Raw genomic sequence first — 53,748 nt, 5'->3', positions numbered from 1 at the left:
GTCGATGACCGTCCCGGCGCGCGTCCCCCAGCTCTACAGCCCGAAGGCCAGCAGCACCGATCCGTTCGAGTTGCCGGTGAACTCCGGGTAGTAGCCCGACTGCACGAACACCATCCCGTTCGACACCACCGCCCCCGAACCGGGTCCGGCCATCGTGCCGCCGCGCCCGGTCAGGCCGTTGACGCCCCGCACGTCCTGCACGGTGTCGTGGGTCCACAGGATCTTGCCGGTCCTGGAGTCGTACGCGCGGAACTTGCCGTCACCGGCGCCGAGCCACACCACGCCCGGCGTGCTGGTCACCGGCACGCCGTGCGCCCGTGCGCAGGACGGCTGACCGGCCGCCCCGCCCGTGGTGCAGCCGTCCTCCGGCGCCGGGGTCTGCCACAGCACCTGGCCGGTGGCCGGGTCCACCGCGAACAACGTGCCGGGATCGGCGTAGTAGGTCGCGATGTAGAGCCGCTTGCCGTCGTAGCTCGACCCCCACTGGATGCCCGAGATGCCGCCGCTGGGCAGCGGCACGCCGAGCTGGCGGCGCCACACGACCTGGCCCGTCGCGGCGTCGAACACGTGGTAGACACCGGACTTCTGCCCGACGCCGACGAGCTGCCTGCCGCCGACGGTGAACAGGTTCGGCGTGGCGCCGATGTCGTAGTCGAGGTTCGTGCCGTCCTTCAGCCCCGGGCAGTAGCCCTCGGCGTCGGGGGTGTTGCACGCGTCGCGCCACGTGTCGGCGTTCGTGACCTGGTTGGTCCACCTGACCGCGCCGGTGCGGGCGTTCAGGGCCAGCAGCGAGTCGAACTCGCCGCCCTTGCCCGTGTAGTTCTGGCCCGTGCCCACGTAGAGCGTGCCGGTCCTGCGGTCGATCACCGGCGAGCTCCACACGCCGACGCCCGACGGCTCGAACCGCTTGGCGCCGTTGGGCCACGTACCCACCTCGACCGGTTCCGGCACCGTGTAGTGGCGCCAGACCAGCGCCCCGGTGTCGATGTCGTAGGCGTCGACGTGACCGCGGAACGTGCAGCAGGCGTGCGTGACCGGCAGCGTGTTCTCGCCGCTCGACGTGCCCACGTACACCAGTCCGTTGTGGACGATCGGGGAGCTGGTGGTCTGCGAGGCGATGCCGTCGTCGAGCTGCACCTGCCACCTCAGCCGGCCGGTGCGCTGGTCGAGCGCGAAGAGCCGGCTCGCACTGTCGCCGAAGAACACCTTGCCGTCGGCGACGGTCGGGCCGTCGGAGTTGTACGCGTACCGGCCGGCCGGTGGGAGCGTGAACTCCCACCTGGCACCGCCGGTGCGCGCGTTGCGGGCGTAGAACTTCCCGTCGGGGCCGCCGAAGTAGACGGTGTCCCCCACGACGGCGGGCTGGCTGCGCACGCCGTTGTAGTCACCCCTGGGGTACGCGAACGCCCATTTCAACTCGAGCCGGCCCGCGTTGTTCCGGTCGATGCGCCACTCGGCCGCGTTGTGCCGGGACCCGCCGAGGTCCTTCTGCCACCCCGGCCAGTCGCCACCCGTGCGGGCCGTGGCCGGTGACGCGGTCAGCACCAGGAGCGCCGCCGTGAGCAGCGCTGTCGTTCTGAGCATGGAATTTCCCCCTTCCGCCACCCACCCTGGCAGTGGCGGAAGGTCGAAGCGTCCCCCCAAAGTCTCGTCGTGGCTTAACCGATCGGTTGATGCGGCAGAACGGCCGCACCCCGTACCGCTGCGCGAGCCGCGACCGCGCGACGGCATTGTGCGGGCAGCACCGGTGGGCCTTGCGCGTCGTGCCGGCCGGGCAGCGGGCGGGCGCGCTCGCCGGCGCGGCACCGGCCGGGGGTGCGGCCACCGAGGTCGCCGGCGCGGACAGCGCCATCGCGCACGCGAGTGCCAGCACGACTTTTCCCAACACCATGCGCAGATCTCAGCGTGCTCATGTTGGAAATCCGTGAGGATCCTGTCACGGTTCTGCCACAACGAAGTGGCCGGCGAACCCGCTGAACCGCTCCGCCAGCGGACCGGCACCCGCGGCGAGCTCGCGCCACAGGGCGCGGTGCCCGTCCAGCGACAGGCGGTCGTCCGCCAGCACCACCACGAACCCCTCCCGCGCGAGCTCCTCCGCGTACGCGTCGCTGCCGCGGAAGCCCAGCACCAGCTCGCGCACCCCGACGAGGGTGCGCGGCGCGTGCACGACCGCCGTCAGGTCGCCTGCCGTGTACTCCATCCGCATCACCGCGGGGCGGTAGTCGTCGCGCGGCGGCGTGGTGGCCGCGGTGTTCTGCGAGGTCAGCAGCATCACGAAGGCGACGACCGCGAGAAGTCCCCCGATTCGTGCGGGCCCGATAGCCATGGACACGATCCCACCGAGTCCGTGTACCGCGAACGTCCGCGCTTTGTCACGGTTTTGCCACAGCCGCCTCGATGCCGTCGAGCAGCACGCGCAGCCCGCCGCGGAAGTTCTCGACGGCGTCGTTCTCCAGGTACGGCAGCTCGGGGTCGACCGGTTCCCGGTCGGCCTCGAGGACGTGCAGCATCGGGTACTTCTCCGCGAGGCCCGGCTCGAGCTCCAGCAGCACGGCGGACCGCGCGTACCACCACTCCTCGTCGGCCTCCCCGGTCGCACCGCTCGCCGCCCGCGCCTCGGCGACGGTCTGGGCCGCGCCGCGCACGAAGTAGTTGACGGCACCGGCGATGCCGCGCAGCTGCCGGCCGGGCAGGCCGGTGGAGACCAGGATCGCCGCCAGCGCCTCGGTGACGCCGAACTCGTGCGGCCCGAGCACCGGGCGCGCCTGTGACACCTGCAGCACCCACGGGTGGCGGCCGTAGCACTCCCACATGTCGCAGGCCCACCGCGTGATGGCCGGGCGCCAGCCCTCCTCCAGCGAGTACGACGTCGGCAGCTCGGCCATCGTGCGGTCGTACATGAGGTCGACGAGCTCGTTCTTGCCCGGCACGTAGGTGTAGAGCGCCATGGCCGTGCGCCCGAGCCGCTCCCCGACCGCGCGCATCGAGAACGCCATGCCCTGCTCGTCGGCCACGGCGATGCCCGCGTCGACGATCGCGTCCACGCTCAGCCCCGGCTTCGGCCCGGGACGCTTCTCCGCGACCGACCCGCGCCAGAGCAGCTCGATGGACCGGCGCGGGTCGCCCTGACCTGCGTAGACGACCACGGTTGCGACTCCTTACGACGTAAAGTAACCTCGACGGCCGATACTTTACGGCATAAAGAATCACCACGGGGGAACAGCCTTGAACGCTGTCGCAGACAGCCACGACGTGATCCAGGTCCGCGGGGCCAGGGAGAACAACCTCGCGGACGTGTCGCTCGACGTCCCCAAACGCCGGCTGACCGTCTTCACGGGCGTGTCCGGCTCCGGCAAGTCCTCGCTGGTCTTCGGCACCATCGCGGCCGAGTCGCAGCGCATGATCAACGAGACCTACACCGCGTTCCTGCAGTCGTTCATGCCGTCGATCGGCCGGCCGGACGTCGACGCGCTGCACAACCTGAGCGCGGCGATCATCGTCGACCAGGAGCGGATGGGCGCGAACTCCCGGTCCACCGTCGGCACCGCCACCGACGCCCACACGATGCTGCGGATCGTCTTCAGCCGCCTCGGCACACCGCACGTCGGCACGTCCGGCGCGTTCAGCTTCAACCTGCCCGAGGGCATGTGCCCCGAGTGCGAGGGCCTGGGCAGGGTCACCACGATCGACGTGGACGCGATCGTCGACCGGTCCAAGTCGCTGAACGACGGCGCGATCGACGCCCCCAACTACGGTGTCGGCACCTGGTACTGGCAGGTGCTCGCGAACTCCGGCCTCTACCCCGCCGACCGGCCGATCGCCGAGTTCACCGAGCAGCAGCTCGACGACTTCCTCCACAAGCCGACGACGAAGCTGAACATCGGCGGCACGAACGTCACCTACGACGGCCTGATCACCAAGCTGCAGCGGACGATCCTGTCGAAGGACCGCGACTCGATGCAGCCGCACGTCCGGGCGTTCGTCGACCGCGCCGTCACGTTCGCGACCTGCCCGGGCTGCCGGGGCGCCCGCCTCAACGAGGCCGCGCTCGGCTCGAAGATCCGCGGCCTGAACATCGCCGACTGCTGCGCGATGCAGATCAGCGACCTCGCGAAGTTCGCGCACTCGATCGACGACCCGTCGGTGGCGCCGCTGCTGGCCACGTTGCGCGACACCCTCGACTCGCTCGTCGAGATCGGTCTCGGCTACCTGTCGCTCGACCGCGAGTCCGGCACGCTGTCCGGCGGCGAGTCGCAGCGCGTGAAGATGGTGCGGCACCTGGGGTCGTCGCTCACCGACATCACCTACGTCTTCGACGAGCCCACCGTCGGCCTGCACCCGCACGACATCCAGCGGATGAACACCCTGCTGCTGCGGTTGCGCGACAAGGGCAACACCGTCCTCGTCGTCGAGCACAAGCCCGAGACCATCGCGATCGCCGACCACGTGGTGGACCTCGGCCCCGGTGCGGGAGTCCACGGCGGCCACGTCTGCTACACCGGCGACGTGGCGGGCCTGCGCACGTCCGGCACGCTGACCGGCCGCCACCTCGACCACCGCGCGAAGCTGCGCCCGCAGTTCCGCTCCCCCCGGGGCTTCCTCACGATCGAGGGCGCCCGGCTCAACAACCTCAAGGACGTCTCGGTCGACCTGCCGCTCGGCGTGCTGACCGTCGTCACCGGCGTCGCGGGCTCCGGCAAGTCGTCGCTGATCCACGGCTCGCTGCGCACGAGGCCGGGCGTGGTGACGGTCGACCAGTCGGCGATCCGCGGCTCACGGCGCTCGAACCCCGCCACCTACACCGGCCTGCTCGACCCCGTCAGGACCGCGTTCGCCAGGGCCAACGGCGTGAAAGCCGCGTTGTTCAGCGCCAACTCCGAAGGCGCGTGCGAGAACTGCAAGGGCATCGGCCTCGTCTACACCGACCTGGCGATGATGGCCGGCGTCGCGACGGTGTGCGAGAAGTGCGAGGGCAAGCGCTTCACCCCCGAGGTGCTGCGCTACACGTTGCGGGGCAGGAACATCAGCGAGGTGCTCGCCATGTCCGTGGCCGAGGCCCGCGAGTTCTTCCCGTCCGGCCAGGCGCACGCCGTGCTGAGCCGCCTGCACGACGTCGGCCTGGCCTACCTGTCGCTCGGCCAGCCGCTCACCACGCTGTCCGGCGGCGAGCGGCAGCGGCTCAAGCTCGCCATCCACATGGCCGAGAAGGCGTCCACGTACGTGCTGGACGAACCGACGTCCGGCCTGCACCTCGCGGACGTCGACCAGCTCCTCGGCCTGCTCGACCAGCTGATCGACGCCGGCAACACGGTCGTCGTCATCGAGCACCACCAGGCCGTGATGGCGCACGCCGACTGGATCGTCGACCTGGGTCCCGGCGCAGGCCACGACGGCGGACAGGTCGTGTTCTCCGGCACCCCCGGCGATCTCGTGTCCACTTCGGACACCCTGACCGCCCAGCACCTGAGGGAGTACCTGTCGTGAGCACGCTGACGGTGACCTCGGTCGCGCCCCTCACCCCGCGGATGACCCGCGTGACGTTCACCGGCGACGGGCTGGCGGACGTCGGCACGTGGCCCGACCAGCAGCTGAAGCTGTTGTTCCCCAAGCCCGGCGGCCCGGCGCACGTCTCGGACTCCCCCGACGCCGGCGTCTGGTACCAGGCCTACCTGGCGCTGCCCGAGGACGAACGGCCGTGGATGCGCAGCTTCACCGTCCGGGCGCTGACCGGCGGCGTGCTGACGGTCGACTTCGTGCTGCACGGCGACAGCGGGCCCGCGTCCCGGTGGGCGGCCAACGCCCGCGCCGGTGACGTCATCGGCCGGTTCGGGCCGTCCCGCGACTACGCGCGGCCGCTGGGGAAAGCGGACCTGCTGGTGTTCGCGGGCGACGAGACGGCGTTGCCCGCGATCGCCTCGCTGCTCGCACTGCTGCCGCCGGACCAGGAGTTCGCCGCCGTGGTCGAGGTGGCGGACCCGGCGGAGGACCAGGACGTCCCCGGTGTCCGGTGGGTGCACCGCAGCGCCGGCGAGGACCTGGTCTCGGCGGTGACGGCGATCGAGGTGCCGCCGTCGGCGTGGGTGTGGCTGGGCGGCGAGGCTTCGGCGGTGCGGGCGTTGCGCCGGCACTTCACCGGGCTCGGCGTGCCCAAGACGGACATCGAGTTCGCCGGCTACTGGCGGCGGTCGCTGACCCAGGACGACGCGCCCACGGCCGACGACCTGGCCGAGGCGCGGGAGCGGATCGAGGCCCTCGGCGGATGATCTCTTTCATTCTGCACTGAAGCAACAGGGCCCGATGCCGTCGAGCCGGTGCGGGCTTCGGCGCACTCCGGCGCTTACCGTGTCGGTATGAGGACCAACTGGGCGGGCAACGTCACGTTCACCGCGGCCGAGGTCGTGACGCCGGCGACGGCCGAGGACCTGCGCGCACTCGTCCGCGGCTCCTCGGCCGTGCACGTCGTGGGCTCCGGCCACTCGTTCAGCCCGATCGCCGACACGACCGGCACCCTGGTGTCGCTCGCGGGCCTGCCCGAGGTGTTCGAGGTCTCCGGCTCCACCGCCAGGGTGAGCGCCGGCATGACCCTGGCCGCGCTGGCGGTGCACCTGGAGAACGCCGGTCTGGCGCTGCACACGCTGCCGTCGCTGCCGCACATCACGGTGGCCGGCGCGATCGCCACCGCCACCCACGGCTCGGGGTCGCACTCGCTGTCCGGCGCCGTCCGGTCGATGGAGGTGCTGCGCGCGGACGGTTCAACGGTGGAACTGACCTCGCCCGGTGCCGTCGTGTCGCTGGGCGGCCTCGGCGTCGTCACGGCCGTGACGCTGGACGTCGTGCCGTCGTTCCAGGTCGAGCAGACCGTCTACGAGGACGTGGCGTGGACGACGCTGCTCGTGCAGCTGGAGCAGATCTTCGCGGGTGCCTACAGCGTGAGCGCGTTCGTCGACTGGCAGGGCGGCGCGACCCTGTTCGCGAAGCACCGCGTCGGCGACCCGCGGGCCGCCTTCCCCGGCAGGCCCGCCTCCGCGCCCGTCCACCCGGTGCCCGGCCAGCCCGCCCTGCACTGCACGGTCCAGGGCGGCGTGCCGGGGCCGTGGCACGAGCGCCTGCCGCACTTCCGCGCCGAGTTCACCCCGTCGGTGGGCGAGGAGCTGCAGACCGAGTACTTCGTCCCGCGCACGCGGGCCGTGACGGCGTTGCGCGCCCTGGCCGAGATGTCGACGGTCATCTCGCCGCTGGTGCAGACCTGCGAGATCCGCACGGTGTCGGACGAGGACGCGTGGCTGAGCCCCGCCTACGACCGCGACAGCCTCGCCATCCACTTCACCTGGGTGCCGAACACCCCGGCCGTGCTCGCGCTGCTGCCACGGCTGGAGGAAGCGATCGCGCCGCGCCCGCACTGGGGCAAGCTCTTCACCGTGCCGCCGGCGCTGCTGGCGGCGCGGTACCCGCAGTGGGACGCGTTCCGGGCGCTGCTGACCGAGCACGACCCGAAGGGCGTGTTCCGCAACGAGTTCCTGACCCGCTACTTCGGTTCGAGCGCGTCCAGCTGACGCCGGAGGAGATCGGCTTCCGGGCCTTTGAGCTTGGTCAGCAACCGCCGCGCCTCCAGCTCGGGCCGGGAGTCGTGGGAGGCTGCGGCCAGACCGATCAACGCCCGCACTTCACCCGCGCGATCGCCGAGGCGGCGGTAGTTCACCAGTGCGTCGTCGAACGCCGGCACCGCCAACCCGGGGTTTCCGTCATCGAGATGGAGGGTACCCAACGTTTCGTGAATCCTGGCCGCGACGATGATCTCATCCGTCTCCACGGTCGACAGCGTCTGGATCGCGTGGCTCACACCGAAGGTCTCCCGCTGCATCCGCACCAGCTCGATGATGAGATCCGCCCTCTCCCCGGCGTCCTGTGCCAGGCCGAAGGCACGCCGCAGGTATTCCTCAGCCTCGTGATACCTCTTGGCGACGCTCGCCAGGTAGGCGAGCTGACGCAGCGCACTGATCTGCTCCGGTAAGGGCAGGACGCTCCGCTCGGCTGCCTCCACCAGCTCTCGTCCGGCAGCTTTGAAGTCGCCCCGATCCACCTGCAACGAACCCAGTTCGAAGGCGAGTCTGGCCTCCAGCGCTGCATCACCCGTGCTGGTCTGCCGCGCGATCTCGAGGTGGCGCAACGCCTTGTCGGATTCGCCGGAGCGCAACTCCAGGTGACCGAGCTCCCGGTGGGCCAGCGCCTGCTCGACCGCGCTTCCGTCCGATTCCAGCGCCACCTGGAAATGCTCGGTCGCCGCGTCCAAGTCACCCATGTCCCGATAGACCTCACCCAACAGGCGGTGTGCGCGCTGGGCGGCGACTGGGATCGACGCCACGAGGGTGAGGTCGCTCTCCGCCAGGTCGAGCCGCCCGAGAAGTTTGAGCATCTCACCGCGCAGCAACAGCGACTCCACCGGTTTCGGCGCGACCTGCGTAGCCAGAGCGGCCAGTGCGAGAGCACCGGTCAGCTGCCCCTCGGACTGCAGTCTGCGACTGGCGGACACGAGCACGTGCTCCCAGTGCGGTCCCGCGTCGGCCGTGGGCACCATCCCCACCACGGCGATCGCGTCGGTGACCGGGTGAGCCGAGGCGAGTTGTTTCGGCGCGTCGCCCATGACCATGACCACGCGGCCGGAGTCGAGCTGCACCTGGTCGAGGATCTCCTGGATTCCCGCCGACGACCGCGCCGGCGGGTCGACGATCACGAAGTGCCGCACCATCGACAGCTCCGCCAACCGCCCACGCACCGCCCGCACGCCGAGTTCCAGCAGGTCGTCGGTCAGCTCCGCCGCTCGTTCGGACTGCCCGTGCACCATCACGTCGTACCGGAATCCCTGAGACTCACGCTGACCACGTTCCCGGGCCGCCGAGACGTAGGTGTCCCGGTTGGTCACCAGAACGTCGGCGTCCGCGAGCCGGTGAGCGAGCAACGCGGCGATGTTGTCCATGTAGTAGGAGACAGAGTCAGGGCTGCCGCTGCGTTCGTCGACGACGGCGATCTCCTCGCCGAAGCTCCAGTACGGCAGGTATGGCACAGTCGTGCGCTCGACCAGGCCCAGTTCCGGGTGGTCGTCGTGCTGGTCTTTCGGCAGCCAGCTCGCGTACAGCGGCGCGAACTCCTCGGCCATCGTCGTGCGCCAAGATCGTGCCCGCTCGTATTCCTCCCGGGAGTCGAACCGTGACACCACCGGCAGGTACAACAACCCCGACCGGTCGTAAGGCAGCTTGTCCCGTGCCGAAGCCGCCCGCTGCGCCACGTCCACCGTGCCGGCCAGGTTCTGCCGGTTCGGGGCGACACAAAGAACCAGCACGTCCGGCAGCTGAGCCGTGCAGATGCCGCCGATGTCCGTGATCCCGGTACGGCTGTCGATCAACACGTAGTCGAACTCCTCCGACCACTCCTCTCGCAGCTTCTCGAACCGCCAGCCCAGGTCGTGGTCGGCGAACAGCTCAGGCCAAGACAGCGACTGCGCCCTGTCGGCATAAGAGGAGTTCATCGCCCCGGCCGCGAGCAGCGACAAGGTGTCCACGTCCGGGATGGAGACCGGCTCGACCACGTCGGACCAGTCGGCCTCTCCGGTGATGACCTCGACAAGTCCGCCCTCGCCCAGCGACGACAGGTAGGGCCGGAAGTACTCGTGCAGGCCCGGAGCGTCCAGGTCGAAGTCCACGCAGAGCACGCGGTTGCCCCAGCGGGCGAGCTGCACGGCGACGTTGGCCAGGCAGAAGGAACGGCCGACGCCGCCCTTGTACGAGTAGAACGTGACGATCACGGCAGCCCTCACAGCCTCGGCAACGGACCGGGCGGCACCGAGGCCGGATTCGGGGCCGGCCGCACCACCTTCCACGTCGGATCCCACGGCGGCACGTCGTCGATCCGCTCCGCCACCTCGGCCGCGAGCTTTTGCACCGCGGCGTAGAAGTGCTCGTACTCCGTCGAACGGCTGTACGTCTCGTAGGGCAGTGGCTTGTTCCACGCCTTGAAGTTGTGCTGCTGCACCGCCTGGGCTTCCGGCGGGTAGTGCAGGCCGTCGGCGTAGGAGACGGGCAGAACCAGACCCTGCGGGTGATCGAGGGTGGTGTAGCCGAGGGTGCGGTGGCGATCGAGCATGCTCTCCCACTCGGCGAGGCACCACTCGGACCGGAAGTACGGCGGGGACAGCACCGCGATCATCACCTTCGACCGCAGCAGCGCCCGTTCGAGGTTGTCGGGCCACGAGACCCCGGTCTTCTGGCTCCAGTCCACGAAGATCCGGGGCTCGTCGGCCATCTCGTTGCCGAGCCACTCCTTCAGGGCACGGTGGAAGTGCTCCCGAACCCACACGTCACCGCCTCCGCGGCGGGTGTAGCTCAGGAAGACGTCGTACTCGTAGCCCACGCCCTCACATCGTGATCATCGACGGCGCCATTACGAGGCGTCACCCTTCTGGCGCAACGCCTCCAGCTCCGCGTCCGAGAACCCGTACGTCGTCACCACGGTCATCTTGCCGCGACTGACGACCAGCAGCCCCGGCCCCCACTCCGCCACCACGACGCCACGCTGGTTCTCCGACGAGAAGAACTGCGGACCGTCCACCCCCAGGTCGACCTCGGCGGGCCAGAACAGCGTCCGGCGCCGCTCGCCGGGGTGGAACTCGTGCGCGAACTTCAGCTGGTGCAGGAAGGTGATCCAGCCCTCGGTGATGTCGTCGTAGTAGTCGTCCCACTCGGGCGAGGTGCCCTTGGGCGCACGCGTCAGCACCACGCGCGTGCCCTCGGGCACGGGTGTGAGGGCGAACGTGTCGTGGCCGTGGACGACGAGCGTCGTGCCGTCCTCCTCGGCGTTCTCGAAGTAGATCTGCTCGATCTCGGCGTCGAGCTCCGGGATGTCCCAGCCGTGCCAGTGCCGCAGCCGCTCCCGGTCGCGGAACGACCGCCACACCTCGTCGACCGGCGCGGCCACGGTGATCTCGACCCGCACGCCCTCGTCACTCATCTGCGACTCCCGGATGACCCATGGCGACCACCCGGTACGGGCGGCCGGACTCGGTGTCGTGCTTCAACGCGATCTGCCGCACCGCTTCGGCCAGGTCGCTGGTGAACTCGTGGACGTCACCGGGTGCGCCGAAGCGGACCGTCGTCTCCACGGTGAAGGTGAGCAAGCGCTTTCCCGCGTCGGCGGCGGCACCGGCCATGCGCTCGACCTCCCGCGCGGTGCCCGCGGCCACCGACACCAGGTGCGTCGCCGCGAACTGGTCCTGCACGCCCGCGTCGACCTCGCGACCCGGCCGGGCGCGCAGGACCCGCTCGACGCAGCCGCGCCGCTGACGTTCCTCGACCAGCTCGACGAGCCCGGCCTGCTCCAGGGCCCTGACGTGGTAGTTCACCCGCTGCCGGGGCAGGTCGAGGGCGGCCGCGAGCTGGGTCGCCGAGGCGGGCGAGTTCAGCAGCTCGAGCAGCGACCGGCGCAACGGGGACAGCTCCACGCGCAGCACGGTTCCATTTGACAAAATGATTTGTCAATACCGGAACGCGACCGGGAACAGGTAAGTTCGTTGACGGTTGCGACACGCCGCCCCCACCCTGTGACCCGTGAGAACCCCCCTGCTGGTGGCAGCGTTGGCAGCAGCGGCGATCGTTCCCGTGTGGACGGTCGCGGCGCAGGCCGACGTCGTGCCCGGAACCGCTTATCAAGTGACGAACGTCGGCAGCGGCAAGTGCGTGGAGTCGCTGGGATCGGCCAACGGCGCGCAGCTCCGCCAACAAGGATGCTCCGGTCAGACCTGGAAGTTCACGGCCACGAGCGACGGCTACTACACCGTCGGCGAGGGCTCGGTGTGGGACGTGTCGAACGTGTCCGCCGAGGACAACGCGGCGATCCACCTGTGGCAGTCCTTCACCGCGAACAACCAGCAGTGGCGCCCCGAGCAGGTGGGCACCGACACCTACCGGTTCGTGAGCAGGCACAGCGGCAAGTGCCTCGACGTGCCCGCCGCGACCACCAACGACGTGCAGCTGGTCCAGTACACCTGCAACGGGACCGCCGCGCAGTCGTTCAAGCTGAGCACGGCCACGCAGAACCCCGGCCAGCCGGACTTCGGCCCGAACGTGCTGGTCTTCGACCCGTCGATGCCCGCCGCCACCATCCAGGCGCGGCTGAACGACGTGTTCCGGCAGCAGGAGCAGGGCCAGTACGACGCCCGCCGCTACGCGATCATGTTCAAGCCGGGCAACTACAACGTCGACGTCAACATCGGCTTCTTCACCCAGGTGCTCGGCCTGGGCATGCTGCCGGACGGCGTCACGATCAACGGCCAGGTGCACGTCGAGGCCGACTGGTTCCAGGGCAACGCGACGCACAACTTCTGGCGCGGCGCGGAGAACCTCGCGATCCGGCCGCCGAGCGGCACCAACACGTGGGCGGTCTCGCAGGCTTCGGCGATGCGTCGCACGAAGACCTACGGCAACATGCAACTGGACGACAACGGCTGGTCGAGCGGCGGTTTCCTGGCCGACTCCGTGGTGACGGGCCAGGTGCGTTCGGGGTCGCAGCAGCAGTGGCTCTCGCGCAACACCGAGTGGGGCTCGTGGACCGGTGAGAACTGGAACATGGTGTTCGTCGGAGCCCGCAACGCCCCGCAGAACACGTTCCCGGAGCCGCCGTACACGACCGTCGCGCAGACGCCCGTGGTGCGGGAGAAGCCGTTCCTCAACGTCGACGGCGGCGGCAACTACAACGTCTTCGTCCCGGCGCTGCGCTCGAACTCCAGCGGCACCACGTGGGCGTCGGGCGCGCAGCAGGGCACGAACATCCCGCTGTCGCAGTTCTACATCGCGAAGCCGGGCACCAGTGCGGCGACGATGAACGCGCAGCTCGCGGCGGGCAAGCACCTGCTGCTCACGCCGGGCATCCACCAGGTGAGCGAGCCGATCCGCGTCACCCGCCCGGACACCGTCGTGATGGGCCTCGGTCTCGCGACCGTCATGCCCACCAACGGGAACCTGGCGCTCGACGTGGCCGACGTGGACGGCGTGAAGATCGCCGGCCTGCTGGTCGACGCGGCCCCGGCCAACTCGTCGTTGCTGATCCAGGTCGGCGCGCCGGGCAGCAACGCCGGCCACTCCGCCAACCCGACGTCGCTGCACGACGTGTACGTGCGCATCGGCGGATCGGCCGTCGGGCGGGCCACGACCTCGCTGGTGGTCAACAGCCACAACGTGATCGGCGACCACCTCTGGCTCTGGCGCGGCGACCACTCCTACGGCGTGGGCTGGGACGTCAACACCGCGGACACCGGCCTGGTCGTGAACGGCAACAACGTGACGATGTACGGGCTTTTCGTCGAGCACTACCAGAAGTACCAGACCATCTGGAACGGCCAGGGCGGCCGGACGTACTTCTACCAGAACGAGATGCCGTACGAGGCGCCCAACCAGGCGGCGTGGATGAACGGCTCGACGCGCGGCTACGCGGCGTACAAGGTCTCCAACAACGTCACGACGCACGAGGCGTGGGGGCTGGGCAGCTACATCTTCGCCAACGCCAACCCCGCCGTGGTCGCCGACCGGGCGTTCGAGGTGCCCAACACACCGGGCGTCAAGTTCCACAGCATGGTGACGATCTCGTTGGGCGGCAAGGGAACCATCGAGCGCATCATCAACAACTCGGGCGGGCGGGTGACCAACGGGTCGACCGAGGCCTACCTCGCCAATTACCCGTGATGACGCACTGAGGTAAAACCACTGCGTCCCCGTGCTCCGGTCTCCTAGACTGGAGCATGGGGATGTTCACCGAGCAGTTGCGGCTCATCGCCGCCTTGAACCCGACCTACAACGCCCTGACCACCGTGTTCGACGTCCCGGACGAGGTCAGCGGCCCGCTCGCCGGCGTCGTGTTCTCCGTCAAGGCCAACATCGACGTCGCGGGCGCCGCCACGACGCACGGCCTGAAGTCGTTGACCGGCAACGTGAAGGCGTCCGACGCACCGGTCGTCGCCCGGCTGCGCGCCGCCGGGGCCACGCCGATCGGGCACGCGAACATGCCGACCTTGAACGCCCGCGGCATGCACACCCGCAGCGAACTGGCCGGGGACACCGTCAACCCGTGGGACGCGGCGAAGTCACCGGGCGGGAGCTCCGGCGGTGACGCGGTCGCGGTGGCGACGGGCATGGTGCGCTTCGGGATCGGCAACGACGGCGGCGGGTCGCTGCGGTTGCCGGCGTTCCTCAACGGCGTCTGCGCGCTGAAGCCCGGCCACGGCCGCTATCCGCAGGGCGCGACCTACGGGCAGCCCGATCCCTCGTTCCCCACCCAGGTCATGACGGTCGAGGGCCCGATCGCCCGCACCGTCGCCGACCTGCGGATGGTGCACGACGTGCTGTGCGGCCCCGATCCGGCCGACCCCCGCGTGGTCCCGGTGCCCGCGCGGGGCGCTCCGGTGCCGAGGATCGCCGGGTTCGTGCCGGGTGACCCGGTGGTCGAGGCGGCGGCGCGGCGGCTGGCGGACGCCGGGTACGAGGTCGAACCGGTGACCCTGCCCAGGGTGCGGGAGGCGGAGGAGCTGGCCACGCGGATGGCCGCCACGCCGATCTCGCTCGGCTACGAGCGGTTCGCCGCGTTCGCGGGCGAGGAGGTCGCGCACTACGCCCGCCTGCTGCTGGAGGTGCGTCCCCCGCTGGACCTGGCCGGGTTCCTCGAGCTGACCAGCACGCGGCTGGCCATCCAGCGGGAGTGGGCGCGGGTGCTCGACCGCCACCCGGTCGTCGTCGGGCCGGTGTCGGCCGTTGCGTCGTTCGAACCGGACGAGGAGCGCCGCGGTCCCGGCGAGCTCGCCCGGTACTTCGAGGCGCTGCGGCTGTGCGAGGCGAGCAGCTTCGTCGGCGTGCCGGCGGTCGCGGTGCCGACGGGGTTGCGCGCCGGCCTGCCGACCGGCGTCCAGGTGATCTCCCGGATGTTCCGGGAGGACCTGGCCCTGGACGCGGCGGAGGTCCTGGAGGTCGTGCTCAGCCCAGCCGCTTCGGCCGGTTGATCTTCATCTCGTCCATGTCGGTCACCTTGGCCTTGAGGCCCTTGAAGTCGACGCCGAGCGCGTCGAGCGCGGTGGACGCGCGCCGCAACCCGGCCTCGTCCGGCTTCTCGGCCGCGGTCAGGACCACCCGGTAGCTGAAGAAGTCGAGCTTCTCGTCGTAGGTCAGCGCTCCCTCCTCGCTGAACCCGGCGTCGCGCAGGAAGTCGAACCCGGCGAGGCGGTCGGTCAGCGCCGCGCGCTGCTCGGCGGTCAGGTCGGCGAAGCGGCCGCGGACGAGTACTCGGTAGGTGTGTTCAGCCACGAGCGGAGATGGTCCCCGACCGCACGCCGACCTGGCGAGCGATTTCCCCCGTGCGGAAGAATCGCGCCCCATGAACGCACAAGAGCTGGTCGCGCGGATCCGGGCCGAGCTGCACCCCGGCGAGCACGACAACCTCGTGGTCAAGCTGATCGAGACGGGCGAGGCGCCGCGCGGGGTGATCGCCACGTTCGCGGCCGAGGAGCACCACATCGTGTCGTCGGACTGGCGGACGTTCCTCGCGCTCGCGGCGAAGGCGGAGGAGCCGAACGCGCGTGCGTTCTTCACGCTGCTGGCGGGCGGCGAGGAGCTCGTGCTGCCGATGCTGCAGCCGCTGGCCGAGGCCGCCGGCATGTCCGCGAAGGACTTCCAGGACCACGAGCCGTTCCCCGGCTGCCAGTCCTACCCCGCCTACCAGGCGTGGATGGCCCTCAACGGCGAGTCCACGGACGTGATCCTCGCGATCCTGGCGAACTTCACCGCGTGGGGCGGCTACTGCGCGCGGATGGCCAAGGGGCTGCGCGAGCACTACGGGTTCGGCGACGAGGCGTGCGGGTTCGTCGACTTCTTCGCCACCCCCGCGCCGCAGCTGGAGGAGCAGGCGCTCGCGGCGGTGCAGGCGGCGCTGGACCGCGGCTGGCAGCCGAAGCACGCGTGGCGCTACGGCCGCCTGCTGCAGGCCTACGAGCTGGAGTTCTGGTCCACGCTGGCGTGACGGGTGCGGGGGCGGCCCGGCGAGCCGCCCCCGCGACCGCTATCGGGGCAGATAAGCCCTGTGCGCCTTGGAGAACTCGTAGTTGTTGTACTTGTCCCAGTTGATCGACCACGTCATGAGACCGCGCAGGTTCGGGTACACGCCCTTCGGCTTGTAGCTGCCGCAGCGCGAGCCCTTCGTCAGGCAGTCCAGCGCGGTCTGGACGTCCGCGACCGACGTGAACCCGTTGCCCGCGTACATCGCGGCGGGCAGGCCGATCGCGACCTGTTCCTGCTTGAGCGGTGCGAAGAACTTCGAGGCGTCGCCGCGCACCGGGAACCCGGCGAGCAGCATGTCGGTCATCGCCACGTGGAAGTCCGCGCCGCCCATGGTGTGGTACTGGTTGTCCAGGCCCATCACGGGTCCGGAGTTGTAGTCCTGCACGTGCAGCAGCGTCAGGTCGTTGCGCATCGCCTCGATCACCGGCAGGTACGCGCCGGTGCGCGAGTCACCGCCGCCGGCACCGCCGTAGAACTGGTAGCCGACCTGCACGAAGAACGTCTCCGGCGCCATCGTCAGCACGAAGCCCGCGCCGTACTTCGCCTTCAGCGACCGCAGCGCCGAGATCAGGTTCACAACCACGGGCGTGGTCGGGTTCTTGAAGTCGACGTCCTCGGCGTTCAACGACAGCGAGTGGCCCTCGAAGTCGACGTCGAGGCCGTTCAGGCCGTACCTGTCGATGATCGACGACACCGAGCGCACGAACGCGTCGCGCGCCGCCGTGGTCTCCAGCCGGACTTGGCCGTTCTGGCCGCCGATGGAGATGTTGACCTTCTTGCCCTTCTGCTGCTGGGCCCGGATGCCGGCGATGAACTCGGCCTCCGACTCGACGTTCGGGCACTCCGCGACCGGGCACTGGGCGAACCGCAGGTCACCGGACGTGGCGCTGGTGGGCTCGGCGAACGACAGGTTGATGACGTCCCACTCGTCCGGCACGTCCTTCATGCGGATGTAGCCGGAGCCGTTGGCGAAGCTCGCGTGCAGGTAGCCGACGAGGACCTTGCGCGGCAACGAACCCGTGGGAGGCGGGCCGGTCGTCGTGGTGGTCGTTGTCGTCGTGGTCGTCGTCGTAGTGGTGGTCGTCGTGGTCGTCGTCGGTGAGGTGCCCCCACCGGTGCAGGCCGCGCCGTTGATCCGGCAGTTCGCCGGGTCGGCGGTGCCGGAGGCGTTGAAGCCGAACGACACGCTGGCACCCGGCGCGATCGAGCCGTTGTACTCGCGGTTGGCGAACGTGTTGTGGTTGCCGCTCTTGGTGAGCAGCGAGTCCCAGTAGGCGCCGACGGAGGTCGACGCCGGGTAGTCGAACTCGAGCTTCCACGAGCCGATGGCCGCGCTGGTCTCGTTCTTGATCGTGACCGTCGCGGTGTACCCGGTGTCCCAGGACTGCTTGGCGAACGTCGCCGTGACTCCGGCGGCGCTGGCAGGGGCGAGGCCGACGATCACGGTGCCGAGCACCAGTGCGGCCACCGCGGATATTCGAGCGAACAACAGCATGGCTGCTCCATCCCACGCTTGGCGGCCGGCAGGGGGTCCTACCCCGAATTGGACTAGACCATCTACCCGTTAGTCAAGGTTCTAGACTGGGCGGCCGTGCCCCACGCCCGTGCCGCCGACGGAACCCGCCTCTTCTACTCGATCGAGGGTTCCGGCCCGCCGCTGCTGCTGATCGCGGGCCAGTCGAACCCCTCCCGCTGGTGGTCACAGGTCCGGCCCGAGTTCTCGCGGTCGTTCACCACGATCGTCACCGACCACCGCGGAACCGGTTCCAGCGACAAGCCGGACGTCCCCTACAGCACGCGGCTGTTCGCGTCGGACTGCGTCGCGATCCTCGACGACGCCGGCATCGCGCAGGCCCACGTCTACGGCACGTCGATGGGCGGGCGGATCGCGCAGTGGATCGCGGCCGCGCACCCCGAGCGCCTCGACCGGCTCGTGCTGGGCTGCACCTCCCCCGGCGGCCCGCACGCCGTCGAACGCAGCGCGGAGGTGCGCAAGTCGCTGGCGCAAGTCGACCCGATGAAGGCCCGCAGGGCGCTCGAAGCGCTGATGTACACACCGGCGTACAAGGGGCCGTTCAACACGCTCGGCGATCCGGACATGCCGCCCCACGCGCGCAAGCGCCACCTGTTCGCGAGCGGCGAGCACGACGCGTGGGACGTGCTGCCGTCGATCACCGCACCGACTCTGGTCGTGCACGGCACGGACGACATCTTCAACCCCACGGCCAACGCCCCGCTCATCACCGAACGGATCCCCGGCGCGCGCATGCACCTCATCGAGGGCGCCCGGCACGGCTACTTCGAGGAGTTCCGCGCCGTGGCGACTCCCCTGGTGGCGGACTTCCTCAGCTCGTGACCCACCGAAGGCCGCGCATCAGCGCGTGGCCCGCGAACCGCACGCCGGTGGCCTCCGCCACCGGCAGGTACGGCAGCCGCAGCGGCATCCGCGCCCACACCGGCAGCGAAGCGACGGCGGTGGCGCTCAGCACCGCGTACGGCCCGCGCGCGACCAGCGGCAGAGGCGCCTTGAGCAGCAGGAACCGTGCCGCCTCGCGGGCCTCGGGCGTGCCGCGCAGCTCCGGCCGGTAGGAGTTCAGCCGCGCTTCGAGCTCCGCCGTCGTGCGCGGCGGGTCCGGGATGCCCATCGCCTCGGCGACCACGGCCATGTCGGCCACGTACCCGTCGTAGTCGTCGAGCGGCTGCTCGCCGTAGCGCTGGTGGCAGCGCAGGAAGCTGTCGACCTCGGCCACGTGCACCCAGGCCAGCAGGTGCGGGTCCGAGGCGCGGTACCGGCGGCCGTCGGGCGCGGCGCCGTGGATGTGCTCGTGGACGCGCGCCAGCCGTTCGATCGCCTGGTGCGCGTGCTCGGCCGTGCCGTAGGTGGTGGTGCCGACGAACAGGCTCGTGCGCTGCAACCGGCCCCACGGGTCCGTGCGGTAGTCGGAGTGCTGGGCGACCGCCGCCATCGCGAGCGGGTGCAACGACTGCAGCAGCAACGCCCGCAGACCGCCGATGAACATGGCGTGGTCGGCGTGGACGTGCCGGATCGGCCGGTCGTCGGCGAACAGTCGCTCGCCGGGCGTCTCGTGGATCCGGCGCGCGTGCCTGGCCCGATCGGGGCCGATGACCCGGGTGAACAGACCCTCGCTGAGCTGACGTCGCAGTGCCTCCAGCATCACTCCATCATGCGCGCCGGAGGCCGATGCCGGGTAACGGGAGCCGGCGGCCCGGTGCGGTGAACGCCCCGTCGTCCTCCGGCGCGGGTCCCGCGCGGGCGCAGCAGCAGGTGACGGCGCGCCGCGCGTAGAGGTGCGCCAGGAGCACGTCAGACGTGCTGTCGGCGGAGCTGCGGCACGACGCAGCCGCCCGGCATGTCGCTGATGCCGACCCGACCCCGGTGTCGTCGATGAGCCGGCACTCCAACGGTCTCAGGAGACCTGCACGGCCTGATCGGCTTCGAGCCTCCCGTCGCGCAGCCACCACTTCGTGAGCGAGGCGCCGGACGGGCAGCAGTTCGCGTCACTCGGCCGGTACCAGGCCTCCTTGACGGTGATCACGCCCTTCTCAAACCGGGGATCGGCCAGCACCGGCACGTGCACCAGGCCGTCGCGTTCGATCGTGGCAGCGATCTCCCCCACCAGTTCGAGCTTCCCAACCGCCGACCGCACGACCACGAACCCGAACGCGAGCTCGCTCGACGACGTGCCACCGCCGTTGTCGCAACCGACGTCGAGCGCAGCCTCGTCGCGTCCATCGGCGTCGATGTCGCCGTAGCGCACGTAGTTCTCTGTGTTCAGCCACAGGGCGACCTCACCCCACTTCTTCGACGTGGCCTTCGCCTCCCCGCCCGAGAACCGCACGAGCTCCTCGACACCGCAGAACTCCGCCGGGAGCGTTACCCGCGACCAGTCCACCTGCCGCAGGTCGTCTGGCGCGTCGCCCAGCGGGGGCAGGCTGCGGGACGTGGGCGTGCTCGTGAGGGTGCCCACGCCGTCTGGCTCGGACACCTCGGTGATCTTCGGGCCGACGGAGGGCTCACCGCAGGCCGCCAGCAACAGCAGCAGGAGCGGAAGAAGACGTCTCACGGGAGTTTCCCTTCACGCACATGGCGGGTCGTAGGGAACGTCGGGGAGGTACTGCCGCCACACGGTTTCCGGGATGGCGGGCGAGTCCGCGCAGAGCTTCGCCAGCAACCTCGGCGAGTCGATGCTCCACACGGTGGTGCGGGTGCCGTCCGCCGCGCCGAGCAGCGCGCCGTCCGGGGAGAACGCGATCGCCGCCGCGTCGTAGAGCCGGCCGGAGCTCAGCAGGGTGACACCGAGCGGCCGTGCCGGGTCAGCGAACTCCCAGATCGTCACCTCGCCCGACGTGTCGGCACTGGCGAGCGTGTGGCCGTCCGGGTGCAACACCAGGTGCTGGACGCTGCCGAGGTGCGCGCCGACTCTCGCGACAGGGGTGCCGTCCACCCGCCACACAGCGATCGCACCGCTCTTCGTTCCGGCGACCACCACGTCGTCGCCGGGACCGAACAGCACGGCGTCGACCGGGTCGTCCTTCGTGTCGATCGCGAGGACCTGCTGCGGCCGACGGGGGTCGCCGACGTCCCAGAGCAACACCGACTCCCCGGTCGGGCCGGCTGCGACCACCCGGCGGCTGTCTGGGCTGAACGCGATGCCGTTGCGCGCGAACCCGGTTCCGGGCAGCACGGCAGTGCGTTCGGCCTCGTCGCCCCGGCGCTCCCACAGAGTGGCGCCGTCGCCGGCCGACGTCACGCCGACCAGCCGGCCATCCGGGCTGAACACCACACGCTCGGCGCGATCGACCTGTTTGACGGCCGGTGTGGCATCCGTGCCGGGGTCGACGAGCACGATGGGCAGCCCCATCGCCAGCCTGGCGCCGTCGGGGCTGAACGCGACGGGCTGCCGGACGACGTTGAAGGTGCGCAGCGTGCGGACGGTGCGCGGGTTCGCGGGGTCCACCAGGTCGTACACCACGGTCGGCCAGCCCGTCGCGAGCTGCCGATGGGCACCGAACGCCAACTCGTTGCCGCCCACGGGCAGCACCGAGAGCGCCGAGGACCGCGCCGCCGCGAGCACGTTCCAGAACCTCAGGACCGGCTGGTCCGGCGCCCCGTCCCGGCTCGCGGACACGAGCACCCGGGAGTCCGCCCGGAACGCGAGCGCGGCCACGGCGCCGATGTGACCGGTCAGCGCCGGGGTCGCCCTCGGCCGGACCGCGTCCGCGATGTCCCAGAGGCTGATCCTGCCGACGACGTCGCCGACCGCCAGCATCGTGCCGTCCGGCGAGAACGCGAGCGACCGGACGCGCTGGTCCGCGCCGGTGAGGACGCTGTAGAGCTCGCCGGTCGCCGTGTTCCACAGCTGCACGGCCTCACCGGCGGTGACCGCGAGCACCGAGCCTCGCGAGGCGAACCGCAGGCCGAGTACCTGCTCCGACCGAGTCGCGAACGTGCGGCGGCGAATCGGGACCGCGGAAACGTCCCACAGCTCGACGACGTCGCCCGCCCGGCTCAGCGCGACGGTCGTCCCGTCCGCGCTGATCGCCACCGGGCCGGTGCCCGTCGCCGACAGCACGCCGATCTCCCTGGGCGCCAGCGGCTCCGCGAGGTCTAGGAGCACCCTGTCCGCGACGAGGACCGGCTTGTCCCGCGCGAAGGCGAGCGAGCCGGCACCACCCTGCCGCACGTACCGCCGGGCGGGGTCGGCGATGTCGATCACCTGGACGGTGTCGTCGGTGCTGACGACGACGTGCTTGCCGTCCGGGTGGAGCGCCACGTCGAAACCCGGCACTCCCAGCGGGATCGACTTCCGCTCGGTGGTGCCGTCGTAGACCACGATCTCCTTCTCCCGGATCGCTGCGACCACCTCGCCGCTGGCTGCGGCGCTCAGCGCCCCGACGTTCTCGCCCGTCGGCACGACCCGCGGGATGGACGGGCTCTCCACCAGTGCGCCCAGCACCTCGGCGGTCGGTGACATCCGGTACGCCTGCGCGAGCAGTTGGCGCGCGATGCCCGGCCGCGAGTCGCGGATGGCCGTGGCCTGGGCGACGAGCTGACGCGACGTGGCGACGAGCGTCTGCTGCTGAGCCCGATCGCTCTGCTGGCCCGAACGCACCGCGAAGATCACCGAGGCGACGAGCAGCACCACCAGCACGGAGATCGTCACGGTGACGGTCCGCCTGGTGCGGCGGCGTTCGCGGATGTGGTGCCCGATCAGCTCGGGCTTCTCGACTCCGTCGAGCGGTGCCACGACGTCGGCCAGCACCGACTCCCACTGCGGGTTGCGCGCGTCCAGCTCGACGTCGCGCAGGCCGCGCAGGTCCACGCACCGCGGTTCGGGGATGCCGTGCAACGCCTCCGGCAACGCCGTGGTGCGGGCGGTGTCGAGAACCCCGTTGTCCCACACCGCCTCGCCGTCGGTGAGCACCACGAAAAGGCTGCGGCGGTCGCGGTTCTCCAGCCACCACGCCACTTCTTTCGCGACCCACCGCGACCGCGCGGACGCGGGTGAGGCGAGCAGCAGGAAGTGCTCGGCCCTGCCCAGGCCGTCGAGGATCGCGCCGGTGAGATCGGACTCGGCGGCCAGAACGGAGTTGTCGAGGAACACCCGCCGCGCCCGCGCCCGGTACCACGGCTTCGCGAACTTCTCGATGCCCTCCTGCAACGACGGACCGAGCTCGTGGTCCGTCGCGTGACTGTACGAGATGAACGCGGCGTAAGTCCGCGCATCCGCCATACGGCACCCCTCCGCTGTACGGGTGAACACCAGCTCGTAGCCCCAGAACGGGCCGCCTGGGGAGCGGCACCGTGGTAACACACGTTTGGTAGCGCACGATCACCGTTGTCGGAAGAGGGGAGAGACATCCGGATGGACGAAAAGCACCTGCCGGGCTTCTACCACGACGCGGAGGAGGTGGCCGGACGTGGACAGCGCCGCACGATGCTGTTCAGCCGGGTGCGGTTGATCGGCGCAGTGGGCGCAGCCGTGGGCGGTGCGTTCAAGTGGAAGATCGGTGGCGGCAACGTCGACATCTGGGCCTGGGTCGCCCTCGGTGGGTTCCTGATCGCCTTGTTCGGCGAGCTCTTGCTGTGGGTGATGCATCCGGAGCTGAAGTGGAACGCCGGCCGGACCGTGGCAGAACGCGTCAAGTCCTTGGCCTGGCGCTACGCGGTGGGGGGCGACCCGTTCTCCGGTACCGGCCAAGACCCCCGCAAGGACCTCGACCTCGCGATCGCCGACGCAGTGAAGGAGCACCGCAAGACGGTCTTGCTCACCACGACGAACGATCTGGGTGACCAGGCCCTGGCCGAACTCCGGACCAAGCCGTTCGCCGACCGGAAGACCGTCTACCGCGAACATCGCGTACAGCAGCAGTTGGGCTGGTACCGCGGCAAAGCAGCGATGAACGAGACGCGCGCGAACGTGTTCCGCGTTCTGCTGATCCTCGGTGAACTCGTGGCGATCGTGTTCGCGGTTCTCCGTCTGCTCGGAACGTGGGACGTCGACATGTCCGGTGTGATGGCGGCGGCGGTCGCAGCCGGTGCAGCGTGGATCGGTCTGCGGCAGTACGAGAACCTTCGCGTCGCGTACGCGACCGCGGCTGGAGAGCTCGCGGACATCTACCAGCGGCTCCCGTACGTCACCGAGGACGAGTGGCCTGCTGCGGTTGCCGAGACCGAGGCCGTCATCAGCAACGAACACACCGCGTGGATGGCGTCACGCCCGAGCGCGGCCTGACTCTGGAGAGCTTCGTGGAGAAGTCCGAACCACTGCGGGTCTTCGTGGCCATGCCGGGAGCGATGGTCGGCAAGCACGCGCACTGGACCGACACCCAGGAGATCAAGGACGATCTGTACGGAGACGTCAAGGTGATGCTCGAGCAACGGCTCGGACGTCGGGTGGAGATGCAGATCGAGAAGGACAGGCAGATGTCCGGTTCCATCCACCACTCCATGTACGGCGAGGCGCTGAACGCCCATGTCTACATAGCGGATCTCACCGGCGCCAACGCCAACGTCTACCTGGAGCTCGGAGCGAGGTGGGCGTTGCGCGACAACGTCACCATCTTGACCTGTCAGCATCCGACAGACCTGCGCTTCAACGCGGACACCTACCGCTTCGCGCAGTACGGGAAGGGCCCGAAGGAGCTGCGGTCAGCCAAAGAGCTGATAGTCAGCATGATTGTGAACGGCCTCGACGACCCCGACTACGTCGACAACCCCGTGCGCCTGGGGCGCGACCTCGTGGTGTTCTCCCGGGCAGAGAGGGAGAAACTGCGGCAGGAGATCTCACGGTTGGAGCACGCTCGCGGTGACGACCTCTTCAGGGAGGCGATGAGCGCTGAGGGAGATGACCGCATCGCCAAACTGCGATATCTGCTCACGATCAACGAGGCCCGGGCCGACGCACACGGAGAACTCGGCAGGACACTGCTCGCCAAGCGGCAGTTCGACGAGGCCATCCACCACCTCGACCGGGCCACGCGGTTGCAGCACGACTTCGCCGAGTGGTGGCGTGCGCTCGGCGTCGCCCAGAGCCGCAAGGGCGACTACACCGCTGCGGTGAACGCCCTGAGCGAGGCGGTCAGACTCAACCCGGCGGACGCGGACGCGTACTCGAGTCTGGGCGGCGCGCACCGCAGGATCGCACGTGAGTCCGGTGACCGGGCCGAACTGGTCAAGGCGAGGGAGTGTTACCGCAAGGCGGGTGACATCAAGGACGACGACCTCTATTCGCTCGCCAACCTCGCCCGGCTCGACGTCCTGCTGGCGGACGGCCAGGAAGAACAGACGAAAGCGCTGCACAGCTTTCGCAAACTCCACACGCTCGCGACATGGCAGACCGAGGACAAGCATGCCCCGTGGGCGTGGCTCGACCGCGCGGAGACCTCGGCGTTCCGCGGGGAGGTCGACGCGGCGCTGCATGCGCTGCGCACCGGCCTGGAACAACTTCCGGAGTCGGAAAGAGCCGGTACAGCGGAAGTAGCGGTAGGACCGCTGCAGGACACTGTCGCCGTGGCATGGCTGAACTCGTCGATCACCGACACGCTGCAGGCGATGCTCGACGAGTACAAGACGTACCTCTAGGTCTGGCGCCCGTCAGCCCAGCGCCTCGACCACCCTCGTCACCATCGTCCGCTCCGCCACCGCCACCTCGCCGTCCGCCCCGGCCACCGACCGGCACATCTCCGTCACCGCGGCGCGGAAGATCGGCACGTCGCGCGGCTCGCGGGCGGTGATGATGTCCACCGAGGAGCGCAGTGCCGCGAGGACGCCCTCCTCCACGTCGGTCGCGGAGCCCTTCGGCAGGGTGGGCGGTGCGGCGTCGATGACGGCGCGCAGGTCGTCCGAGAGCAGGGTCATGGCCCTGATGCCGGCGTGGCTCTCCTCGTCGACGGCGCCGGGGTCCGCTGTGGACACCAGCACCATGGCACCGAAAACGGCCGTGCGGAGGGTCTGCCCCTCCACCTCCGTGTACGCAGTCATGGGCGCAAGCCTATGCAACGATCAGTGGCTATGAGTGCGGGTCAGGTGCTCGGCGCCAACATCAGGGCGTTCCGGGAGCAGCGCGGGTTGTCCCTGTCGGAGCTCGCGCGGCGGTCGTCCATCGCCAAGGGCACGCTGTCCCAGCTGGAGAGCGGGTCGGGCAACCCGACCATCGAGACGGTGTTCAGTTTGTCGAACGCTTTGGACGTGCCGGTGTCCGAGCTCGTGACCGAGCGGACGCCGCCGGACGTCGTGCTGGTGCGGTCGGCGGACGTCGAGGTGCTCTCCAGCAACGCCGTCGACCTGCGGCTCATGCGGCGGATGGACATCGGCGACACCGTGCTGGAGATCTACGACCAGCGGGTGCGGCCCGGCGCCACGCAGACCACCGAAGGTCATCCCGGCAGGGAGCACGTGCTGGTCACGAGCGGCCGGCTGCGGGTCGGGCCGCCGGACAAACCGTACGAGCTCGGGCCCGGCGACTACGTGTGCTTCCCCGGATCGCGCCCCCACCTCTACGAGACGGTCGGCGATGAGGTCAGCTCGGTACTGGTGCTGGAGTATCCGAAGCACTAACGTTCATTCTATTGAACGGAGGTGACGATGCAGCCGGACGTCGTGGTCGTGGGCGCGGGCATCATCGGGGCCGCGTGCGCCCAGGCGCTCCAGGCGCGCGGGCTGCGCGTGCTCGTCGTCGACCGCCGGGGCCCCGCGTCGGGCACCAGCGCGGCCGGCGAGGGCAACGTGCTGGTCAGCGACAAGGGGCCGGGCCCGGAGCTCGAACTCGCGCGAGCGAGCCGTGCGCTGTGGCCGGACCTGGCCGGGGACGCCGAGTGGGAGGAGAAGGGCGGGCTGGTCGTCGCCACGACTCCCGAGGCCGCCGCACCGCTGCGCGCGTTCGCCGCGGGCCAGCGGGCCGCGGGCGTCGACGCGTGCGAGATCACCGCCGAGGACGCGCTGGCCTGCGAGCAGCACCTCAGCCCCGGCGTCTCCGCCGCCGTCCGCTACCCCCAGGACGCGCAGCTCAACCCGGTCAAGGCCACCCGCGCCCTGCTGCGCGGCATCGAGGTCCGCCGCGCCGAGGTGTCCGCGGCGGACGGCCGCAGCGTCACGACGGCCGACGGCGTGATCAGCTGCGGCGCCGTCGTCAACGCCGCCGGTCCGTGGGCGGGCGGCTTCGGCGTCAACGTGCTGCCCCGCCGCGGCGTCGTGCTGGTCACCACCCCGATCCCCGGCCGGATCCGGCACAAGGTCTACGACGCGGACTACGTCGGCGCGGTCGCGAGCGGCGACGCCGACCTGCAGACGTCCGGCGTGGTCGAGTCGACGCAGGCCGGCACGGTGCTGATCGGGTCGAGCCGGCAGCGCAAGGGCTTCGACGACGCGATCGAGTCCGAGGTGCTGAAAGCGCTGGCACGGCGGGCCATCGCGCTCTTCCCGATGCTCGCGGCGGTGCCCGTCATGCGCGCGTACGGCGGTTTCCGCCCGTACGCGCCGGACCACCTGCCGATCATCGGCGAGGACCCGCGCACCCCCGGCCTCTGGCACGCGACCGGTCACGAGGGCGCGGGCGTGGGCCTGGCGCCGGCGACCGGCCGCCTGCTCGCCCAGCTGTTCACCGGCGAGACCCCGCTCGTCGATCCCCACCCGTTCCGGGTCGACCGTCCGGAGGTGATGGTGTGCAGGTGACGTTCAACGGCGAGCCGCGCGAGGCCGCCCACGTCGCGGAGCTGCTGCCCGGCAGGTTCTTCTGCGGCATCGGCGTGTGCTTCGGCTGCGTCGCGGAGATCAACGGCGTGCCCGAGGTCCGCGCGTGCCGCCACCCGCTGCGCGACGGCGACGACATCAGGACGACGCCATGAGGGTCGTCGTGGTGGGCGCGGGACCGGCCGGGATGGCCGCCGCCAGGACCGCCGCCGACGCGGGCGCCGAGGTCGTGCTGGTCGACTCCGAGCCCGAGGCGGGCGGCCAGTACCTGCGCGGCCGGGCGAGGTTCGCGCACCCCGGCGTGACCCACCTGAAGAACACCGAGGCCTGGCTGGTCGAGGGGACCACGCTGCACCTGCGCGGACCGCGGCAGCTGCGCTTCGACTCGCTGGTCGTCGCCACCGGCGCCTACGACCGGCCGCTGCCCTTCCCCGGCTGGGACGGCCCCGGCGTGATCACCGCGGGAGCCGCCCAGGCCCTCGCCAAGCAGGGCGTCACCCTCGCCGAACGCGTCGTCGTCACCGGCACCGGCCCGTTCCTGCTGCCCGTCGCCACCGCGTTGCAGGACCTCGGCGCCACGCTCGTCGGCGTCTACGAGGCGTCCTCGCCGACCAGGTGGCTGCGCGAGGCGAAGGCGGTCGCCGCCAACCGCCACAAGATCGGCGAGCTCGCGCGCTACCGGAAGGTGTTGCGCCACCTGGAGACCCGGACCGCCGTGATCGCCAAGCAGGGCGACCGCGTCACGGTCGCGAAGCTCGACGACGAGTGGCGACCGGTCAGCCGCCGCACCGTGCACGCCGACCTGGTGTGCGTCGGCTACGGCTTCCTCCCGCGCACCGACCTCGTGCCGGAAGCACTGCGCACCGACGACTTCCTCGACGTCGACGAGCACCAGCAGACGTCGGTCGCCGGCGTCTACGCGGCCGGCGAGGTCACCGGCATCGGCGGCGCGGACCTCGCGGAGGCCGAGGGCGTCGTCGCCGGAGCCGCCGCGGCGCACCGGGAACCGCCGCGCGAGGCGCTCGAAGCCGTGCGCCGGGGCCGGTTGTTCGCCGCCGCGCTGGGCCGCGCCCACGAGGTGCGGCCGGGCTGGAAGACGTGGCTGGAACCCCGCACCACGGTGTGCCGCTGCGAGAAGGTCGCGCTCGAGGACCTCACCGACGCCACCACCCTGCGCGAGCTGAAGCTCTCCAGCCGGGTCGCGCTGGGCCGGTGCCAGGGCCGCATCTGCGGCCGCAACGCCAGCGAGCTGACCGGCGTCCCGTTCGACGACCAGCGCCGCGTCATCGCGGTCCCGATCCCCCTCGGCGAACTCGCCGACCTCCCGGAGGAGAAGTCATGACCGAACGCCTCGACGGCGTCATCGTCGCCACCGCGCTCCCCTACGCCGAAGACCCGAAGGCGCCGGCGGGACTGCGCCCGGACCTCGACAAGTTCGCCGAGCACTGCCGGTGGGTCGTCGAGAACGGCTGCCGCGGCGTCGGCCCGAACGGGTCGCTGGGCGAGTACTCCTCGCTCACCGACGCCGAACGCCGCGAGGTCGCCCGGACGGCGATCGCCGCGGTGAAGGGCAAGGGCATCGCGGTCATCGGCGTGCACGGCGTCGGCGCGCACCAGGCCCGCCACTGGGCCGAGGCCGCCGCCGAGGACGGCGCGGACGGCGTGCTGTGCCTGCCGCCCACGATGTACCGGGCCAACCGCGGCGAGGTCGTGCACCACTTCCGCGAGGTCGCAAAGGCCGGGCTGCCGATCATGGTCTACAACAACCCGATCGATACCAAGGTCGACCTCACGCCGGACCTGCTCGCCGAGCTCGGCCAGATCGAGAACGTGGTGGCGGTGAAGGAGTTCTCGGGCGACGTGCGGCGCGTGCTGGAGATCCGCGCGGCCGCCCCGCACCTCACCGTCGTGGCGGGCGCGGACGACGTCGTGCTGGAAAGCCTGCTGATGGGCGCGACGGGCTGGTTCGCGGGCTACCCCAACGTGTTCCCCGCCGAGAGCGTCGAGCTGTTCACCCTGGCCCTCAACGGCGAGCTGGAGAAGGCGCGCGCCCTGTACGAGAAGCTCGTGCCCGCGTTCCGCTGGGACTCGCGCACCGAGTTCGTGCAGGCCATCAAGCGGTCCATGGACTTCGTCGGCCGCTACGGCGGCCCGTGCCGTCCCCCGCGCGGCCCGCTGAGCGCCGAGCAGCTCGCCCAGGTCGACGCCGACATGAAGCTGGCGACGTCGTGAGGTTCGCCAAGTACTACAGCGCCGTCGACTCGCACACCGAGGGCATGCCGACCCGCGTGATCACCGGCGGCGTCGGGGTGATCCCCGGCGAGACCATGGCCGAGAAGCGGCTCAACTTCATCGAGAACCACGACCACATCAGGAAGTTCCTCGTCAACGAGCCGCGCGGGCACGCGGCGATGAGCGGCGCGATCTTGCAGCCCTCCACCCGCCGGGACGCCGACTGGGGCGTACTGTTCATCGAGGTCTCCGGCCTGCTGCCGATGTGCGGCCACGGCACGATGGGCGTCGCGACGGTGCTGGTGGAGACCGGCATGGTCGAGGTCACCGAACCCGTCACGACCGTGCGGCTCGACACCCCGGCCGGGCTGGTCCTCGCCGACTACGACACCCGCACGAAGCTCGTGACGATCCGCAACGTGCCGGCGTACGCGCACGAGCTGGACGCGGTCGTCGACGTGCCGGGGCTCGGCGAGGTCCGCTACGACATGGCCTACGGCGGCAACTTCTACGCGATCCTGCCGCTGGAGCAGCTCGGCATCCCCTTCGACCGCGCGGAGAAGGACCGGATCCTCGCCGCCGGACTGTCCATCATGGACCGGATCAACGAGGTGAACCGGCCCGTGCACCCGGTGGACGCGGCGATCGGCGGGTGCAAGCACGTCCAGTTCACCGCACCCGGCCAGGACGGCGCCCAGTCGCGCAACGCGATGGCGATCCACCCCGGCTGGTTCGACCGCTCCCCCTGCGGCACGGGCACCTGCGCGCGGATGGCCCAGCTGCACGCCCGCGGCGAGCTGGCCATCGGCGCGGACTTCGTGAACGAGTCGTTCATCGGCACCCGGTTCATCGGCCGGCTGCTCGAGGAGGTGCCGCTGGACGACCGCACGGCGGTGGTGCCGACCGTGGCGGGGCGTGCCTGGATCACCGGCATGGGCCAGTACCTGCTCGACGCGACCGACCCGTTCCCGGAGGGGTTCGTCCTGTAGGGGCCGCAGGCGGGCGGATCCGTTCGTCGGCCGGGTTCGGCGTGGTGCGTTTCCGTTACCTCCGAAAACCTCCCGGAACGGCAGCGCGGCGGTTAGCGTGCGCTGGTGCAGTTGCCGTGGAGAGCCGCGCCCGGGGCGGCGTTGTCCAGCCCGCTCACCCTGGTGGTGAGCATCGCGACGACGCTGCTGCTGGGCTTCGTCGTGGCCGCGGCCGTGCTGCACTCCTCCTCCGCGGGCAGCGCCGCTCTCGCGTACCAGGAAAGCCGCATGTGCACGCAGTCCGTGCACCCGTCCCTCGACGGCGAGGGCCTGCCGTTGGCCGACGCCGTGCCGATGGCGGCGAAGGGTGACCTGGGCGCCGTCTACACGCGGATCGGCCGCCCCGACTTCAACGGCCTCGCGACCTACGGCCGGTTCGGCTACCGCCCGGACGCCACGGCGCACCTGACCGCCGTCCAGGGCGGCGGCACCGGCCTGTGGGTGCCGCAGACCATCGCCACCGCGGCGAAGGTGCGCGTGGGCGACCGGCTGACCGGGTCACCGCTGACCGTGAGCGCCATCTACGCCGACCTCGCGCACCCCGTCCCGGACTGGTGGTGCTCCGAGGTGAAGACCGCCGTGCCGAACCCGCTGGGCGGCGACGGCGACAGCACGTCGGTGATCTGGGTGCACCAGCCCTCGGACCTCGGTGCGCTGCCGCCGGAGTTCTCGTCGGGCGCCTCGGTGTCGCTGCGCTTCCCCACCGCGCCGCCCGCGACGCTCGCCGACGCCGAAGCCCTGCGGGACAGGGGCAACGCGCTCGTGGCGTCGCTCGGGCTGCCGCTGACGCGCACGGACCTGGTGTCCGGCGCCATCACCGCCGCCAGGACCTCCGAGCGCAACGTCTCGTCCGCCCTGCTGCCGCTGGTGCTCATCAGCGTGCTGGTCGGGCTCGCGGGCGTCGGCACGGTCACCGTGCAGTGGGCGCAGCGGCGGCACTCCGAGCTGCGGCTGCTGTGGGTGCGCGGGGCGGGTCCGCTGGCACTCGGCCTGCGCGGCGTGCTGGAGCTGGGCCTCCCGCTGATCGCCGGCGGGCTGCTCGGCCTGCTCGCCGCGCGCCTCCTGCTCCCGCTCTACGCACCGGGAACCGCCCTGGCGCCGGGAGCGCTCTGGGTGTCATTCGGAGTCGTGCTGGCCGTGGTGGCCGCGTCGCTGGCGGTGACCGTGCTCGTCGCGGCGTGGCGGACGCACCGGACGTTCCAGCGCCGTGCGCGCTCGTGGCGGCTCGCGCTGGTGCCGTGGGAGCTGGTGGTCGCGGGCCTGGCCGTCCTGGCCTGGATGCGCCTGTCCCGCCACGGGCTGGGCACCACCCTCAAGGCCGCTGAACTGCCGCGGATCGACGTGGCCGCGCTGACGTTCCCGCTGCTCGTGGTGCTCGCCGCCGCACTGCTCGCGACCCGGCTGCTGCGCTGGACGCTGGCGTGGTCGCACCGCGTGCAGTGGTGGCGGGTCCCGGCCGCCCAGCTGGCCCTGCGCCGGCTCGCGGCGGCCGTGGGACCCGTGACAGGTGTGCTGCTGGTCGGCGTGCTGGCGGTCGGCACGATCGCCGTGGGCAGCTCGGTCGCGGGCGCGCAGCGGTCGGCGCTCGACTCGAAGTCGGGCGTGTTCGTCGGCGCCACCAGCACCGTCCAGGTGTCGCAGGACATCGCGCTCGGCCGCGTCGCCCTGCCGGAACGGCTGCGGGGCACCACGACCCTGGTCGGGGTGAGCACGGGCGCGCTGGTCGTGGACCCGGCGACGTTCACCGACGCCGCCGTGCTGGACGACCCCGCCGAGGTCCGCGCGCTCCTGTCCGGACTGCGCCGCACCGGCGGCACCGCGCCCGCCCTGCGCATCGGCCGCGCGGCGAACCAGGAGATCCAGATCCCCGGCCTGCCGCTGCTGAAGCCGGTGGCGTCGCTGCCGTCGTTCCCGAAGCTCGGCACGCGCGGCTACGTGCTCTCCCGCGACGCGGTGCCCGCGGCCGAGCAGGTCGGCTCGTGGCACCTGTGGTCGTCGCTGCCCCTGTCGACGCTGACGTCCTCGCTGCAGACCGCCGGCATCCACTACACCAACGTTGCCGAGCGCGCCCGCGTGCTGGACGGCCTGCCGTTCCTGACCGTCGAGTGGACCTTCGGCTTCGTGACGGCGATCGGGGTCGTGCTGGCCGTGGTGGCCGCCGTGGCGCTGCTGCTGGCGATCGAGGTCCGCCGCCGCCAGAACGCCGTCTCCGGCGCGCTGTCGACCCGCATGGGCATGCGCCCGTCCGTGCTGTGGTCCAGCCACCTGCTGGAGGTGGGGGCGCTGGCGGCCCTGGCGCTGCTGGTGGGCGCGCTGGCGTCGTTCGTGAGCGCCGGGGTGGCCGTGCCGCGCCTGGACCCCGCGCCGTGGCTGAACCCGGCGCCGTCGCTGCCCGATCCGGCGCCGCTGGTGGGCACGATGGTGCTGGGCGGTCTGGTGGTCGTGGCCGCGGCCGCGTGGCTTGCGTTGCGCGGCATCCGCACCGCGCGGATGGGAGAGCTGCTCAGGTGATCCGGGCCAAAGGCGTAGGGGTGTCCTACGGTTCCGTGTGCGCCGTGTCGGACGTGTCGCTGTCCATCGCGCCCGGCCTCACCGTGCTGTCCGGCCCGTCCGGCTCCGGCAAGTCGACCCTGCTGCGCGTGCTCTCGCTCGTCGAACGCCCGACGTCGGGCGAGGTGTTCGTGCGCGACGTGGCGACGTCCTCGCTGTCGTGGGCGGAGCTGCGGGCGTTGCGGCGCAAGGAGATCGCGGTCGTGTTCCAGAACCCCGCCGACAACCTGATCGCGCACCTGACGGTCGGCGAGAACCTGCGCGCCGCCGGTGCCGGCGACCACTCGCTGCTCGACACCCTCGGGCTGAGCGGATCGGCGACCTGGCGGATCGGCGCGTTGTCCGGCGGGCAGCAGCAGCGGCTCGCCTTCGGGTGCGCGCTGGCCCGCGGGGCTTCGGTCGTGGTGGCGGACGAACCGACGTCGCAGCTCGACGTGCGGTCGGCGGACCTGGTGCTGCAGACGCTGGCGTCGCTGCCCGTGCCGGCCGTGGTCGCCTCGCACGACCCGCGCCTGGTCGAGCTGGCCGACCTGTGCGTTCCGCTGGCCGCGTCGTGATCCAGGCCTGCGGGGTGCACCGCGCGTTCGGCGGCGTGGAGGTGCTGCGGGGCGTCGACCTGGCCGTCGGCGCCGGGGAGCTCGTCACGCTGAGCGGGCCCTCCGGGTCCGGCAAGACCGCCCTGCTGTCGCTGCTGTGCGGCTTCGACGTCCCGGACAGCGGGTCGGTGTCGCCCGGACCGGCGTCGTGGTCGGCGTGCGCGGTGCTGCCGCAGTCGCTGGGCCTCGCGTCCGAGCTGACGCTGGAGGAGAACGTGGCCCTGCCGCTGCGGCTGACCGGGCAGCCGGTGACCGGCGTCGCCGAGCTGCTGGCCGAGCTGGGGATCGGAGCGCTCGGGTCGCGGTTCCCCGCGCAGGTGTCGTTCGGGCAGCAGCAGCGGGCGGCGCTGGCCAGGGCCGTGATCGCCCGGCCAGCGGCCCTGCTCGCCGACGAGCCGACGGCCCACCTGGACGCCGCCAGCGCCGTGGCGGCGGTCGGGTTGCTGCGGCGGGTCGCCGACCAGGGCGCCGCGGTGCTGATCGCCACGCACCACGACGCGGTGCACGAGGCGGCCGACCGGGTGCTGGTGCTGGCCGACGGGCAGGTGCGCTGAACGGCCGTCCAGCGCACCCTCGTGCTCAGACCGCGGGTGGCCGGTCCTCGTACGGCGTGGAGAGCACGACCGTCGTCCTGGTGGACACGTTCGCCGACTCCCGGATCTTCTGCAGCAGCTCCTCCAGCGCCACCGGCGACGCCACCCGCACCCGCAGCACGTACGACGCGTCGCCCGCGACCGAGTAGCACGCCTCGATCTCCGGCAGGTGCTCCAGGCGCTTCGGGTAGTCGTCCGGCTCGGACGGGTTGATCGGGAAGAGCGAGATGAACGCGGACATCGGCAGGCCCACCTCGGCGCCGTCCAGGCGGGCCGCGTAGCCCTTCACGATGCCGCGCTGCTCCAGCCGCTTCACGCGCTGGTGCACCGCCGAGACGGACAGGCCCACCCGTTCGGCCAGGTCGGTGAAGCTGCACCGGCCGTCCGAGGCGAGTTCCTTCAGTATCGCTCTGTCGATCTGCTCGAGGGTCAAAGCACCACCAGTTCGTGAGGTCGGTTGTTGAAGGACTCCACGCCGTCCGCGGTGGCCACCACGATGTCCTCGATGCGGGCGCCCCAGCGGCCGGGCAGGTAGATGCCGGGCTCGACGCTGAAGGCCATGCCGGGTTCGAGGGGCAGGGCGTTGCCGCTGACGATGTAGGGCTCCTCGTGCACGTCCAGGCCGATGCCGTGGCCCGTGCGGTGGACGAAGTACTCGCCGAAGCCCGCGTCGGCGATCACCGAACGGGCGGCGGCGTCGACCTCCTCGCAGGTCACACCCGGCTGCACCGCGTCGACCGCGGCCTGCTGGGCCGCCTGCAGCACGGCGTAGGTGTCCCGCACGTCGTCGAAGGCCGGCTCGCCCATCACGTACGTGCGGGTGGAGTCGGAGTTGTAGCCCTCGGCGACCGGGCCGCCGATGTCGATGACCACGACGTCGCCCGCCTCGACGACGCGGTCGGAGTCGCGGTGGTGCGGCGAGGCGCCGTTCGGGCCGGAGCCCACGATCACGAAGTCGGCGACGGTGTGGCCCTCCTCGACGATCGCGACGGCGATGTCCCGGGCCACCTCGCGCTCGGTGCGGCCGACGCGCAGGAACTCGCCCATGCGCGCGTGGACGCGGTCGATCGCGGCACCGGCCTTGCGCAGCGCGTCGATCTCGGCGGCGTCCTTGCGCATCCGCAGCTCGCGCAGGATCGGCCCGGCGAGCGACTGCGGGCCGCCGACCGCGGCGCCGAGCTTGAGCGTGTGCAGGGCGGGCATCATGTCCGCCACGGCGACGCGCGAGCCCTTGAGCACGGCCTTGACCAGCGCGTACGGGTCCTCGCCGTCGACCCACGTGACGACCTCGACGCCCAGTTCTCCGGTCGGGATGCCCGCGTAGCCGGGCTGCTCCAGCTTCGGCACCACGAGTGTCGGTGTGCCGCCGACGGGCAGCGCGAGGCAGGTGAGGCGCTCGAACGAGTCGCCGCCGGCACCGATCAGGTACCGCAGGTCCGACCCGGGCGAGATGAGGAGGGCGTCGACGCCCGCCTGCTCGGCGGCCGCGGAGGCGCGGTCGAGTCGCGCACGCAGCGAGGACACGTCGATGGGCCCGGTGATCGTTGCCATGCCGGAAAGCCTAGTAGCTTGTCCACTCGTGAGCTCTCCCCTGGTGCTGCTCGACTCCGCGAGCCTCTACTTCCGGTCGTACTACGCGCTGCCGGACTCGATGACCGCGCCCGACGGCACGCCGGTGAACGCCGTGCGCGGGTTCGTCGACCAGATCGCGCGCGTCATCACCGACCGCGGCGCGGCCCGCCTGGTCGCGTGCCTCGACGCCGACTGGCGCCCCGAGTTCCGGGTGAAGGCGCTGCCGTCCTACAAGGCCCACCGCGTGGCCGAGGGCGCCACCGACGGCTCCGAGGAGGTCCCGGACACCCTCACACCGCAGATCCCGATCATCCTCGACGTCCTCGACGCGGCCGGCATCTGCACCGGCGAGGCCACGGGCTACGAGGCCGACGACGTCATCGGCGCGCTGGCCCACCACGAGCGCAAGTCGCCCGTCGAGGTCGTGACCGGCGACCGCGACATGTTCCAGGTCGTGCGCTTCGAGCCCACGCCCGTGCACGTCCTCTACGTCGGCCGCGGCTGGAACAAGGTCGAGATCCTCGGCCCGGAGGAACTGGCCGCCAAGTACTCGCTGCCCGTCGAGAACGCCGGCTCCGCCTACGCCGACATGGCCGTGCTGCGCGGCGACCCCTCCGACGGCCTGCCGGGCGTCGCGGGCATCGGCGAGAAGACCGCGGCGAAGCTCATCACCGAGTTCGGCTCGCTCGACGCCTTGATCGAGGCCGTGGGCGACCCGATGGACCGCAAGCTCACCACCAGGGCCCGCAACTCGCTCATCGCCGCCGAGGACTACCTGGCCGCCGCGCCCACGGTCGTGCGCACCGCGATCGACGCCCCGGTCGTGAAGGACCGCGACGACGAGGTGCCGCGCGTGCCCGCCGACCCCGAGCGGCTGCGCGAGCTCACGCAGCGCTGGGGCCTGGGCAGCTCGGTGCCGCGCCTGGTGAACGCGATGGAGCGGCGCGCCTAGAAGAACGTGCCGCACACCGGTTTCTGTGACACGGCGAACAACGCGTCCGCGTCCGCCAGACGGGTTCCCTCGATCCGTTGGGTCGCGGCGAGCTGCGAGAACGTCACGTCGCCGAGGTACACGGCCCCGAGCAGGTCCACCGGGATCGTGAGGTCGGGCTGCTCCTCGACCCGTTCCGCGCCATCGGGCGACACCCGGTAGGTGCCGGTGTTCGCGGGCAGCAGCTTGTCGTGCACCTCGACGACCACGGGCTCGGCGGTGCCGTAGGTGCGGGCGGACAGCATGTGCGGCACATCGACCAGGCGGAGCCAGATCTCGTCGAACACGTCCTTGGTGCGCACGACGCGCGGGTCCTCGAACAGCCAGCTCGACGCGTCGTCGAGCGGCACCTCGTTCTCCACGTGGTCGACCAGGTCCAGGCGCATCACGTAGATCCAGAGGTCGCGCCAGGCTTGCGGGGTCGCCCACTCGAAGTCCTCGACGGACAGCCGGTGCTGGAAGTCCTTCTCCGTGGCCACCTTGTAGGTGAGGAAACCGTCGTCGCCGTCCGGTCCACTGTGGACGACGGTGACGGAGTTCTCGGCCTCGGTCTTGCGGTCGCGCTGCCGCGCCCACCAGCCCGGCCAGCGGGAGATCTGTCCCGGCCGGCGCAGGCCGATCGCCTCGTGCAGCTCGGGCAACAGCTTGTCGGCGGTGTCCTGGTCGAGCATGCGGACGCGGCCGGTCGGGGTCCCGGGGATCACGGCCCGCTTGGCGTCGATCTCCAGCTTGCGCACACGGCCCGCCAGGCCGTAGCCGAACCGGCCGTAGATGCGGCCCTCGGAGGCGCGCAACGTCGCCACGGGGTCCGGCAGCGAGGAGAGCTGTTCGCGCATCAGGGCGGTGAGCACGCCACGGCGCGTGTAGTCGGCACGAACGCCCACGCGCGAGATGGCCGAGTGGGAAACCCTCGCGCCGCCGGGCACGACCAGCGACGAGCCGAAGGACTGGGTCGTGCCGACCATCTGATCGCCGTCGAACGCGGCGAGCGCGCGATCCGGCTCGTAGGACGGCAGGGTGACGGACCACTGCTCGTCGGTCGGCGCGCCCCAGTGCATCGCACGGCGGAAGAGCGTGTTGTGGGCGCGGTACTGCGCTTCGTCGGTGAGAACGCGGATGTCGGTCACGCCCGCGATCGTGACTCAGCACGACCGCAGGCGCACCTCAGTTTCCGCACGGAAAAGCCTCCCCCGGACGGCCGGGAGAGGCTTCTCGACTGCGCCGCGACGGTCAGCCGGTGGGCTGGCCGACCTCGTACTCGCCGTCCTCGGTCTTGACGACGATCTTGACCTTCTTGTCCTTGCCGCCGACCTGGACCTTGCACTCGAACGAGGTGTTGGGCTTGACCTCGTTCTCGCCGCTGCAGGTCGCGCTGCCGACGTCGGAGATCTTGTACTCGTCCTTCAGGATCTGGACGATGCCGTTCTGCACGGCGGTGTTGTCGAAGATCTTCTTCTTGAAGAACGCCGGCGACACGAACCCGGTGAACAGCACGCCGCCGACCAGCAGGACGACGACCACCGCGGCAACCCAGATGGCCGCGCTGGACTTCTTCTTCTGCGGCATCGGCGGGCCGTAGCCCGGCTGCTGGCCGTACGGGTTGGGCTGCTGCTGGCCGTACGGGTCCTGGTGCTGCTGCTGGCCCGGCATGCCGTACTGCTGGGTCTGCTGGCCGTACGGGTCCTGCGCGGGCGTGCCGTAGGGGTTCGACTGCGGCTGCTGTTGCTGCTGACCCGGCATGCCGTACTGCTGCGTCTGCTGCTGTGACGGATCGAAACCGGGGTACGGCTGCTGCTGCCCGGGCTGGGGCTGCTGCGGCTGGCCGTAGGGGTTCTGAGCCGGGAAGCCGCCGGACGGCGTGCCGGGAGGGAAGCCGCCACCGTAGGGCTGCTGCGGCTGTTGCGGCTGCTGGCCCCAGGGCTGCTGCGGATCGTTCCCTCCGGACGGTCCGTACGGGCTGCTCATCAGTCGACCTCCGTGTGTACGACGTTGCGGCGGAATCCAATCACACCGTTGACGTCAGTCTTTACTCCGACTCGCAAAACTCTCGTCAGGCGTCGTCTCATGTCGCGTCACATCATCGCCACAACACCGCGCCGCAGCGCGTCGACCGCCTTGGCTGCCGCCGAACCGACGGAGTCGCCTCGGCCGACCACCTCACGGATCTGGTCCAAAAGGTCGATCACCTGCCGGCACCAGCGCACGAAGTCGCCCGCGCCGAGCTCGTTGCCGCCCGCCTCGGCGGCGCTGAGCACCTTCTCGAGCGACTCGCCGCGCGCCCACCGGTACACCGGCCACGCGAAGCCGGGGTCGGGCTGGCGGGTGATGCGCTCGAGCTTGAGGCGGCGCTCGTCGTCCTCGATCTCCGCCCACAGCCGCACGGTCTTGAGCATCGAGTCGGCCACCGGCCCCTGCGGCAGCCGCGCCTCGACCGGGCCGTCCCTGCGCGCCTCGTAGACCAGCGACGACACGACGGCGGCGAGCTCCTCCGGCTTGAGGCCCTTCCACACGCCGTGGCGCAGGCACTCGGCGGCCAGCAGGTCGGACTCGCTGTAGAGCCTGGTCAGGCGCTTGCCGTCCTGCGTCACCTCGTCCGCCTCGGACAGGTAGCCGCGCTCCCGCAGCAGCGCCCGGATGCGGTCGAACTGGCGCGCCAGCGAGTGCGTGGTCGCCGCGACCTTGCGCTCCAGCTGCTCGGTCTCGGCCAGCAGCCGGTGGTAGCGCTCTCCCCACCGGGCGTGGTCCTCGCGCTGGTCGCACCCGTGGCACGGGTGCGAGCGCAGCGCCCGGCGCAGGGTGGCGAGCTCGGGGTCGTCGTCCGCGGTGGTCTGCCGGCGCCCGCGCGAGGGCACGCTGATGCCGGTGTTGCGGATCGTGGACGCGAGGTCGCGCCGCGACTTGGGCGAGCGCACGTCGACCTGCTTGGGCAGCCGGACGTGCCCGAGCACCTCGACCGGCGACGGGAAGTCGGCCGACGTCAGCCGCCCGGACCAGCGGTCCTCGGTGACGACCAGCGGACGCGCCTCCCCCAGCGGCTCGAGGCCGGGGTCGATGACGACCGCGAGGCCGCTGCGGCGACCGGACGGCACCGCGATCACGTCGCCCTTGCGCAGCCGCTCGAGCGACTTGGCGGTCTCGATGCGGCGCGCGTTGGTGTTCTGCTTCGCGAGCTGCTTCTCCCGGTCGGCGATGCGGCGCCGCAGCGACGCGTACTCGGTGAAGTCGCCGAGGTGGCACGTCATCGACTCGGAGTAGCCCGCCAGCGCGTCCTTGTTGCGCTCGATCCGGCGCGCGAGACCCACCACCGACCGGTCGGCCTGGAACTGCGCGAACGACTGCTCCAGGATCTCGCGCGCGGCGGAGGCCCCGAGCTGGTGCACGAGGTTGACCGCCATGTTGTAGCCGGGCCGGAACGACGACCGCAGCGGGTACGTGCGGGTGGACGCGAGGCCACCGACCGCCTTGGGGTCGATCCCCGGCTGCCAGACGACGACCGCGTGCCCCTCGACGTCGATGCCCCGGCGCCCGGCACGGCCCGTGAGCTGCGTGTACTCCCCCGGCGTGAGGTCGACGTGGGCCTCGCCGTTGTACTTCACGAGCTTCTCGAGCACGACCGTGCGCGCGGGCATGTTGATGCCCAGCGCGAGCGTCTCGGTCGCGAACACGACCTTGACGAGCCCCCGGACGAACAGCTCCTCGACGGTCTCCTTGAACGCGGGCAGCAGCCCGGCGTGGTGCGACGCGATACCGCGCTCCAGCGCCTCGCGCCACTCCCAGAACCCGAGCACCATGAGGTCGGCCTCGGGCAGGTCGCGCGTCTTCTCGTCGATGATCCGCCGGACCTGCTCGGTCTCCTCCGGCGTGTTGAGCCGCAACCCGGCCCGCGCGGTCTGCGCGACCGCCGCGTCACACCCCGCCCGGCTGAACACGAACACGATCGCGGGCAGCAGCGACGCGGCGTCGAGCCGCTGGATCATGTCGGTCCGCGACGGCGGCCGGTACCCGCTGTTGCGCCCCGCACGGGCGTTGTTCGCGTTGCGGTTGCGCCCCCGGCTGAACGGCACGTGGTAGCGCACCAGCTCCTCGGTCTTGCGCAGCACCTGCGCGTTGATCCGCGCGTGCGTCTCGTCGCCCTCGAACAGGTCGAGCATCTGGTTGCCCACCAGCACGTGCTGCCACAGCGGCACGGGCCGGTGCTCGTCGACGACGACGGCGGTGTCCCCGCGCACCTCGACCAGCCACTCGCCGAACTCCTCGGCGTTGCTGACCGTCGCGGACAGCCCGACCACCTGCACGTGCTCCGGCAAGTGCAGGATGACCTCCTCCCACACCGGCCCGCGGAACCGGTCGGCGAGGTAGTGCACCTCGTCCATGACGACGTACGCGAGTCCGTCCAGAGTGGACGAACCCGAGTACAGCATGTTGCGCAGCACCTCGGTCGTCATGACCACGACCGGCGCATTGCCGTTGACGCTCGTGTCCCCCGTCAGCAACCCGATGCTCTCGGCCCCGTACCGCGCGGTGAGGTCGGCGAACTTCTGGTTGGACAGGGCCTTGATCGGCGTCGTGTAGAAGCACTTGCGGCCCCCGGTGAGGGCCAGGTGCACGGCGAACTCGCCCACCACGGTCTTGCCGGCACCGGTGGGCGCGCAGACGAGCACCCCGTGACCGTCCTCCAGGGCCTCGCAGGCCTGGCGCTGGAACGGGTCCAGCTCGAACGAGATGACGGAGCCGAAGTCGGTCAGCTTGGGCCGCTGGGCGTTGCGCCTGGAGTGGGCGTAGGCCTCGGCCGGGGACCGCGAAGCACGTGACACCCCACCAGGCTGTCACATCACACCGACAATTGCCGTCGAGATAGATTAACTTCAACCAACACTGAAGCAATAGGCGGCGTTGGTCGCCCGGGGTCGGGCAAGAGCGCTGGTCAGGCGGCCGATGGCGGTGCGGGGAGGTGCGCGGTCGCCGGGTGTGGGCGGCGGGCGTGGGCACCTGACGACGGTCCGAACACGGGCGGCTGGTTGCGTGGGCCGGCCGGGCGGACGCGGGCTGTCCCGGGGGCGCGGGGCGGCAGGCACGCGGAGGTGGCAGCCACGCAGGCCGATGGGAGCGCGAGTCGCCACGGGCGCGGACCAGCGGAAGCCCGGGCTGGTATCAGTGCGAGCCGCCGAGGCGCGGGCCGCCGGGACGCGAGCCGCCGGGGCCCAGGCCAGCGGGACGCGGGCCAGCGAAGACCCAGGCCAGCGGGAGCGCAGGCCAGCGGGACGCGGGCCAGCGGGACCCAGGCCCAGGCCAGCGGGACGCGGGCCGACAGAGGCCCAGGCCAGCGGGAGCGCGGCCCGGCGGAGGCCCAGGCCAGCGGGACAAGGGCCAGCGGAGGCCCAGGCTGGTGCGGCGCGGGCTCGCGAGGCGTGAACCGGCTGGGCGGGGCGTGCCCGGGGTGTGGACCGTCGGGAGCATGCACCCGCACGGGGTGCGAGCCGTCGACCCGGCCCGCACCCCGGACGAGCGGTCAGAACGTGCGCTGCACCCGGTCGGCCACCAGCTTCACGAACCGGGACGGGTCCCCGAGCTCCCCGCCCTCGGCCAGCAGCGCGAGCCCGTAGACCAGCTCCGCCGTGTCGGCGAGCGACTCGCGCTCACCGCTCGCGAACGCCGCGTGCAGCCCCTCCACCAGCGGGTGCGACGGGTTCAGCTCCAGGATCCGCTTGATCTTCGGCAGCTCCTGCCCCATCGCCTTGTACATCTTCTCCAGCGTGGGGGTGATGTCGTGCGCGTCGCCGACCACGCAGGCGGGCGAGGTGGTCAGGCGCGACGAGAGCCGCACCTCCTTGACGTCCTCGGTCAGCTGCTCCTTCATCCACGTGAGCAGGTCGGCGAACTCGGTGGCCTTCTCCGCGGCCGCCGACTTCTCCTCGTCGGTCTCCAGGTCCACCTGCCCCTTGGCGACGGACTGGAACGTCTTGCCGTCGTAGGACGGCACCGAGTCGACCCACATCTCGTCGATCGTGTCGGTGAGGATCAGCACCTCGTAGCCCTTGGCGCGCAACGCCTCCATGTGCGGCGAGTTCTCCACGGCCACCCGCGAGTCGCCCGTCATGAAGTAGATGTGCTCCTGGCCCTCCTTCATCCGCGACACGTACTCGGCGAGCGTCGTGGGGGCGGAGTCGGAGTGCGTCGAGGCGAACGAGCAGACGTCGAGGATCGCGTCGCGGTTGTCGTGGTCGGAGAGCAGGCCCTCCTTGAGCGCCGCGCCGACCTCGCCCCAGAACTTCGCGTAGTCGTCCGGGCGGGCGGTCATCAGCGACTTGACCGACGACAGCACCTTCTTCACCAGGCGGCGGCGCATCAGCTGGATCTGGCGGTCCTGCTGCAGGATCTCGCGGGACACGTTCAGCGACAGGTCCGCCGCGTCGACGACGCCCTTCACGAAGCGCAGGTACTCGGGCATCAGCTCGGCGCAGTCGTCCATGATGAAGACGCGCTTCACGTAGAGCTGCACGCCGCGCTTGGCGTCGCGCATGAACAGGTCGAGCGGCGCCTGCGCGGGCAGGAACAGCAGCGCCTGGTACTCGAACGTGCCCTCCGCCTGCATGCGGATGGTCTCGAGCGGCGCGTTCCAGTCGTGGCTGACGTGCCGGTAGAACTCGGCGTACTCCTCCTCCGTCACCTCCGACGCCGGCCGCGCCCACAGCGCCTTGCGGGAGTTGACGTCCTCGCCGCCCAGCCGCACGGGCCAGGTGATGAAGTCCGAGTAGCGCTTGACGATCTCGCGGATCTTCGCCGGCTCGGTGTAGTCGGGCAGCTTGTCCTCGTCGTCGGACGGCTTGAGGTGCAGCGTGACCGCGGTGCCCTGCGGCGCGTCGTCGACGTCCTCGATCGTGTAGGTCGCCTCACCCGTGGACTCCCAGCGCACGCCCTTCTCGGCGTGCGGGTGCTTCGTCACGAGGGTGACCTTGTCGGCCACCATGAACGACGAGTAGAAGCCGATGCCGAACTGGCCGATCAGGTCGGACGAGGACGACTGCTGTTCCTTGAGCTGCTTGAGGAACTCGGCCGTGCCGGACTTCGCGATCGTGCCGATGAGCCGCACGACGTCCTCGCGGGTCATGCCGATGCCGTTGTCGCGCACGGTCAGCGTGCGCTCGGACGGGTCGGACTCGATCACGATGTGCAGGTCGTCGACGTCGACCTGCATGTCCTTGTCGCGGAACGACTCCAGCCGCAGCTTGTCCAACGCGTCGGAAGCGTTGGACACCAGCTCGCGCAGGAACGTGTCCTTGTTCGAGTAGATCGAGTGGATCATCAGCTGCAGCAGCTGGCGCGCCTCGGACTGGAACTCGAGCGTTTCCATACATCCCCACCGAAAGAACAGAAGCGGAACGAACAGCCCACTAATTTAGCGACCCACCACGGTGAGCGCGCCGGGGACCGTGCGAACGGAGACGGGCAGCGCCTCCTGCCGTTCACCGTCGGCGTAGGCGATCCAGCCGTTACCGCCGGACAACGCGACCTCGCGCGCGCGGAACGTCCGCACCGCCGGGTGCTCGGTGTGCTTGCCCGTGCGCAACGTCGGCAGCATGCGCGCGAGCGCCGAGCGGCTGCCGCCCTCCACGACCGTCACGTCGAACAGCCCGTCGGAAGCGTCGGCACCAGGGCAGACGGGGATGCCGCCGCCGTAGTTCGGTGTGTTGCCCACGGCCACGAGGGTGGCGTCGAGCGACAATGTGCCGGACTCCGTCGTCACCAGCAGCGGCGCCGACCTCAGCGACGCCAGCTCGGCCAGGATCGCGAGGTCGTAGCGGCGCGGACCGGCGGGCCAGCGCATCGCGTTGGCCCGCTCGTTCACCGCGGAGTCGAACCCCGCGCAGAGCACCGTCGCGAACCACCGGCCCGTCGACAACCGGCCCAGGTCGAGGGTCTTGCGGGTGCCGTGGACGACGTCCTCGACCGACCGCGACCCGATCGCCGCCGCCAGGTCGTTGCCGGTGCCCGCCGGGACCACGCCCAGCGCGGTCGGAGTGCCCGCGCACGCCTGGAGGCCCAGGTGGGCGGCACCGTCACCGCCCAGCACGACCAGCAGGTCGACCCCGTCGGCGACGGCGTCGCGGGCCATCGCCAGCGTGCCCGCGGCGTCGTGCGCGACGAGCTGCGTCAGCGACGAGACGTGCGGGCGCAGCGCCGCGGCGGTCGACCCGGCCATCCGGGCCGCCCGGCCCTTGCCCGACGCGGGGCAGACCAGCAGGGCTGCCCGCGTCACGTGGCGTCGTCGTAGTTCACGCGCTTCGGGGGCTCCGCGGCGAGGGACTTCTCACCGGGGGCGTTGCCGTCGGCGTCGGAGGCGACGTAGTCGAACGGCGCCGCCTCGTTGTCGTCGAGCGAGTCCCAGCCCTCGGCGGCGCGCAGCCTGGCCTTGCGCTTGTCGTGGACGCGGGCGATCTGGATCGCCATCTCGAACAGCAGCGACAGGGCGAGCGCGAGCACCACCATCGAGATCGGGTCGGTGCCCGGCGTCGCGATCGCGGCGAAGACGAACAGGCCCATCAGCAGGCCCCGCCGCCACTTCGCCAGCTTCTCGTAGGAGATGACGCCCGCGCGGTTGAGCATCACGACCAGCAGCGGCAGCTCGAAGCTCACGCCGAAGATGAACAGCATCGTGATGACGAACGAGACGTACTTGCCACCGGTGAGGGCGGTGATGAACTCGTCGCCACCGAAGCTGATCAGCACCTGGAGGCCTTCCGGCACCACCAGGTAGGCGAGCACCGCGCCGGCGGCGAACAGGATCGCCGCGAAGAACACGAAGGTGCGCGCGAACTTGCGCTCCTTCAGGTAGAGGCCGGGCGTGATGAAGGCCCAGAACTGGTAAAGCCAGAACGGGCTGAGCAGCACCGCACCGGCCGCGGTCCCCACCTGCAGCCGGATCATGAAGGCCTCGAACGGCTCGGTCTGCAGGAGCTTGCAGCCGGTCTCACCGGGGAACTGCACGCGGTAGGGCGCGAGGTCCGGCTGGCAGTACGGAGCCGTCATGATCTCGCCGAGCGACGGGACCGGGCCCAGCCTGACGCCGAACCAGATGAAGCCGAAGACGGCGCCGATCGTGACGAACAACATCGCCAGGGCGAGCCGGTGCCTCAGCTCGTACAGGTGTTCTTTGAGCGACATCGTGCCGTCGGGGTTGCCCCGACGGCGCCTGCCGCGCTCCCGGCGTTCAGCGAACCACCGGAACGGACTTGCCACCTCGCCGACCGTCCTTACGAGTCAGGGACCGGGAGGTCAGTTGTTGGCGGCCTTGTTCTGCGTGGTCTGCTCGATGGGAGGCGCGACCTGCGGCTGCTGCACGACGGGCGGCTGCGGCTGGGCCGGCGGGAGCTGCTGCACCGGCTGCTGCTGAACGGGCTGCTGGACCGGCTGCTGGGCGGTCGCGTCGTCCGCGGCGTCGTGGTCGCGCAGGCCCTTGGTCTCGGCCTTGAAGATCTTCGCCGACCGGCCGAGCGACCGGGCCATGTCAGGGAGCTTCTTCGCACCGAACAGCAAGATGATCACCACTGCGATGATGATCAGCTCGGTGGGTCCGAGGTTAGGCATTGCTGGTCCTCCCGTCTCCCCCGCCACGACGATCGTACGCGGGGTTCGCCCTGGTCTGGGCGGGTTCCTTGCGCCGCCTGCCGGCGAAGGCCACCGTCAGCGCCGCCCTGCGCGCCTTGAGCAAGCCGACCCGGTCGCCGACCCTGTCCCCCACCAGAGTGCGGGCGCGGGCGAATCGGCGCAAGGATCGGATGACTCGGACCGCGATCACGAGGACCACGACCAGGCCGAGCGCGATCAGCGCCCAGGTCGGTGTAGACGGCACGTTCACACGGTATACGGCTCAGGTGGACAGCAGGTGATCTGCCCGGCGCAAGGCCTCCTCCGCCTGCCGGCGCACCTGCACCGCGAGCTCCTGCGGCTGCTCGACGTGCACGTCCCCGCCGAGCCCGAGGAGCAGGCGGACCATCCACGACGGGTCGTCGTAGCGCATGAGGACGCGGGTGCGGCCGTCGGAGAGCTCCGCGGCGTGGTCCACCGGGTAGTACTCCGCGACCCAGTGCGCGTCCGGTTCGAGCAGAAGGACCGCGATCTTCTGATCGTCCCTCGGCTGGAACAAACCCTCCGATGTATCGGTCTGCTGGGCGTGCGGCGGGGGCGACGACGGCTCGTCGAGCGCCTCGACGTGGTCGATCCGGTCGAGCCGGAACAACCGCACGCCGAGTGCCGAGCGGCACCAGGCCTCCAGGTAGCCGCGGCCCTCCAGGAGCAGCAGGCGCATCGGGTCGACGACACGGTCGCTGATCGCGTCGTGCGACTGCGAGTAGTAGCGGATGCGCACGGCGCGTTCGCGCTTCACGGCGTCCTGGACGGCGGCACGGATCTCCGCGGTCTCCTCGCGTTCGAACGCGCCGAGCCCGACCACCATGCCCGCGGGCTGGGCCTTCCCCACCGCGGCCTCGATCTTCGCGAGCGCCCGCTGCACGGCGTCGGTGTCCACGACGCCGGGCGTGTCCGCCAGCGCCCTGAGCGCGACCAGCAGCGACGCCGCCTCGGCCGCGGTCAGCCGCAGCGGCCGGTTCATGCCCGCGTCGAACGAGACGGTGATCGTCTCGCCCTCGAAGGACAGGTCGATGAGGTCGCCGGGCCCGTAGCCGGGCAGGCCGCACATCCACAGCAGCTCGAGGTCCTTGCGCAGCTGCTTCGGCGTGATGCCGAAGTCGGCCGCGGCCTCCTTGATGGTGATGGCGGGGCGGGTGAGCAGGTACGGCACGAGTGCGAGCAGGCGCGGCAGCCGTTCGTTCGACGCGGTCACCGCGCTCCTTCCAGTGCGCCCTGCAGGCGGTCGCGGACCGATTTGGCGAGGACCTCGGGTTCGAGCACCACGACGTCCGGCCCGAACCCGGCGAGCCACTTGGCCGCGGAGTCGGGGAACTTCAGGTCGATCTCGACGACGTCGCCGCCGTCGCGCTCCTCGACCACCTTCGCGTGCCGGCGGACGCCCAGCGCCCGGTTCTTGGCGACCCAGATGCGCGCAGGCGCCGTCTGGTGCGGGTCGGCCTGCGTGCGCGCGATGAGGCTCATCAGGTCGGTGCCCTCGGGCACCTTCACGACCCCCGGCTTGCCCACGGGCTTCACGGTGCCCACGACGCGCGAGAGGCGGAAGCAGCGGGTGTCCTCGCGGTCGCGGTCCCAGCCGACGAGGTACCAGCGGCCGCGCCACGCGACCACGCCCCACGGCTCGACCGTGCGGTCCTTGTGGCCACCGGGCGGCGGCTTGCGGTACCCGAAGGTCACGACCTGACCGGCCTGCACGGCCTGCAGCAGCGGCGGGAACGCGGGCTCGTTGGCCCGCACCTTGGGCTCGACGGCGGCGGGAGCGTCCTGGTCGACGTCCACCCCGGCGGCCCGCAGCTTGATCAGCGCGCCGTGCACGGCCCCCGTGAGCTGCGGCGAGTCCCACAGCCGGGCGGCCAGCGCGACGGCGGCGGCCTCGTCGGGTTCGAGGTCGATGTCGCCGAGCTCGTAGTCGCGCCGGGCGATCCGGTAGCCGTCCTCCGCTCCCTCGGCGTTGGACTGCCTGCCGGTCTCGAGCGGCACGCCGAGGTCGCGCAGCTCGGACTTGTCCCGTTCGAACATTCGGAAGAACGCCTCGTCCGTGGGGGCTTCGTGATAGCCCGGGACGATGGCGCGGATGCGCTCCGCTGTCAGGTACTGACGGGTCGACAGCAGGCACAACACCAGGTTGACGAGGCGTTCGGCGCGTGCGATGGCCACGGACAAACCCTAACGCTTGCGCGCACGGATCCCTCATCACCACCTGTCGTGAACGGTCCGTTCAGAACAACGTCCGCAGTTCGCGCACGAGTTCGGCGGGTGCCTCCTCGGCCATGTGGTGCCCGCAGTCGATGGACCGGACCCGCACGTCCCCGGCCCACTCGGCCCAGATCCCGGGCAGGTCCTCGTACAGGTCGCCGAGGTCGTCCTTGGCCGACCACAGCGCGAGCACGGGGCAGGAGATCCTGCGTCCCCTGGCGCGGTCCTCGTCGTCGTGGACGCGGTCGACCTCGAGCCCGGCGCGGTAGTCGCCGCACATGGCGTGCACCGTCTCGGGGTCGTGGATGGCGCGCTGGTAGTCGGCCCAGTTCTCCACCCCCATCGCGAGCGGCGTGTCGCGGTAGCGCCGGCCGTACCACAGCTCGGGGTTCTGGCTGATCATCGGCGCGGCGATCTCCTGCTGCGCCAGGAAGAACCAGTGGTACCAGGCCTGGGCGAACCGGGCGTCGGCCCGCTGCAGGTGGGCGCCGACGGGCAGGCCGTCGAGGACGGCGAGGTGGGTGACGCGGTCCGGGTGGTCGAGCGCGAGCCGGATGGCGGCCGCGGCGCCCCGGTCGTGCCCGACGACGGCGAACCGCTCGTGCCCGAGATCGCGCATCAGGTTCACGAAGTCGCGCGCCATGGCGCGTTTCGAGTAGTCACCGGGTTTGCTGGACTCGCCGTACCCGCGCAGATCGGGGCACACGACGGTGTGGTCGTCGGCGAGCAGCGGCGCGACGCGGTGCCAGGTCGTGTGGGTCCGGGGGTGGCCGTGCAGAAGGAGAACCGGCGGCCCTGCCCCGCCGGTCCTCACTCGCAGCACGGCCTCGCCAACGTCCCTGCGACGCAACGAGAATCCCTCGAACACCTGCTACGGCTACCCCGCTCGGAAGTGGCCGACACGTCCTATTTCGCCGCAGGGCCGCGCGGCGTTACCGACGCCGGGAAAAACTTCCGGTCAGGTCCGGCCGGCCCGGCCCCGCTCCCCCGCCGCCCAGCAGGTGCGCCCGGCGCAGTCGACGGTGTCGAAGCTGCCGGTGTCCGCGACCTGCCAGGTGCGGCCGTCGCGACTGGTGTCCGTTCCGGACGGTCCGACCGCGACCAGCGAGTCGCCCCGGTAGGCGATCCCGGACCGGTACCCGACCGGCGCCGAGGTGCCCGCCTTCCAGCCGCGCCCGTCGCTGGTGGCGAACGCCGGCGTCGGGTCCGTCGGCTTCAGGTAGTCGCCGCCGATCGCCACACCGCGCCACGGCGTCCGGAACGCCACCGCGAACACCCCGGCCGCCTCACCACTGGGCAGAGGTGTCTCGGAGGCCGTCCACGACCTGCCGCCGTCCCGCGACTCCAGCACCCGTGCCTTCGCCCCGCCGCCGGTGGCGATCCACGCGTGGTTGCCGCTCGTCGTCACGCACTGGCCACTCGCCGCGAACGCGAACTCGCCCGGCAACGCGTCGGGCATGCCCTTGGTGTCGTTGACGTGCCACGACCGACCGCCGTCCCACGTCCTGAGGACCCGGAACTTGCCGTCCACGGGGTCGCTCAGCGCCAAGCCGCGGAACGGGTCGAAGAACGCCACGCAGTCGTAGAACGCCTTCGGGTCGGTGTTGCGGAACGACTCACGCCACGTCTTCCCGCCGTCGGACGTGCGGTAGATGCGCGACGACTCGCCCTCGCCGATCGACAACGCCACGGCGGTGCGCGCGTCGAACGCCTCGATGTCGCGGAAGTCCAGCGCCTCGGTGCCGGGCGGCGCCACGGACTCCCACGACCGGCCGCCGTTCGTCGTGCGCAGGACGGTGCCCTTCGAGCCGCTGGCCCACGCGACCTGCGCGCTGACCGCGGACAGCCCGCGCAGCCGCGCGTCCGTGCCGGTCGGCTTCAGCTCCCAGTAGGGGTCCGAGGCCGCAGCGACCCCGGGCAGAACCAGTAGAGCGGCGAGTGCCGCCGCGATGATCCTCATGCGACGGCACTCTGCCACTTCTCACAACGCTGCTACAGCGACGCGATGAGCCGTTCCACGCGCTCGTCCACCGCGCGGAACGGGTCCTTGCACAGCACCGTGCGCTGCGCCTGGTCGTTCAGCTTCAGGTGCACCCAGTCGACGGTGAAGTCGCGGCCGGCGGCCTGCGCGGCGGCGATGAAGTCACCGCGCAGCTTGGCCCTGGTGGTCTGCGGCGGGGTGTCCTTCGCGGCCTCGATCTCGCCGTCGTCGGTCACCCGCTCGACCTGGCCCTTGCGCTGCAGCAGGTCGAACACGCCCCGGCCGCGGCGGATGTCGTGGTAGGCGAGGTCGAGCTGGGCGATGCGCGGGTTCGACAGGTCCATGCCGTGCTTGGCCATGTACCGCTCCATCAGGCGGTTCTTGATGGCCCAGTCGATCTCGCGGTCGATCTTCGACAGGTCCTGCGACTCGACGGCGTCGAGCGTGCGGCCCCACAGCTCGAGGACGCGCTGCGCCATCGGGTCGGGCGAACGCTTCGCGACGTGCTCGACAGCCTTCTCGTAGTACTCGCGCTGGATGTCGAGGGCGGAGGCCTCCTTGCCGCCCGCCAGGCGCACCGTGCGGCGGCCCGTCAGGTCGTGGGAGATCTCGCGGATCGCGCGGATCGGGTTGTCCAGCGAGAAGTCCCGGAACTGGACGCCCTGCTCGATCATCTCCAGCACCAGGTTCGCGCTGCCCACCTTGAGCAGCGTCGTCACCTCGGACATGTTCGAGTCGCCGACGATGACGTGCAGGCGCCGGTAGCGCTCGGCGTCGGCGTGCGGCTCGTCGCGGGTGTTGATGATGGGGCGCGACCGCGTGGTGGCGGACGACACGCCCTCCCAGATGTGCTCGGCGCGCTGCGAGAGGCAGTACACGGCGCCGCGCGGCGTCTGCAGCACCTTGCCCGCGCCGCAGATCAGCTGGCGGGTGACCAGGAACGGCAGCAGGACGTCCGCGATGCGCGAGAACTCGCCGGCCCGCGCGACGAGGTAGTTCTCGTGGCAGCCGTAGGAGTTGCCCGCGGAGTCGGTGTTGTTCTTGAACAGGAAGATGTCGCCGCCGATGCCCTCGTCGGCCAGTCTGCGCTCGGCGTCGACGAGCAGGTCCTCGAGGATCCGCTCACCCGCCTTGTCGTGCGTGACGAGCTGGGCCAGGTCGTCGCACTCGGCCGTGGCGTACTCCGGGTGGGAGCCGACGTCCAGGTAGAGCCGGGAGCCGTTGCGCAGGAAGACGTTGGAGGAACGCCCCCAGGACACGACCCGGCGGAACAGGTACCGCGCGACCTCGTCCGGGGACAGACGACGCTGCCCGTGGAAGGTGCACGTCACCCCGAACTCTGTCTCAATGCCGAAGATCCGCCGCTGCATAGGACAACAGTAGGCGACTCGCAGGCGGAGCAGGGTGATCCGTTCGGGCGGCACGCCGGTTGCGGTTTAGTGTCATCAGGGTGTGGAAACGGGTCAGCGCTCTCGACAAGAAGCTCATGGGCTCCTCTGCCGGACTGCCTCCGAGCAGGCTCGACAGGGGTTTGAAGAGGCTTTCGAAAGCCGCCAACCACAGCGTGCTGTGGTTCGTCATCGCGGCGGTCCTGGCCACGGGGAAGGGTCCGTTCCGGCGTGGTGCGATGCGGGGTCTCGCGGCCATCGCCGGGGCCTCTGCCAGCGCGAACCTGGTCGGGAAGTCCCTCTTCCCGCGCCGCAGGCCCGCGGCGGACCTGCTCGCGATGGACCGCCGCCTGTCCAAACGGCCGACTTCTTCGTCCTTTCCCTCCGGGCACTCCGCTTCAGCCGCCGCATTCGCCACCGCGGTGGCGCTGGAATCGCCCGGAGCAGGCGTCGTGGTGGCACCGATCGCGGCCGCCGTCGCCTATTCACGCGTGCACACGGGCGTTCATTGGCCCTCCGACGTCGCGGCCGGAGCGGCCGTGGGCGTCGGCGCCGCGTTCCTGACCCGCCGCTGGTGGCCGCTCGGCCTCAACGAGCCCGCGTCGGCCTACGAGCACGCCGACCTGACCTCGCTGCAGGACGGCGAGGGCCTGGTCGTCGTCGTGAACCCGCACTCCGGGATCGGCCCCGACCCGACGCCGCAGATCGTCGAGGAGTGGCCGAAGGCGCAGGTCGTGGCCATCGAGGAGCTGGCCGACCTGCCCGACGCGAAGGCGCTGGGCGTGGCGGGCGGCGACGGCACGGTGGCCGCGGTGGCCGCGATCGCCGCCGAACGCGACCTGCCGATGGTCCTCATCCCGTCCGGCACGCTGAACCACTTCGCGCGCGACGTGGGCATCACCGGCCTGCACGACACGGCGCAGGCGGTGGCGGACGGCGTGGGCGTGCGCGTCGACCTCGCCCAGGTCAACGGCCAGTGGTTCGTGAACACGGCGTCGCTGGGCGGCTACCCGGACATGGTCCGCATCCGGGAGAAGCTCGAGAAGCGCTGGGGCAAGTGGCCCGCCGCGGGGCTGGCGCTGTTCCGCGTGCTGCAGCGCGCCAAGCCGCTCGACATCACGATCGACGGCGACCACCACCTCGTGTGGCTGCTGTTCGTGGGCAACGGCCCGTACCGGCCGAAGGGCTTCGCGCCGACGATGCGCCCGCGCCTGGACGACGGCCTGCTCGACGTGCGGTTCGTCCGCGCGGACCGGCGCTACTCGCGGACCAGGTTCTTCCTGGGCGCCCTGCTCGGTGCCCTGGAGCACTCGCGGATGTACAAGCACTTCGAGGTGGCGTCGCTGAACGTCGAGGTGCACGGCCCGCCCATCTCGATCGCCACCGACGGCGAGGTGCGGGAACGGGGCAACACCTTCCAGTTCCGGTCGCGGGCGGCGGCCCTGGGCATCTACCGCCCCTAGCCCAGCGCGAGGGCGCGTTCCACGAGGTGCTCGGCCAGGCCGGGATCGCAGTGGAACGCGCTGCGCCGGCGCCAGCGGGTTCTGCGGGCAGGCGTCGTCGTGCCCGGTCGCCTGCGGCAGCGCCACCAGCCGGGCCGGCAGCTCGGCACCGCACGCGGCCGGCCGCGTGCGGTGCGGCCGCAGGAACGCGTCCCGGACGAGCCGCACCACCGCCGC

The 53,748-nt window shown here is 71.1% G+C and carries 48 protein-coding genes; 20 read left to right on the top strand and 28 right to left on the bottom strand.

All coding sequences use genetic code 11. The features are described 5' to 3' along the window. Positions 1-33: 33 nt before the first annotated feature. From ACFWGZ_RS08560 to ACFWGZ_RS08550, 3 genes are all read right to left on the bottom strand, one after another. A complete protein-coding gene (locus ACFWGZ_RS08560) occupies positions 34-1,584 on the bottom strand; it encodes a PQQ-binding-like beta-propeller repeat protein (protein WP_382450841.1) in 1,551 nt (516 codons plus the stop codon). Between the two features lie 352 nt (positions 1,585-1,936). Beyond that, positions 1,937-2,326, bottom strand: a complete 390-nt coding sequence (locus tag ACFWGZ_RS08555) for a hypothetical protein (protein WP_382450840.1) — start codon at positions 2,324-2,326, stop codon at positions 1,937-1,939. 46 nt (positions 2,327-2,372) lie between these two features. After that, positions 2,373-3,146, bottom strand: coding sequence for a TetR/AcrR family transcriptional regulator C-terminal domain-containing protein (locus tag ACFWGZ_RS08550; RefSeq protein WP_382450839.1), 774 nt, complete (start codon positions 3,144-3,146; stop codon positions 2,373-2,375). A gap of 79 nt (positions 3,147-3,225) precedes the next feature. Between ACFWGZ_RS08550 and ACFWGZ_RS08545 the strand changes: the two genes are divergently transcribed. From ACFWGZ_RS08545 to ACFWGZ_RS08535, 3 genes are all read left to right on the top strand, one after another. Beyond that, the gene (locus ACFWGZ_RS08545; RefSeq protein ID WP_382450838.1) at positions 3,226-5,484 is read left to right on the top strand and encodes an ATP-binding cassette domain-containing protein; all 2,259 of its coding nucleotides are present in this window, start codon (positions 3,226-3,228) and stop codon (positions 5,482-5,484) included. After that, entirely contained in the window at positions 5,481-6,263 is a 783-nt protein-coding gene (locus ACFWGZ_RS08540; protein ID WP_382450837.1) for a siderophore-interacting protein, read from the top strand. Before ACFWGZ_RS08545 ends, ACFWGZ_RS08540 begins: the two co-directional genes overlap by 4 nt. Positions 6,264-6,350: 87 nt before the next feature. Further along, the gene (locus ACFWGZ_RS08535) at positions 6,351-7,553 is read left to right on the top strand and encodes a D-arabinono-1,4-lactone oxidase (RefSeq protein WP_382450836.1); all 1,203 of its coding nucleotides are present in this window, start codon (positions 6,351-6,353) and stop codon (positions 7,551-7,553) included. Here ACFWGZ_RS08535 and ACFWGZ_RS08530 read toward each other — a convergent pair. Genes ACFWGZ_RS08530 through ACFWGZ_RS08515 form a run of 4 tightly spaced genes read right to left on the bottom strand, consistent with a single transcriptional unit; the run spans position 7,526 to position 11,500 of the window. Beyond that, positions 7,526-9,799: a KGGVGR-motif variant AAA ATPase gene (locus tag ACFWGZ_RS08530; RefSeq protein WP_382450835.1), complete on the bottom strand. Its 2,274-nt coding sequence runs from the start codon at positions 9,797-9,799 to the stop codon at positions 7,526-7,528. The two genes, ACFWGZ_RS08535 and ACFWGZ_RS08530, sit on opposite strands and share 28 nt — an antisense overlap. An 8-nt stretch (positions 9,800-9,807) precedes the next feature. Then, positions 9,808-10,404, bottom strand: coding sequence for a TIR domain-containing protein (locus ACFWGZ_RS08525; protein ID WP_382450834.1), 597 nt, complete (start codon positions 10,402-10,404; stop codon positions 9,808-9,810). A gap of 30 nt (positions 10,405-10,434) precedes the next feature. Continuing rightward, a complete protein-coding gene (locus ACFWGZ_RS08520) occupies positions 10,435-11,001 on the bottom strand; it encodes an SRPBCC domain-containing protein (protein ID WP_382450833.1) in 567 nt (188 codons plus the stop codon). Next, positions 10,994-11,500 (bottom strand): helix-turn-helix domain-containing protein, encoded by a 507-nt coding sequence (locus tag ACFWGZ_RS08515; protein WP_382450832.1) that lies wholly within the window; start codon positions 11,498-11,500, stop codon positions 10,994-10,996. Before ACFWGZ_RS08515 ends, ACFWGZ_RS08520 begins: the two co-directional genes overlap by 8 nt. A gap of 97 nt (positions 11,501-11,597) precedes the next feature. Between ACFWGZ_RS08515 and ACFWGZ_RS08510 the strand changes: the two genes are divergently transcribed. Both ACFWGZ_RS08510 and ACFWGZ_RS08505 read left to right on the top strand, forming a co-directional pair. Continuing rightward, on the top strand, positions 11,598-13,727 hold the full coding sequence (locus tag ACFWGZ_RS08510; RefSeq protein WP_382450831.1) for an RICIN domain-containing protein: 2,130 nt from the start codon (positions 11,598-11,600) through the stop codon (positions 13,725-13,727). Between the two features lie 62 nt (positions 13,728-13,789). Continuing rightward, positions 13,790-15,034: an amidase family protein gene (locus ACFWGZ_RS08505; RefSeq protein ID WP_382450830.1), complete on the top strand. Its 1,245-nt coding sequence runs from the start codon at positions 13,790-13,792 to the stop codon at positions 15,032-15,034. Here the strand turns inward: ACFWGZ_RS08505 and ACFWGZ_RS08500 are convergent. Continuing rightward, the gene (locus ACFWGZ_RS08500; protein ID WP_382450829.1) at positions 15,009-15,335 is read right to left on the bottom strand and encodes a DUF6204 family protein; all 327 of its coding nucleotides are present in this window, start codon (positions 15,333-15,335) and stop codon (positions 15,009-15,011) included. The two genes, ACFWGZ_RS08505 and ACFWGZ_RS08500, sit on opposite strands and share 26 nt — an antisense overlap. Positions 15,336-15,405: 70 nt before the next feature. Between ACFWGZ_RS08500 and ACFWGZ_RS08495 the strand changes: the two genes are divergently transcribed. Next, the gene (locus ACFWGZ_RS08495) at positions 15,406-16,047 is read left to right on the top strand and encodes a transcriptional regulator (RefSeq protein ID WP_382450828.1); all 642 of its coding nucleotides are present in this window, start codon (positions 15,406-15,408) and stop codon (positions 16,045-16,047) included. 39 nt (positions 16,048-16,086) lie between these two features. On the opposite strand, the gene ACFWGZ_RS08490 is transcribed toward ACFWGZ_RS08495, so the two are convergent. Next, positions 16,087-17,580 carry a chitinase gene (locus ACFWGZ_RS08490; RefSeq protein WP_382450827.1) on the bottom strand — a complete coding sequence of 498 codons (1,494 nt, stop codon included), beginning with the start codon at positions 17,578-17,580 and terminating at the stop codon, positions 16,087-16,089. Positions 17,581-17,676: 96 nt separating this feature from the next. Between ACFWGZ_RS08490 and ACFWGZ_RS08485 the strand changes: the two genes are divergently transcribed. Further along, positions 17,677-18,441 (top strand): alpha/beta fold hydrolase, encoded by a 765-nt coding sequence (locus ACFWGZ_RS08485; protein ID WP_382450826.1) that lies wholly within the window; start codon positions 17,677-17,679, stop codon positions 18,439-18,441. Here the strand turns inward: ACFWGZ_RS08485 and ACFWGZ_RS08480 are convergent. From ACFWGZ_RS08480 to ACFWGZ_RS08470, 3 genes are all read right to left on the bottom strand, one after another. After that, positions 18,431-19,261, bottom strand: a complete 831-nt coding sequence (locus ACFWGZ_RS08480; RefSeq protein ID WP_382450825.1) for an oxygenase MpaB family protein — start codon at positions 19,259-19,261, stop codon at positions 18,431-18,433. The two genes, ACFWGZ_RS08485 and ACFWGZ_RS08480, sit on opposite strands and share 11 nt — an antisense overlap. A gap of 252 nt (positions 19,262-19,513) precedes the next feature. Beyond that, a complete protein-coding gene (locus ACFWGZ_RS08475) occupies positions 19,514-20,170 on the bottom strand; it encodes a hypothetical protein (RefSeq protein ID WP_382450824.1) in 657 nt (218 codons plus the stop codon). A 12-nt stretch (positions 20,171-20,182) separates the two neighbouring features. Continuing rightward, complete coding sequence (locus ACFWGZ_RS08470) at positions 20,183-22,840, bottom strand: hypothetical protein (protein WP_382450823.1); 2,658 nt, start codon at positions 22,838-22,840, stop codon at positions 20,183-20,185. A 105-nt stretch (positions 22,841-22,945) separates the two neighbouring features. On the opposite strand from ACFWGZ_RS08470, the gene ACFWGZ_RS08465 reads away from it, so the two are divergent. Continuing rightward, a complete protein-coding gene (locus tag ACFWGZ_RS08465; protein ID WP_382450822.1) occupies positions 22,946-23,842 on the top strand; it encodes a DUF4231 domain-containing protein in 897 nt (298 codons plus the stop codon). After that, positions 23,812-25,191, top strand: coding sequence for a tetratricopeptide repeat protein (locus tag ACFWGZ_RS08460; RefSeq protein ID WP_382450821.1), 1,380 nt, complete (start codon positions 23,812-23,814; stop codon positions 25,189-25,191). Before ACFWGZ_RS08465 ends, ACFWGZ_RS08460 begins: the two co-directional genes overlap by 31 nt. A gap of 12 nt (positions 25,192-25,203) precedes the next feature. Here the strand turns inward: ACFWGZ_RS08460 and ACFWGZ_RS08455 are convergent, their stop codons facing one another. After that, positions 25,204-25,590 carry a hypothetical protein gene (locus tag ACFWGZ_RS08455; RefSeq protein ID WP_382450820.1) on the bottom strand — a complete coding sequence of 129 codons (387 nt, stop codon included), beginning with the start codon at positions 25,588-25,590 and terminating at the stop codon, positions 25,204-25,206. A gap of 30 nt (positions 25,591-25,620) precedes the next feature. On the opposite strand from ACFWGZ_RS08455, the gene ACFWGZ_RS08450 reads away from it, so the two are divergent. The 9 genes from ACFWGZ_RS08450 (at position 25,621) to ACFWGZ_RS08410 (ending at position 34,257) form a co-directional block, all read left to right on the top strand. Beyond that, positions 25,621-26,166 (top strand): helix-turn-helix domain-containing protein, encoded by a 546-nt coding sequence (locus tag ACFWGZ_RS08450; protein WP_382450819.1) that lies wholly within the window; start codon positions 25,621-25,623, stop codon positions 26,164-26,166. Positions 26,167-26,193: 27 nt separating this feature from the next. Beyond that, positions 26,194-27,279, top strand: a complete 1,086-nt coding sequence (locus ACFWGZ_RS08445; protein ID WP_382450844.1) for an NAD(P)/FAD-dependent oxidoreductase — start codon at positions 26,194-26,196, stop codon at positions 27,277-27,279. Next, complete coding sequence (locus tag ACFWGZ_RS08440; protein ID WP_382450818.1) at positions 27,276-27,452, top strand: 2Fe-2S iron-sulfur cluster-binding protein; 177 nt, start codon at positions 27,276-27,278, stop codon at positions 27,450-27,452. Before ACFWGZ_RS08445 ends, ACFWGZ_RS08440 begins: the two co-directional genes overlap by 4 nt. After that, on the top strand, positions 27,449-28,639 hold the full coding sequence (locus ACFWGZ_RS08435; protein ID WP_382450817.1) for an FAD-dependent oxidoreductase: 1,191 nt from the start codon (positions 27,449-27,451) through the stop codon (positions 28,637-28,639). Before ACFWGZ_RS08440 ends, ACFWGZ_RS08435 begins: the two co-directional genes overlap by 4 nt. Beyond that, positions 28,636-29,529: a dihydrodipicolinate synthase family protein gene (locus ACFWGZ_RS08430; RefSeq protein WP_382450816.1), complete on the top strand. Its 894-nt coding sequence runs from the start codon at positions 28,636-28,638 to the stop codon at positions 29,527-29,529. The genes ACFWGZ_RS08435 and ACFWGZ_RS08430 overlap by 4 nt, the downstream gene beginning before the upstream one ends. Then, complete coding sequence (locus ACFWGZ_RS08425) at positions 29,526-30,518, top strand: proline racemase family protein (protein WP_382450815.1); 993 nt, start codon at positions 29,526-29,528, stop codon at positions 30,516-30,518. The genes ACFWGZ_RS08430 and ACFWGZ_RS08425 overlap by 4 nt, the downstream gene beginning before the upstream one ends. Positions 30,519-30,623: 105 nt before the next feature. After that, on the top strand, positions 30,624-33,068 hold the full coding sequence (locus ACFWGZ_RS08420; RefSeq protein ID WP_382450814.1) for an ABC transporter permease: 2,445 nt from the start codon (positions 30,624-30,626) through the stop codon (positions 33,066-33,068). Positions 33,069-33,088: 20 nt separating this feature from the next. Further along, a complete protein-coding gene (locus tag ACFWGZ_RS08415; protein WP_382450813.1) occupies positions 33,089-33,664 on the top strand; it encodes an ABC transporter ATP-binding protein in 576 nt (191 codons plus the stop codon). Next, complete coding sequence (locus ACFWGZ_RS08410; protein WP_382450812.1) at positions 33,640-34,257, top strand: ABC transporter ATP-binding protein; 618 nt, start codon at positions 33,640-33,642, stop codon at positions 34,255-34,257. Before ACFWGZ_RS08415 ends, ACFWGZ_RS08410 begins: the two co-directional genes overlap by 25 nt. 25 nt (positions 34,258-34,282) lie before the next feature. On the opposite strand, the gene ACFWGZ_RS08405 is transcribed toward ACFWGZ_RS08410, so the two are convergent. Together ACFWGZ_RS08405 and ACFWGZ_RS08400 are read right to left on the bottom strand one after the other, a co-directional pair. Beyond that, positions 34,283-34,729 (bottom strand): Lrp/AsnC family transcriptional regulator, encoded by a 447-nt coding sequence (locus tag ACFWGZ_RS08405; RefSeq protein WP_329793000.1) that lies wholly within the window; start codon positions 34,727-34,729, stop codon positions 34,283-34,285. After that, on the bottom strand, positions 34,726-35,847 hold the full coding sequence (locus tag ACFWGZ_RS08400; RefSeq protein ID WP_382450811.1) for a M24 family metallopeptidase: 1,122 nt from the start codon (positions 35,845-35,847) through the stop codon (positions 34,726-34,728). The genes ACFWGZ_RS08405 and ACFWGZ_RS08400 overlap by 4 nt, the downstream gene beginning before the upstream one ends. A 28-nt stretch (positions 35,848-35,875) precedes the next feature. On the opposite strand from ACFWGZ_RS08400, the gene ACFWGZ_RS08395 reads away from it, so the two are divergent. Then, entirely contained in the window at positions 35,876-36,820 is a 945-nt protein-coding gene (locus ACFWGZ_RS08395) for a 5'-3' exonuclease H3TH domain-containing protein (protein ID WP_382450810.1), read from the top strand. Here the strand turns inward: ACFWGZ_RS08395 and ACFWGZ_RS08390 are convergent. From ACFWGZ_RS08390 to pafA, 13 genes are all read right to left on the bottom strand, one after another. Beyond that, on the bottom strand, positions 36,817-37,986 hold the full coding sequence (locus tag ACFWGZ_RS08390) for a GNAT family N-acetyltransferase (protein WP_382450809.1): 1,170 nt from the start codon (positions 37,984-37,986) through the stop codon (positions 36,817-36,819). The two genes, ACFWGZ_RS08395 and ACFWGZ_RS08390, sit on opposite strands and share 4 nt — an antisense overlap. Positions 37,987-38,089: 103 nt before the next feature. Then, entirely contained in the window at positions 38,090-38,824 is a 735-nt protein-coding gene (locus ACFWGZ_RS08385; RefSeq protein WP_382450808.1) for a DUF4333 domain-containing protein, read from the bottom strand. Positions 38,825-38,931: 107 nt separating this feature from the next. Next, a complete protein-coding gene (locus ACFWGZ_RS08380; RefSeq protein ID WP_382450807.1) occupies positions 38,932-41,673 on the bottom strand; it encodes a DEAD/DEAH box helicase in 2,742 nt (913 codons plus the stop codon). A 695-nt stretch (positions 41,674-42,368) separates the two neighbouring features. Beyond that, a complete protein-coding gene (htpG, locus tag ACFWGZ_RS08375) occupies positions 42,369-44,210 on the bottom strand; it encodes a molecular chaperone HtpG (protein ID WP_382450806.1) in 1,842 nt (613 codons plus the stop codon). A gap of 45 nt (positions 44,211-44,255) precedes the next feature. Next, positions 44,256-45,116 (bottom strand): diacylglycerol/lipid kinase family protein, encoded by an 861-nt coding sequence (locus ACFWGZ_RS08370; protein WP_382450805.1) that lies wholly within the window; start codon positions 45,114-45,116, stop codon positions 44,256-44,258. After that, complete coding sequence (tatC, locus tag ACFWGZ_RS08365; RefSeq protein WP_382450843.1) at positions 45,113-46,021, bottom strand: twin-arginine translocase subunit TatC; 909 nt, start codon at positions 46,019-46,021, stop codon at positions 45,113-45,115. The genes ACFWGZ_RS08370 and tatC overlap by 4 nt, the downstream gene beginning before the upstream one ends. Positions 46,022-46,132: 111 nt before the next feature. Continuing rightward, positions 46,133-46,444, bottom strand: coding sequence for a Sec-independent protein translocase subunit TatA (tatA, locus tag ACFWGZ_RS08360; RefSeq protein ID WP_382450804.1), 312 nt, complete (start codon positions 46,442-46,444; stop codon positions 46,133-46,135). Then, the gene (locus ACFWGZ_RS08355; RefSeq protein ID WP_382450803.1) at positions 46,437-46,709 is read right to left on the bottom strand and encodes a bacteriophage holin; all 273 of its coding nucleotides are present in this window, start codon (positions 46,707-46,709) and stop codon (positions 46,437-46,439) included. The genes tatA and ACFWGZ_RS08355 overlap by 8 nt, the downstream gene beginning before the upstream one ends. A gap of 18 nt (positions 46,710-46,727) precedes the next feature. Further along, positions 46,728-47,699: a helix-turn-helix transcriptional regulator gene (locus ACFWGZ_RS08350; RefSeq protein ID WP_382450802.1), complete on the bottom strand. Its 972-nt coding sequence runs from the start codon at positions 47,697-47,699 to the stop codon at positions 46,728-46,730. Then, a complete protein-coding gene (locus ACFWGZ_RS08345; protein ID WP_382450801.1) occupies positions 47,696-48,661 on the bottom strand; it encodes a helix-turn-helix transcriptional regulator in 966 nt (321 codons plus the stop codon). Before ACFWGZ_RS08345 ends, ACFWGZ_RS08350 begins: the two co-directional genes overlap by 4 nt. Before the next feature lie 61 nt (positions 48,662-48,722). Further along, the gene (locus ACFWGZ_RS08340) at positions 48,723-49,523 is read right to left on the bottom strand and encodes an alpha/beta fold hydrolase (RefSeq protein WP_382450800.1); all 801 of its coding nucleotides are present in this window, start codon (positions 49,521-49,523) and stop codon (positions 48,723-48,725) included. 135 nt (positions 49,524-49,658) lie between these two features. Then, the gene (locus tag ACFWGZ_RS08335) at positions 49,659-50,660 is read right to left on the bottom strand and encodes a WD40/YVTN/BNR-like repeat-containing protein (protein WP_382450799.1); all 1,002 of its coding nucleotides are present in this window, start codon (positions 50,658-50,660) and stop codon (positions 49,659-49,661) included. 32 nt (positions 50,661-50,692) lie between these two features. Then, positions 50,693-52,051 (bottom strand): Pup--protein ligase, encoded by a 1,359-nt coding sequence (gene pafA, locus ACFWGZ_RS08330; protein WP_382450798.1) that lies wholly within the window; start codon positions 52,049-52,051, stop codon positions 50,693-50,695. A 116-nt stretch (positions 52,052-52,167) separates the two neighbouring features. Here pafA and ACFWGZ_RS08325 point away from each other — a divergent pair, with 116 nt between their 5' ends. Then, positions 52,168-53,532, top strand: coding sequence for a bifunctional phosphatase PAP2/diacylglycerol kinase family protein (locus ACFWGZ_RS08325; protein ID WP_382450842.1), 1,365 nt, complete (start codon positions 52,168-52,170; stop codon positions 53,530-53,532). The last annotated feature ends 216 nt before the right edge of the window (positions 53,533-53,748 follow it).

Source organism: Lentzea sp. NPDC060358 (assembly GCF_042725365.1).
Taxonomy (GTDB): Bacteria; Actinomycetota; Actinomycetes; order Mycobacteriales; family Pseudonocardiaceae; genus Lentzea.
This window is presented reverse-complemented; position numbering and strand designations above follow the sequence as displayed.

Coding starts and splice junctions, on each gene's coding strand:
- ACFWGZ_RS08490 (WP_382450827.1), bottom strand. CDS start 17,580: ATGCTGTTGTTCGCTCGAATATCCGCGGTGGCCGCACTGGTGCTCGGC.
- tatC (WP_382450843.1), bottom strand. CDS start 46,021: ATGTCGCTCAAAGAACACCTGTACGAGCTGAGGCACCGGCTCGCCCTG.
- ACFWGZ_RS08445 (WP_382450844.1), top strand. CDS start 26,194: ATGCAGCCGGACGTCGTGGTCGTGGGCGCGGGCATCATCGGGGCCGCG.
- ACFWGZ_RS08480 (WP_382450825.1), bottom strand. CDS start 19,261: ATGCTGGAGGCACTGCGACGTCAGCTCAGCGAGGGTCTGTTCACCCGG.
- tatA (WP_382450804.1), bottom strand. CDS start 46,444: ATGCCTAACCTCGGACCCACCGAGCTGATCATCATCGCAGTGGTGATC.
- ACFWGZ_RS08450 (WP_382450819.1), top strand. CDS start 25,621: ATGAGTGCGGGTCAGGTGCTCGGCGCCAACATCAGGGCGTTCCGGGAG.
- pafA (WP_382450798.1), bottom strand. CDS start 52,051: ATGCAGCGGCGGATCTTCGGCATTGAGACAGAGTTCGGGGTGACGTGC.
- ACFWGZ_RS08535 (WP_382450836.1), top strand. CDS start 6,351: ATGAGGACCAACTGGGCGGGCAACGTCACGTTCACCGCGGCCGAGGTC.
- ACFWGZ_RS08470 (WP_382450823.1), bottom strand. CDS start 22,840: ATGGCGGATGCGCGGACTTACGCCGCGTTCATCTCGTACAGTCACGCG.
- ACFWGZ_RS08495 (WP_382450828.1), top strand. CDS start 15,406: ATGAACGCACAAGAGCTGGTCGCGCGGATCCGGGCCGAGCTGCACCCC.
- ACFWGZ_RS08325 (WP_382450842.1), top strand. CDS start 52,168: ATGGGCTCCTCTGCCGGACTGCCTCCGAGCAGGCTCGACAGGGGTTTG.
- ACFWGZ_RS08400 (WP_382450811.1), bottom strand. CDS start 35,847: ATGGCAACGATCACCGGGCCCATCGACGTGTCCTCGCTGCGTGCGCGA.
- ACFWGZ_RS08520 (WP_382450833.1), bottom strand. CDS start 11,001: ATGAGTGACGAGGGCGTGCGGGTCGAGATCACCGTGGCCGCGCCGGTC.
- ACFWGZ_RS08455 (WP_382450820.1), bottom strand. CDS start 25,590: ATGACTGCGTACACGGAGGTGGAGGGGCAGACCCTCCGCACGGCCGTT.
- ACFWGZ_RS08430 (WP_382450816.1), top strand. CDS start 28,636: ATGACCGAACGCCTCGACGGCGTCATCGTCGCCACCGCGCTCCCCTAC.
- ACFWGZ_RS08560 (WP_382450841.1), bottom strand. CDS start 1,584: ATGCTCAGAACGACAGCGCTGCTCACGGCGGCGCTCCTGGTGCTGACC.
- ACFWGZ_RS08385 (WP_382450808.1), bottom strand. CDS start 38,824: ATGAGCAGCCCGTACGGACCGTCCGGAGGGAACGATCCGCAGCAGCCC.
- ACFWGZ_RS08435 (WP_382450817.1), top strand. CDS start 27,449: ATGAGGGTCGTCGTGGTGGGCGCGGGACCGGCCGGGATGGCCGCCGCC.
- ACFWGZ_RS08555 (WP_382450840.1), bottom strand. CDS start 2,326: ATGGCTATCGGGCCCGCACGAATCGGGGGACTTCTCGCGGTCGTCGCC.
- ACFWGZ_RS08335 (WP_382450799.1), bottom strand. CDS start 50,660: ATGAGGATCATCGCGGCGGCACTCGCCGCTCTACTGGTTCTGCCCGGG.
- ACFWGZ_RS08505 (WP_382450830.1), top strand. CDS start 13,790: ATGTTCACCGAGCAGTTGCGGCTCATCGCCGCCTTGAACCCGACCTAC.
- htpG (WP_382450806.1), bottom strand. CDS start 44,210: ATGGAAACGCTCGAGTTCCAGTCCGAGGCGCGCCAGCTGCTGCAGCTG.